The organism is Pantoea sp. T14 (assembly GCF_036663535.1).
GTDB classification, from domain to species: Bacteria; Pseudomonadota; Gammaproteobacteria; order Enterobacterales; family Enterobacteriaceae; genus Pantoea; species Pantoea phytostimulans.
The window spans coordinates 1-57671 of the sequence record NZ_JAWUEB010000024.1 but is presented as its reverse complement, the minus strand read 5'-3'; the positions used below and the strand labels follow the sequence as shown (position 1 = coordinate 57671).

The 57671-nt window shown below is 51.2% G+C and carries 50 protein-coding genes, 1 rRNA gene and 1 riboswitch; of the genes, 22 read left to right on the top strand and 29 right to left on the bottom strand.

The genetic code is table 11. From position 1 onward, the window contains the following. Positions 1-38: 38 nt before the first annotated feature. Positions 39-866, bottom strand: coding sequence for an AraC family transcriptional regulator (locus SC127_RS11490; RefSeq protein ID WP_332626515.1), 828 nt, complete (start codon positions 864-866; stop codon positions 39-41). Positions 867-994: 128 nt separating this feature from the next. Between SC127_RS11490 and SC127_RS11485 the strand changes: the two genes are divergently transcribed. After that, positions 995-1516, top strand: coding sequence for an isochorismatase family protein (locus tag SC127_RS11485; protein WP_332626514.1), 522 nt, complete (start codon positions 995-997; stop codon positions 1514-1516). A gap of 74 nt (positions 1517-1590) precedes the next feature. Here SC127_RS11485 and ssb1 read toward each other — a convergent pair whose 3' ends face one another. After that, positions 1591-2139, bottom strand: coding sequence for a single-stranded DNA-binding protein SSB1 (ssb1, locus tag SC127_RS11480; protein ID WP_243078789.1), 549 nt, complete (start codon positions 2137-2139; stop codon positions 1591-1593). A gap of 224 nt (positions 2140-2363) precedes the next feature. Between ssb1 and uvrA the strand changes: the two genes are divergently transcribed. Both uvrA and SC127_RS11470 read left to right on the top strand, forming a co-directional pair. Continuing rightward, entirely contained in the window at positions 2364-5192 is a 2829-nt protein-coding gene (gene uvrA / locus SC127_RS11475; RefSeq protein WP_332626511.1) for an excinuclease ABC subunit UvrA, read from the top strand. A 232-nt stretch (positions 5193-5424) separates the two neighbouring features. Next, a complete protein-coding gene (locus tag SC127_RS11470) occupies positions 5425-6489 on the top strand; it encodes an NAD(P)-dependent alcohol dehydrogenase (protein ID WP_215847893.1) in 1065 nt (354 codons plus the stop codon). Positions 6490-6552: 63 nt separating this feature from the next. Here SC127_RS11470 and SC127_RS11465 read toward each other — a convergent pair whose 3' ends face one another. The 6 genes from SC127_RS11465 to dnaB form a co-directional block, all read right to left on the bottom strand. Beyond that, entirely contained in the window at positions 6553-6876 is a 324-nt protein-coding gene (locus tag SC127_RS11465; RefSeq protein ID WP_215847894.1) for an MmcQ/YjbR family DNA-binding protein, read from the bottom strand. A 2-nt stretch (positions 6877-6878) separates the two neighbouring features. Further along, positions 6879-7295: a secondary thiamine-phosphate synthase enzyme YjbQ gene (locus SC127_RS11460; RefSeq protein WP_215847895.1), complete on the bottom strand. Its 417-nt coding sequence runs from the start codon at positions 7293-7295 to the stop codon at positions 6879-6881. Positions 7296-7585: 290 nt separating this feature from the next. Continuing rightward, positions 7586-8779, bottom strand: coding sequence for an amino acid aminotransferase (locus tag SC127_RS11455; protein WP_215847896.1), 1194 nt, complete (start codon positions 8777-8779; stop codon positions 7586-7588). Positions 8780-8839: 60 nt separating this feature from the next. Then, a complete protein-coding gene (locus tag SC127_RS11450) occupies positions 8840-9454 on the bottom strand; it encodes a YitT family protein (protein ID WP_215847897.1) in 615 nt (204 codons plus the stop codon). A 239-nt stretch (positions 9455-9693) separates the two neighbouring features. Beyond that, positions 9694-10173, bottom strand: a complete 480-nt coding sequence (locus SC127_RS11445) for an Lrp/AsnC family transcriptional regulator (protein WP_215847898.1) — start codon at positions 10171-10173, stop codon at positions 9694-9696. A 128-nt stretch (positions 10174-10301) separates the two neighbouring features. Next, on the bottom strand, positions 10302-11708 hold the full coding sequence (gene dnaB, locus SC127_RS11440; RefSeq protein ID WP_215847899.1) for a replicative DNA helicase: 1407 nt from the start codon (positions 11706-11708) through the stop codon (positions 10302-10304). A 95-nt stretch (positions 11709-11803) separates the two neighbouring features. On the opposite strand from dnaB, the gene SC127_RS11435 reads away from it, so the two are divergent. Beyond that, a complete protein-coding gene (locus SC127_RS11435) occupies positions 11804-12787 on the top strand; it encodes a quinone oxidoreductase (protein WP_332626506.1) in 984 nt (327 codons plus the stop codon). A 185-nt stretch (positions 12788-12972) separates the two neighbouring features. Here the strand turns inward: SC127_RS11435 and pspG are convergent, their stop codons facing one another. From pspG to SC127_RS11420, 3 genes are all read right to left on the bottom strand, one after another. After that, positions 12973-13239, bottom strand: coding sequence for an envelope stress response protein PspG (gene pspG, locus SC127_RS11430; protein ID WP_332626504.1), 267 nt, complete (start codon positions 13237-13239; stop codon positions 12973-12975). 166 nt (positions 13240-13405) lie between these two features. Next, positions 13406-14401, bottom strand: coding sequence for a tRNA dihydrouridine(20/20a) synthase DusA (gene dusA / locus SC127_RS11425; RefSeq protein ID WP_332626502.1), 996 nt, complete (start codon positions 14399-14401; stop codon positions 13406-13408). 104 nt (positions 14402-14505) lie between these two features. Then, positions 14506-15756 (bottom strand): conjugal transfer protein TraF, encoded by a 1251-nt coding sequence (locus tag SC127_RS11420; RefSeq protein ID WP_332626501.1) that lies wholly within the window; start codon positions 15754-15756, stop codon positions 14506-14508. 440 nt (positions 15757-16196) lie between these two features. Here SC127_RS11420 and zur point away from each other — a divergent pair, with 440 nt between their 5' ends. Next, positions 16197-16718, top strand: a complete 522-nt coding sequence (gene zur / locus SC127_RS11415; protein ID WP_215847904.1) for a zinc uptake transcriptional repressor Zur — start codon at positions 16197-16199, stop codon at positions 16716-16718. A 71-nt stretch (positions 16719-16789) separates the two neighbouring features. On the opposite strand, the gene SC127_RS11410 is transcribed toward zur, so the two are convergent. The 4 genes from SC127_RS11410 to SC127_RS11395 form a co-directional block, all read right to left on the bottom strand. After that, on the bottom strand, positions 16790-17002 hold the full coding sequence (locus SC127_RS11410) for a CsbD family protein (RefSeq protein WP_215847905.1): 213 nt from the start codon (positions 17000-17002) through the stop codon (positions 16790-16792). Between the two features lie 173 nt (positions 17003-17175). Then, on the bottom strand, positions 17176-18498 hold the full coding sequence (gene dinF, locus SC127_RS11405) for an MATE family efflux transporter DinF (RefSeq protein ID WP_332626500.1): 1323 nt from the start codon (positions 18496-18498) through the stop codon (positions 17176-17178). 108 nt (positions 18499-18606) lie between these two features. Next, a complete protein-coding gene (lexA, locus tag SC127_RS11400; RefSeq protein WP_215847907.1) occupies positions 18607-19221 on the bottom strand; it encodes a transcriptional repressor LexA in 615 nt (204 codons plus the stop codon). A 106-nt stretch (positions 19222-19327) separates the two neighbouring features. Continuing rightward, entirely contained in the window at positions 19328-19696 is a 369-nt protein-coding gene (locus SC127_RS11395) for a diacylglycerol kinase (protein ID WP_215847908.1), read from the bottom strand. 128 nt (positions 19697-19824) lie between these two features. Here SC127_RS11395 and plsB point away from each other — a divergent pair, with 128 nt between their 5' ends. Continuing rightward, positions 19825-22248 carry a glycerol-3-phosphate 1-O-acyltransferase PlsB gene (plsB, locus tag SC127_RS11390; RefSeq protein WP_243078826.1) on the top strand — a complete coding sequence of 808 codons (2424 nt, stop codon included), beginning with the start codon at positions 19825-19827 and terminating at the stop codon, positions 22246-22248. Between the two features lie 76 nt (positions 22249-22324). On the opposite strand, the gene ubiA is transcribed toward plsB, so the two are convergent. The 4 genes from ubiA to SC127_RS11370 form a co-directional block, all read right to left on the bottom strand. Next, entirely contained in the window at positions 22325-23209 is an 885-nt protein-coding gene (ubiA, locus tag SC127_RS11385; RefSeq protein WP_332626498.1) for a 4-hydroxybenzoate octaprenyltransferase, read from the bottom strand. Between the two features lie 11 nt (positions 23210-23220). Continuing rightward, the gene (gene ubiC / locus SC127_RS11380; RefSeq protein ID WP_243078796.1) at positions 23221-23733 is read right to left on the bottom strand and encodes a chorismate lyase; all 513 of its coding nucleotides are present in this window, start codon (positions 23731-23733) and stop codon (positions 23221-23223) included. Between the two features lie 87 nt (positions 23734-23820). Then, positions 23821-24231, bottom strand: a complete 411-nt coding sequence (gene psiE, locus SC127_RS11375; protein WP_243078797.1) for a phosphate-starvation-inducible protein PsiE — start codon at positions 24229-24231, stop codon at positions 23821-23823. Between the two features lie 65 nt (positions 24232-24296). Beyond that, complete coding sequence (locus tag SC127_RS11370; RefSeq protein ID WP_332626497.1) at positions 24297-25004, bottom strand: UTRA domain-containing protein; 708 nt, start codon at positions 25002-25004, stop codon at positions 24297-24299. Between the two features lie 216 nt (positions 25005-25220). Between SC127_RS11370 and SC127_RS11365 the strand changes: the two genes are divergently transcribed. From SC127_RS11365 to SC127_RS11335, 7 genes are all read left to right on the top strand, one after another. Then, positions 25221-26282 (top strand): ABC transporter substrate-binding protein, encoded by a 1062-nt coding sequence (locus tag SC127_RS11365; RefSeq protein WP_215847912.1) that lies wholly within the window; start codon positions 25221-25223, stop codon positions 26280-26282. Positions 26283-26302: 20 nt separating this feature from the next. Next, positions 26303-27115 carry an alkaline phosphatase family protein gene (locus SC127_RS11360; RefSeq protein ID WP_332626496.1) on the top strand — a complete coding sequence of 271 codons (813 nt, stop codon included), beginning with the start codon at positions 26303-26305 and terminating at the stop codon, positions 27113-27115. Next, positions 27112-27951, top strand: a complete 840-nt coding sequence (locus tag SC127_RS11355; RefSeq protein WP_215847914.1) for an ABC transporter permease — start codon at positions 27112-27114, stop codon at positions 27949-27951. The genes SC127_RS11360 and SC127_RS11355 overlap by 4 nt, the downstream gene beginning before the upstream one ends. A gap of 9 nt (positions 27952-27960) precedes the next feature. Then, positions 27961-28746, top strand: a complete 786-nt coding sequence (locus tag SC127_RS11350) for an ABC transporter permease (protein WP_332626767.1) — start codon at positions 27961-27963, stop codon at positions 28744-28746. 2 nt (positions 28747-28748) lie between these two features. Beyond that, positions 28749-29741 (top strand): ABC transporter ATP-binding protein, encoded by a 993-nt coding sequence (locus tag SC127_RS11345; protein WP_332626494.1) that lies wholly within the window; start codon positions 28749-28751, stop codon positions 29739-29741. 110 nt (positions 29742-29851) lie between these two features. Further along, a complete protein-coding gene (locus SC127_RS11340) occupies positions 29852-31477 on the top strand; it encodes a Na/Pi cotransporter family protein (protein ID WP_332626493.1) in 1626 nt (541 codons plus the stop codon). A gap of 39 nt (positions 31478-31516) precedes the next feature. Continuing rightward, complete coding sequence (locus SC127_RS11335; RefSeq protein ID WP_215847916.1) at positions 31517-31855, top strand: SMR family transporter; 339 nt, start codon at positions 31517-31519, stop codon at positions 31853-31855. Positions 31856-31912: 57 nt separating this feature from the next. Here the strand turns inward: SC127_RS11335 and panS are convergent, their stop codons facing one another. The 3 genes from panS to lysC all read right to left on the bottom strand — a co-directional run bounded on the left by panS (position 31913) and on the right by lysC (position 35339). Then, the gene (gene panS, locus SC127_RS11330; RefSeq protein WP_215847917.1) at positions 31913-32830 is read right to left on the bottom strand and encodes a ketopantoate/pantoate/pantothenate transporter PanS; all 918 of its coding nucleotides are present in this window, start codon (positions 32828-32830) and stop codon (positions 31913-31915) included. A gap of 184 nt (positions 32831-33014) precedes the next feature. Beyond that, on the bottom strand, positions 33015-33707 hold the full coding sequence (gene aqpZ / locus SC127_RS11325; protein ID WP_243078803.1) for an aquaporin Z: 693 nt from the start codon (positions 33705-33707) through the stop codon (positions 33015-33017). Positions 33708-33986: 279 nt separating this feature from the next. After that, complete coding sequence (gene lysC / locus SC127_RS11320) at positions 33987-35339, bottom strand: lysine-sensitive aspartokinase 3 (protein ID WP_215847919.1); 1353 nt, start codon at positions 35337-35339, stop codon at positions 33987-33989. Positions 35340-35457: 118 nt separating this feature from the next. Then, positions 35458-35651: riboswitch (Lysine riboswitch) on the bottom strand. Between the two features lie 423 nt (positions 35652-36074). Between lysC and pgi the strand changes: the two genes are divergently transcribed. The 5 genes from pgi to SC127_RS11295 all read left to right on the top strand — a co-directional run bounded on the left by pgi (position 36075) and on the right by SC127_RS11295 (position 42093). After that, the gene (gene pgi / locus SC127_RS11315; protein ID WP_215847920.1) at positions 36075-37721 is read left to right on the top strand and encodes a glucose-6-phosphate isomerase; all 1647 of its coding nucleotides are present in this window, start codon (positions 36075-36077) and stop codon (positions 37719-37721) included. Positions 37722-38302: 581 nt separating this feature from the next. After that, positions 38303-38551: an exopolysaccharide production protein YjbE gene (gene yjbE / locus SC127_RS11310; RefSeq protein ID WP_215847921.1), complete on the top strand. Its 249-nt coding sequence runs from the start codon at positions 38303-38305 to the stop codon at positions 38549-38551. A gap of 73 nt (positions 38552-38624) precedes the next feature. Beyond that, positions 38625-39272 (top strand): YjbF family lipoprotein, encoded by a 648-nt coding sequence (locus SC127_RS11305; protein ID WP_243078804.1) that lies wholly within the window; start codon positions 38625-38627, stop codon positions 39270-39272. After that, the gene (locus tag SC127_RS11300) at positions 39269-40003 is read left to right on the top strand and encodes a capsule biosynthesis GfcC family protein (RefSeq protein ID WP_215847923.1); all 735 of its coding nucleotides are present in this window, start codon (positions 39269-39271) and stop codon (positions 40001-40003) included. Before SC127_RS11305 ends, SC127_RS11300 begins: the two co-directional genes overlap by 4 nt. After that, positions 40003-42093, top strand: a complete 2091-nt coding sequence (locus SC127_RS11295) for a YjbH domain-containing protein (protein WP_215847924.1) — start codon at positions 40003-40005, stop codon at positions 42091-42093. Before SC127_RS11300 ends, SC127_RS11295 begins: the two co-directional genes overlap by 1 nt. Before the next feature lie 63 nt (positions 42094-42156). On the opposite strand, the gene metH is transcribed toward SC127_RS11295, so the two are convergent. Then, positions 42157-45840 (bottom strand): methionine synthase, encoded by a 3684-nt coding sequence (gene metH / locus SC127_RS11290; RefSeq protein ID WP_332626490.1) that lies wholly within the window; start codon positions 45838-45840, stop codon positions 42157-42159. A 195-nt stretch (positions 45841-46035) separates the two neighbouring features. Between metH and iclR the strand changes: the two genes are divergently transcribed. Next, on the top strand, positions 46036-46863 hold the full coding sequence (gene iclR / locus SC127_RS11285; RefSeq protein ID WP_215847925.1) for a glyoxylate bypass operon transcriptional repressor IclR: 828 nt from the start codon (positions 46036-46038) through the stop codon (positions 46861-46863). Here iclR and aceK read toward each other — a convergent pair. The 5 genes from aceK to SC127_RS11260 all read right to left on the bottom strand — a co-directional run bounded on the left by aceK (position 46817) and on the right by SC127_RS11260 (position 53710). Next, positions 46817-48580, bottom strand: coding sequence for a bifunctional isocitrate dehydrogenase kinase/phosphatase (gene aceK, locus SC127_RS11280; RefSeq protein ID WP_332626488.1), 1764 nt, complete (start codon positions 48578-48580; stop codon positions 46817-46819). The two genes, iclR and aceK, sit on opposite strands and share 47 nt — an antisense overlap. Positions 48581-48640: 60 nt before the next feature. Beyond that, positions 48641-49942, bottom strand: a complete 1302-nt coding sequence (gene aceA, locus SC127_RS11275) for an isocitrate lyase (protein WP_215847926.1) — start codon at positions 49940-49942, stop codon at positions 48641-48643. A gap of 17 nt (positions 49943-49959) precedes the next feature. After that, the gene (gene aceB / locus SC127_RS11270; RefSeq protein WP_332626485.1) at positions 49960-51558 is read right to left on the bottom strand and encodes a malate synthase A; all 1599 of its coding nucleotides are present in this window, start codon (positions 51556-51558) and stop codon (positions 49960-49962) included. 264 nt (positions 51559-51822) lie between these two features. Next, positions 51823-52752: a homoserine O-acetyltransferase MetA gene (gene metA / locus SC127_RS11265; RefSeq protein ID WP_215847928.1), complete on the bottom strand. Its 930-nt coding sequence runs from the start codon at positions 52750-52752 to the stop codon at positions 51823-51825. 106 nt (positions 52753-52858) lie between these two features. Then, positions 52859-53710, bottom strand: a complete 852-nt coding sequence (locus SC127_RS11260) for a LysR family transcriptional regulator (protein ID WP_332626483.1) — start codon at positions 53708-53710, stop codon at positions 52859-52861. A 225-nt stretch (positions 53711-53935) separates the two neighbouring features. On the opposite strand from SC127_RS11260, the gene SC127_RS11255 reads away from it, so the two are divergent. Genes SC127_RS11255 through SC127_RS11245 form a run of 3 tightly spaced genes read left to right on the top strand, consistent with a single transcriptional unit; the run spans position 53936 to position 57499 of the window. Then, entirely contained in the window at positions 53936-55069 is a 1134-nt protein-coding gene (locus SC127_RS11255; RefSeq protein ID WP_332626481.1) for a M20 family metallopeptidase, read from the top strand. Continuing rightward, positions 55066-55869: a transporter substrate-binding domain-containing protein gene (locus tag SC127_RS11250; protein ID WP_243078812.1), complete on the top strand. Its 804-nt coding sequence runs from the start codon at positions 55066-55068 to the stop codon at positions 55867-55869. The genes SC127_RS11255 and SC127_RS11250 overlap by 4 nt, the downstream gene beginning before the upstream one ends. Continuing rightward, positions 55856-57499, top strand: coding sequence for a M28 family peptidase (locus tag SC127_RS11245; RefSeq protein ID WP_332626479.1), 1644 nt, complete (start codon positions 55856-55858; stop codon positions 57497-57499). The genes SC127_RS11250 and SC127_RS11245 overlap by 14 nt, the downstream gene beginning before the upstream one ends. 97 nt (positions 57500-57596) lie before the next feature. Here the strand turns inward: SC127_RS11245 and rrf are convergent. Beyond that, positions 57597-57671 (bottom strand): 5S ribosomal RNA (rrf, locus tag SC127_RS22590); the annotation flags it as partial.

Genomic DNA, 57671 nt, shown 5'->3' with positions numbered 1-57671 from the left:
AATAGCGGAAAGATTGCTTGTAGCAGATTGCGGTGATGCTAGCGACGCATCACCTGTTTTTGATAACGACCTGGCGTAATGCCATAACGTTGAGCAAAAGCACGCGTCAGATGTGCCTGATCGGTAAGTCCCACCGTTGCCGCCACGCTGGCCGCTGATTCACCGCGCGCAAGCAATTGCTTGGCCTCATATAAACGATACGCCATCAACATTTGCTGTGGCGTGACATGAAAGTGGTCACGAAAAGCACGCAAAAAATGCCACGGCGACAGTGATGCCAGCGCGGCTAACGATTCAAGCCGTACCGGCTCTGCAAGATTTGCGCGTAAATAGTCACGGACATGATCAAAGCGGTGCTGCGCCTCTGGTTTTTGCTGAGCAGACATGCGGGCCAGCGGCCGCATCAGGCGAAATAATTCCGACAACAAGCTTTGCCGCGCCAATGCTGAATCCGCTTGCCATAGCGCAGTCAGGATTTGCGACAGCGGCTGCGCCAGGCGCAGGTCTGTAAGCATGGCCTCATTAAACCACCAGCCGCGATCGCCGGTTAATTCATCCATCAGTTGCGGCTGAATGTAGATCATCTGATAGCGCCAGCCTTCATCACAAGCTGATTCGCCAGTGTGAAGTTCGTCAGGGTTCATCATCACCAACGAGTTTTCCGGCGCCGTGTATTGTGTTCCGCGATAGCGAAAGCGCTGTGCACCCGACTCAATAGTACCGATACCGAAGGCTTCATGGGTATGCGGTTCAAATGCATAGCGAGAGATGTGTGCCTGATAAAGTTCTACGCCCGGCAGCTCAGACAACTGCTGAAACTGCGCGCAATCTTTTTCACAGGGAAAAACGGCTGGAACGCCTTCCACGACACACCTCTTGGTTACATTGAGTTTGTTTTACTAGCATGCATGTGAACGATGCTGAAATGCAAAAGTTTGCCAATGTCATCTCGCCAGGTAACACTGCTTCGCTGATGCATAAACGGAGTTTTAACATGGCACAGCGTGTTGTAATGGTAGTCGATATGCAAAACGGCGTTTTTGAAACGCCCCGCTTTGATCAGGACGGTCGCGTCGCACGCATTAACCGCCTTATTCAACAATCCGACCTAACAATTTTTATCCAACACCGCGAAGGCAGCATGAAAGAAGGCGCGGCTTCTTTTGATTTGCTGCCAGAACTGCATCAGCCTGCTCACGCACATTTCGTGGCCAAAACGGCCTGCGACAGCTTTTGGCAAACGTCTCTAACCCAACGGTTAAATGAACTGTCTGTGAAAGAGTTTGTTATTTGTGGTTGCGCGACCGATTACTGCGTCGATACCACGATTAAAGTCGGTGCCAGCCTTGGCTATCGCATTACCGTGGCGGCTGATGCGCATACCACGGCCGATCGTACTTTTGTCAGCGCAGAACAACTGATTAATCAACACAACGAGGTGTGGGCAGCGCTTTCACTGCCTGGCAATGTGCCGCGTGTGCTGAGCTGTGATGCCATTTTGACAGAATGGTCATAGTTGAAAAAAGTTTATAAAAGAAAAGGCCCAGCGAGCTGGGCCTTTTCTTTTGGTTTAACGCGAGTCCGCAAAAATCAGAACGGGATGTCGTCGTCAAAATCCATTGGAGGTTCATTATTGTTGCTTGCAGGTGCGCTCTGCTGCTGCGGACGAGATTGCGCGCCGCCGCTGAACTGATTACCGCCGCCCTGTGGCTGCTGCGGTTGGCCCCAACCGTTGTTGTTGTTGCTTTGTCCGCCGCCAGCAGGTGCTGCTCCGCCAGCGCTGCCGCCTTGACGTCCACCCAACATTTGCATGGTGCCGCCTACGTTAACCACAACTTCAGTGGTGTAACGTTCCTGGCCGCCCTGATCCTGCCATTTACGCGTACGCAGTTGGCCTTCGATATAGACCTGGGAACCCTTACGCAGGTATTCACCGGCTACTTCGGCCAACTTGCCAAACAGCACGACGCGGTGCCATTCGGTGATCTCTTTATTTTCACCGGTTTGTTTGTCGCGCCAGCTTTCCGACGTGGCCAGCGTAATGTTGGCGACAGCGCCACCATTTGGCATGTAACGCACTTCCGGATCCTGACCCAGATTCCCGACAAGAATCACTTTGTTAACGCCACGACTGGCCATGTTGCTGTCTCCCGATGAGTTAATGCTAAAAGTCTAAACGATCAATTCTAACACGTCCTGAATAGTGTTCCCACTTTAGAGCGGGGTTCCAATTTTGAACACTTAGCCACCAAAAGGCAAAGACTACTGGATATTTATTCAGTCTATTTTTTGTGCCATAATAATGCGTTTATTCTGGTCGTGTCGGCATGGCACGGCGAGTGCTGCTAATCCGGGAAAGGTGAATGGATAAGATCGAAGTTCGTGGTGCTCGCACCCATAATTTGAAAAACATCAACCTGACCATTCCGCGTGACAAGCTCATTGTGGTAACCGGCCTTTCGGGTTCCGGTAAATCCTCTTTGGCTTTTGACACGCTGTATGCGGAAGGTCAACGCCGCTATGTAGAGTCGCTCTCTGCCTATGCGCGCCAGTTTCTTTCTTTAATGGAGAAGCCAGACGTCGATCATATCGAAGGTCTGTCGCCCGCTATCTCCATCGAGCAGAAATCGACTTCACACAACCCGCGCTCGACGGTCGGCACCATCACCGAAATACATGATTACCTGCGCTTGCTGTTTGCACGCGTGGGTGAACCGCGCTGCCCAGATCATGACGTCACGCTCGCGGCGCAAACTGTGAGCCAAATGGTCGATCAAGTCTTAGCGCAACCTGAAGGTCGCCGCTTGATGCTGTTGGCTCCGGTCGTGAAAGATCGTAAAGGTGAACATACCAAGACGCTGGAAAGCCTGGCGACACAGGGTTATATCCGCGCGCGTATTGACGGCGAAGTCTGCGATCTTTCCGATCCGCCTAAGCTTGAGCTTCAGAAAAAACACACCATTGAAGTGGTCATTGATCGCTTCAAAGTGCGTGAGGATCTTTCAACTCGCCTGGCAGAATCGTTTGAAACCGCGTTAGGAATGTCTGGCGGCACGGCGATTGTTGCCGACATGGACGACAGCGCAGCGGAAGAACTGCTGTTCTCAGCGAACTTTGCCTGCCCGATTTGCGGTTACAGCATGAGTGAGCTGGAACCACGCTTGTTCTCTTTTAATAACCCAGCCGGTGCCTGTCCAACATGTGATGGCTTGGGCGTACAGCAATATTTTGATCCCGATCGTGTGGTGCAAAACAATGAGCTGTCGCTGGCTGGCGGTGCAATTCGTGGCTGGGATCGTCGCAACTTTTACTATTTCCAGATGCTGCGCTCACTGGCTGAGCATCTCGATTTCGACATCGAAGCGCCATTTGGCAGCCTGAAAGAGAACGTGCAGCAAGTGATTCTGTACGGCTCAGGTAAAGAGAGTATTGAATTCAAGTACATCAACGATCGCGGTGACACGTCTGTACGTCGCCATCCGTTTGAAGGCGTACTGAACAATATGGAACGTCGCTATAAAGAGACCGAATCTTCAGCGGTACGTGAAGAGTTGGCGAAGTTTATCAGCAACCGCGCCTGCGCCAGTTGCGAAGGCACGCGTCTGCGCCGTGAAGCGCGTCACGTCTATCTTGAAAACACCACATTACCTACGATCTCTGATATGAGCATCGGTCATGCGATGTCGTTTTTTGAGAACCTTAAGCTAAGCGGGCAACGCGCTCAAATTGCTGAAAAAGTGTTGAAAGAGATCGGCGATCGCCTGAGCTTCCTGGTGAATGTCGGGCTCAATTATCTCTCTATGTCGCGTTCCGCAGAGACGTTATCCGGCGGTGAAGCACAGCGTATTCGTCTGGCTAGCCAGATCGGTGCGGGCCTGGTTGGCGTTATGTATGTGTTGGATGAGCCGTCAATTGGTTTGCATCAGCGCGATAACGAACGTCTGCTCGGCACCTTGATTCATCTGCGCGATCTGGGTAATACCGTGATTGTGGTTGAGCATGATGAAGATGCTATTCGCGCCGCTGACCATGTGATCGACATCGGTCCAGGCGCAGGTGTGCATGGCGGTGAGATTGTTGCTGAAGGCACCGTTGATGAAATCATGGCAGAAGAGGCGTCATTAACCGGTCAGTTCCTGAGCGGTAAACGTGAAATTGCTGTGCCGCAAGAACGGGTGAAAGGCGATCCAACCAAAGTATTGAAAGTCACTGGCGCACGCGGTAACAACCTGAAGGATGTGACGCTAACGCTACCGGTTGGCCTGTTTACATGTATCACCGGCGTGTCCGGTTCCGGTAAATCAACGCTGATCAACGATACGCTGTTTCCGATTGCTCAGCGCGCGCTTAACGGTGCGACCATTGCCGAACCCGCAGCGTATCGCGAGGTTCACGGGCTAGAGCATTTCGATAAAGTTATCGATATCGATCAAAGCCCAATTGGTCGTACACCGCGTTCTAACCCGGCGACTTATACCGGCATCTTTACGCCGGTACGTGAATTGTTTGCCGGCGTTCCCGAATCGCGTTCGCGCGGCTATAACCCGGGACGTTTTAGCTTCAACGTGCGGGGCGGCCGCTGTGAAGCCTGTCAGGGCGATGGCGTTATCAAGGTAGAAATGCACTTTCTGCCCGACATTTACGTGCCCTGCGACCAGTGCAAAGGTAAACGCTATAACCGCGAAACGCTGGAAGTTAAGTACAAAGGCAAAAGCATCCATGAAGTGCTGGAGATGACCATTGAAGAAGCGCGTGAGTTCTTTGATGCCGTTCCGGCGCTGGCGCGTAAGCTACAAACGCTGATGGATGTTGGCCTGTCGTACATCCGTCTTGGGCAGTCCGCAACGACGCTTTCAGGCGGTGAAGCACAGCGTGTGAAACTGGCGCGTGAGTTGTCAAAACGCGGCACCGGCCAAACGCTCTATATTCTGGATGAGCCAACCACCGGCCTGCACTTTGCCGATATTCAGCAGTTGCTGGAAGTGCTGCATCAGCTGCGTGACCAGGGCAATACCATTGTGGTGATTGAACACAATCTTGACGTGGTCAAAACCGCTGACTGGATTGTCGATCTGGGGCCAGAAGGCGGCAGCGGCGGCGGTGAAATATTGGTTGCTGGCACACCGGAGACAGTGGCGGAGTGCGAGAAATCGCATACCGCCCGCTTCCTCAAGCCATTATTGAAGAAGTAAATCTTTCAGGCCCGCCTCGTGCGGGCCTTGTTTTTAGTCCTGCACAATTGCCCCGAGAAATGCAGAATCAGGCAAGATTCAAACATGTATAGGCATATACGCTTTCGGCATCCCTGACTATCCTTAAGCGTTCCTCTTTGGCACGCCTTTCGCGTCGCCCTATTTGCAGCTGTTCTGCCCTGCTGCACTTATCTAAAAATCATCACGACACATCGACGAAACTGGAGACACCATGAATATCACGCATGCGTATGCTGCTCAGGATGCTAAATCCAAACTCGCACCGTTCGATTTCAAACCACGCGAACTCCGCGCACATGATGTGCAACTTGACGTTTTGTACTGTGGCGTTTGCCACTCAGATCTTCATCAGGCTCGTAACGAATGGCGAAACACTATTTTCCCTGTGGTGCCAGGTCATGAAATTGTGGGTCGCGTCACCGCTGTGGGTGCAGATACTCAGAAATACAAAGTGGGTGATTTGGTTGGCGTGGGTTGTATGGTTGATTCCTGCCGCAGCTGTCCAAGCTGTCAGGAAGGCCTGGAACAATATTGTGAAAACGGTTTTGTTGGCACCTATAACGGTGAAGACCGCGAAACCGGCGCGATCACTTACGGTGGCTACTCAACCTCAATGGTCGTAGATGAAGGCTTTGTGCTGCGTATTCCAGAAAACCTGGAACTGGCGGGCGTTGCGCCGCTGCTGTGCGCGGGCATCACCACCTATTCGCCGTTGCGCCACTGGAATGTTGGCCCAGGTAAAAAAGTAGGTATCGTGGGTTTGGGTGGTTTAGGCCACATGGGCGTGAAAATTGCGCACGCGATGGGCGCACATGTTGTGCTGTTCACCACTTCGCCGTCAAAAATCGAAGATGGTAAACGTCTGGGCGCTGACGAAGTCGTGGTCTCAAAAGACGCGGATCAAATGGCGCAGCACACCAACAGCTTCGACTTTATTCTCAATACCGTTGCGGCTCAGCACGATCTGAACCCTTTCATCGCTTTACTGAAGCGCGACGGCAACATGACGCTGGTTGGCGCACCGGAACACGATCACCCTGCTCCACAAGTATTTAACCTGATTTTTAAACGCCGCAGCATTGCAGGCTCACTGATTGGTGGTATCGCTGAAACGCAAGAGATGCTGGATTTCTGTGGCAAGCATGGCATTACCTCAGACATTGAACTGATTGCCATTAATCAGATTAATGAAGCCTATGAGCGCATGTTAAAGAGTGATGTGAAGTATCGTTTTGTTATCGATATCAAAACATTACGTGAAGAAACCGCTGCTTAAGCCTTACGCCGCTGAACCATCAGGTCCTCGTCTGTATTACTGGCGAGGACCGCTGTTTTACTTTTACTTTGCTGTTCCCGCCTGCTGATAAGAAGCATCAACCAGATAGTAGATCTGCGAGTCCTTCAACGAGCCATCCAGAAAGAGTGTATTCCAGTGCGACTTATTAAGATGTTCGCTGGGGAAAACATCTTTGTGTTCTTCACGCATTAAGTCTGCCAGGGCAGGTGTCGATTTCAGTGACACCGCAGGACGCCCTTCGACATCGTGAACCATGGCAAATAGCATGCCATCGCATTTAATTTGCGTTGCTTTCCAGTCGCTGTGTACGCTTTGTTCCGCGCCAGGTTTGCTCATGCAATAGGTCAATAACTCCGAAGTATTCATCCTCATTCCCCTTGTAAGGTGGCGACGATTCGCCTCGCACCGCCATGTATGCGGTGTTCTCCCAGCCAAATACCTTGCCAGGTTCCCAGTACTAGCTTTCCTCGCTGAACTGGCAACAGCAACGAAACACCTAACGTCGATGATTTAATATGCGCAGGCATGTCATCGCGACCTTCATAATCATGCTGATAAGGCGCATCTTCTGGGACGTGGCGCATGAAATGTTGTTCCATATCGCTACGCACCGTGGGATCGCAATTTTCATTTAGCGTTAACGATGCCGAGGTATGCTGCAACAGCAAATGCAGTAGTCCGGTTTTGATTTCAGCCAGCGCAGGCAGCTGATCGACAATCTCTTCAGTGACTAAATGAAACCCGCGTTGTCTGGCGTTCAGCGTTAAGGTTTGTTGATACCACATGCTTTTTCCCTAAATCGGTTACACCTTTTAAGTGTGCAGCATGTCGCGAAAAGGTAAACCCTGCAGGGAAATTAAATAAAAGGTCCGGGACGTGAGAGAACAGTCGAAGGTGCGGGCATTGTTTCGAGATGGGTACGCGGATCGCGCAAACAGCGGCCGTTGAAAACGCTAAACCTGATATTAACACGCACTCAGGTCCCCACAAGAGCGGTCTCCTTTATCGTGACGGCTAAAAAAACGGTAAAAAAAACCGCCGAACGACGCCGACGGTTTGTTTCTTTTCGTAAGATTTACATCACCGCAGCAAACGCTTCAGCCACCTGATGTACGTTTTTACTGTTCAGGCCAGCAACACACATACGGCCACTTCCTACCAGATAAATGCCAAACTCTTCACGTAAACGATCAACCTGCTCGGCGCTTAAACCGGTATAGCTAAACATGCCGCGTTGCTTCAGCAAATAATCGAAGTTTTGACCCGGCAAAGCGGTACTTAATACCTGCACCAGTGCTTTACGCATGTCCAGAATACGCAAACGCATCGCTTCCACTTCTGCTAACCAGCTGGCTTTTAAGGCAGCGTCATTCAGCACGCGCGCAACAATCTGTGCGCCGAAGTTCGGTGGGCTTGAGTAGTTACGACGCACAGTCGCTTTCAGCTGACCCAGTACGCGGCTTGATTCTTCAGCACTTTCGCAGACGATAGACAATCCGCCTACACGCTCGCCATACAGTGAGAAGATTTTAGAGAACGAGTTGCTGACTAACGCTGGCAAACCTGCCGCCGCAATTTTGCGGATAGCGTAAGCATCTTCTTCCATGCCTGCGCCGAAGCCCTGATAAGCGATATCAAGGAATGGAATCAGCTCCTGCGCCTTCAACACTTCAGTGGTTTGATCCCACTGTGCGTTGGTCAGATCAGCGCCGGTTGGGTTATGACAGCATGGATGCAGTAACACGATACTTTGCTTAGGCAGCGTTTTCAGTTTTTCAATAAAGGCTTCAAAACGTACGCCGTTAGTTTCAGCGTCGTACCATGGATAAGTATTTACCTCAAAACCTGCACCATTGAAGATAGCAACATGGTTTTCCCAGGTTGGATCGCTCACCCAGACATTGGATTGCGGAAAATAGCGCTTGAGGAAATCAGCACCGACTTTCAGTGCGCCCGATCCGCCCAGCGTTTGGATGGAGGTTACACGGCCTGCTTTTAGCATTGGGTGTTCAGCACCAAACAGCAGCGGTGCAATCGCGTTACGGTAAGGATTCAAGCCTTCCATCGGCAGGTAGAGCGAAGCCTGCTGCGGCTCGGCATGCAGCTGTTCTTCCGCTGCGGCAACGGCCTGCAACTGAGGAATAATGCCGTGCTCGTCGTAATAGAGCCCAATGCTGAGGTTAACTTTATGTTCGCGAGGATCCTGTTTAAAGGCTTCCATCAGCGACAGAATCGGGTCGCCGGCATAGGCATCAACGTTTTGAAACACGGTGCAGATCTCCATGATTGGTCTTGTTAAGCAGGGAATGTAAGCAGATCACTTGTCTCATTAAACCATGTAGCGTCCAGGACGATGGTTCATAGCGATAATCAGATTAAGAATTACCGCGCCTGCTATCGAGGCGAGCAATATTGGCATGCTGACCACGAACAGCGACGCCAGCACCACACAGGTGTCGACTGCCATTTGCAGTTTACCGGCACGGATACCAAAACGATCCTGCAGCCAGAGCGCCAGAATATTGATGCCGCCGAGGCTGGCTTTATGACGAAACAACACTATAAACCCAATCCCCATGATTACGTTACCGAACAATGTCGCATAAAACGGATCGAGGTTGGAAAAGTGAACGAACAGCGGATGAAGGTGAGTGAAGAGTGAAACTAACCCCACAGCGCAAAACGTTTTAAGCGTAAATTCCCAGCCCATGCGGCGCACAGCCAACCAGTAAAATGGCAGGTTGATCAGAAAAAATGCGCTACCAAATGACAGCGGGGAGATATAGCTGATCAGGAAAGCGATGCCGGCGGTGCTGCCGGTTAAGGCGCCCGCTTGCTTCAGCATAATGACGCCAAACGACACCATTAATGTGCCCATCACTATCGCCAGCGCGTCTTCTATACGGGAATGGGGAATACGGGAAGGTTGAACAACGTTATCCATGGGTGTTTTCTCATTGCAAATGATGCGGTTCAAATGCAAAAAACGCACCATACCGACAACGTTTTTCTGCTGTCGGCAGGTGCCAGCGATTATCCCATTGATATCTAAGGCGCTTTATTGCAGGTTTTTGTGCATGAATATCAATTAAACCGTCAAATCATGCACAAATTCTTTTTTGGTGCGCGTTTTTTGCATTAATTACCAACATTCTGCACCAAAACCGCACATCACGCACTGTTTTAGCGCGCGGTATGCTCAGGAATCATCATTAATCCATTCTCTTTTAACCGGCCCAGTACTACCGATGTTTTAACGTGTGAAACGCTTTGATGTCCGGCGACTAACTGGCTGATTAGTGCCCCCAGCGAGGGCAGATCAGAGACGGCTACTTTCAACAGATAATCGGCATCGCCCGTGGTTTTATACGCATCAACAATTGCATCTTCCTGCTCCACCATACGGTGAAAGCTCTCTACATATTCTGCCGTATGGTTAATCAGGCGAACTTCTATCAATCCCACCATACCTAGACCAATCGCGTCGGGCGAAAGCCGCGCATGATAGCCAAGAATCAAATTGGCCTGTTCGAGATTAATACGGCGGCGGGAACATTGAGACGCAGAAAGACCCACCAAGTCACTCAATTCCTGATTAGTCAGTCGGCCATTAGCTTGCAATAAAGTCAGTATTTTAAGGTCGTAATCGTCTACATGCGTCATTCTGATTCCAGAGCGTTATAAGCGTCGCTTTGTTACAGATAACCCGATCACTGGTGAGGTTGTCCAACACTATTTTCTGATGACAGGCCTGACATGCACAGAACGTGCATGTCAGCACAAAGAAAGGCTTATTCGTCGTCGTATTGCGGGCCTGCGTAGTTATCGAAACGCGACCATTGTCCATTAAAGGTCAAACGGACCGTGCCGATTGGGCCGTTACGCTGTTTACCCAAAATGATCTCAGCAATCCCTTTGAGGTCGCTGTTTTCGTGATAAACCTCATCGCGATAGATAAACATAATTAAGTCCGCATCCTGCTCGATCGATCCTGACTCACGCAAATCCGAGTTGACCGGACGTTTATCGGCACGCTGCTCCAGCGAGCGGTTAAGCTGCGAAAGCGCCACCACCGGCACGTTTAACTCTTTGGCCAACGCCTTAAGGGAGCGCGAAATCTCAGCAATTTCCAGCGTACGGTTGTCAGACAGCGACGGCACGCGCATCAGCTGAAGATAGTCGATCATGATCATGCTCAACCCGCCGTTTTCACGAAAGATACGGCGCGCACGTGAACGGACTTCTGTTGGCGTTAGCCCGGAAGAATCATCGATATACATGTTCTTCTTCTCGAGCAGAATGCCCATGGTGCCGGAGATACGCGCCCAATCCTCATCGTCGAGTTGGCCGGTACGAATACGGGTTTGGTCCACGCGTGAAAGCGACGCCAGCATACGCATCATGATCTGCTCGCTGGGCATCTCCAGACTGAAAATCAGCACCGGTTTATCATGCAGCATCGCGGCGTTTTCACACAGGTTCATGGCGAACGTGGTTTTACCCATCGATGGGCGGGCCGCGACAATAATCAGATCCGATCCCTGCAAGCCTGCGGTCTTTTTGTTGAGATCCTGATAACCGGTATCGACACCGGTAACGCCGTCGTGTGGTGTTTGATATAGCGATTCGATACGCGAGACGGTCGATTCAAGAATTTGCTCGATGTTTTTCGGGCCATCATCCTTGTTGGCGCGCGCTTCAGCAATTTTGAAGACGTTGGATTCCGCAAAATCCAGCAGCTCTTCGCTGTTTCTGCCTTGCGGATCGTAACCCGCATCCGCAATTTGATTGGCGACCGAAATCATTTCACGAACAATGGCACGTTCACGCACGATATCGGCGTAAGCACCAATGTTTGCTGCACTTGGCGTGTTTTTCGCTAATTCGGCTAAATACGCAAAGCCGCCTGCCATTTCCAGTTCGCCACGGGTTTCCAGCGATTCTGAAAGGGTGATCAGGTCAATGGGTTGGCTCTCTTCCAGCAAACGCTGCATTTCTGAAAAAATCAGACGATGCGAACGGTTGAAGAAATCGTTGGCGACGACACGCTCTGAAACGTTATCCCAGCGTTCGTTGTCCAGCATTAACCCACCGAGCACCGATTGCTCCGCTTCCAGCGAATGCGGGGGCATTTTCACGCCAGCCAGCTGACGATCATGCGTTTCGTTCGATTTGTTGGTGGGTTTATTTCCTGCCATAGTGAATGCAATACCGATCTTCTGTGGGGACGCGCCAGTATACCTTGTTGTCGCGCGCGCCTCACCCTCATGATGAAACAATCACAGGAGTAAGAATGGCAAAGCGTATTCAATTCAATGCACACGGCGGCCCTGACGTTCTGCAGTGGATCGACTTTGAACCTGCCGATCCCGCTGAGAATGAAATACAGGTTGAGAACAAAGCCATCGGCATTAACTACATTGATACCTACGTGCGCAGTGGACTCTATCCAGTAGGCAGTTTCCCGTCAGGTTTAGGTACCGAAGCGGCCGGCGTAGTAAAGCGCATCGGTAAAAATGTGACTCGCTTTACGCCTGGCGATCGCGTGGTTTATTGTCAGGCGGCATTAGGCGCATACAGCGAACTGCATAACGTTGCGGAAGATCGATTGATGTTGCTTCCCGATGCAATCAGCTTTGAGCAAGGCGCAGCCAGCTTTTTAAAGGGCTTAACCGTGCAATATCTCCTTCGTCAAACCTACAAAGTTAAACCTGACGAAATTTTCCTGTTTCACGCCGCCGCAGGCGGTGTTGGCCTGATTGCCTGCCAGTGGGCAAAAGCGTTAGGTGCCCATTTGATTGGCACTGTGGGTTCAGCAGATAAAGCGCAGTTGGCTAAAAATTCCGGTGCATGGGCCACAATTAATTATCGCGAAGAAAATATTGCACAACGCGTAAGTGAGTTAACCGAGGGTAAAAAAGTTGCCGTGGCTTATGACTCGGTAGGTAAAGATACCTGGGAAGCCTCTTTAGATTCACTGCGTCGACAGGGTTTATTAGTGAGTTTTGGTAATTCGTCTGGTCCAGTGACCGGAATCGACTTGGGTATTTTAAACAAGAAAGGGTCGCTGTTTGTTACCCGACCTTCGCTGTTTGGCTACATCACTAATCGTGAAGAACTGGAAATCGCCAGTGCTGAGCTGTTCTCGCTCTTAGCCAGCGGGGCCATAAAAGTTGATGTGCCGGAGCAGCAGAAATTTGCGCTTAAAGATGCCAGCCAGGCACATAAAACCCTGGAAAGTCGAGCGACTCAAGGTTCAAGCCTTTTGATTCCTTAAATGCAAAAAGGGCTTCTCTTAGGAAGCCCTTTTTGTCTTTTTTATCGTTCGCGCTAGTGTAGGGACAGCGGCGATGAATGCGATTTGACTCAACGAGAGTAATCCTGACAGAAAACATAAGTAAAAAATATGTTTAATTGCCGAATTGTTCTAAGCAATTTCTGAGTCTGTGATCGCACCCGCATTTAGCGCCAACTATTACGATCTAACCGATTGATTTTGCGTTTAAGCCTGGCAAGAGAATGCGACTCTTTGTTAGCAAAAAAGGTACGGTATAGCCATACCGACGCCACCGCTAACACTAGCCACGGCAACAGTTTGATAACAAGAGCAAACAACCCACCAACGAACATCACCATGGTTGCAACCACCAATGCGGCAATAACGCCAAGCAATGAAACACCGGTTAATAGCAGCATCAGGAAGAACCCTAATACAAATAAAATTTCCATGTTAGCGCCTCTTTAATAAGCTAATACTGAGCTATTACAAGAAATGTGCCAACGCGTAATTGTTTGAATTATAGGGAAAGAGCGGCATAACTGGATTTCATTATTAGCGAAAATAATCATTTTTTGGCGTAAAAAAAACCAGCCTTTGCAGGCTGGCTTCGCTAATTTAGGCTTCCTGAGGAATTTTGTCTGCCACCAACGTTAATGCGGCTTCCAGCACGCGTACATCCGCGCCAGGTTTATGCGCATTTTCACTTAAATAGCGACGCCACTGACGCGCGCCCGGGATCCCCTGAAACAGGCCCAGCATATGACGCGTCACATGGCCGAGGTAGGTGCCTTTGCTCAACTCCGCTTCAATATAAGGATACATTGAGCGCACCACCGCCACTGGATCGACAGCAGACGTTTCACGATTAAATAATTCACGATCAACCTGCGTCAGAATACCCGGGTTTTGATAAGCCTCGCGGCCCATCATCACACCATCCAGATGTTGTAGATGCAGTTTCGCTTCTTCCAACGTTTTAACGCCACCATTAACGGCCAACGTTAGATGCGGAAAGTCACGTTTGAGCTGGTAAACACGTGGATAATCCAGCGGTGGAATTTCACGGTTTTCTTTTGGGCTTAACCCGGAAAGCCAGGCTTTACGCGCATGGATAATAAAGGTATCGCATCCACCACGCTCTGCTACTGTGCCAATAAAATGGGTCAGGAATTCATAGCTATCCTGCTCATCAATCCCGATTCGGGTTTTTACCGTTACCGGCATGCTGACGACATCCCGCATGGCTTTGATGGCGTCCGCCACTAAATCGGCTTCTGCCATCAGGCATGCACCGAAGCGACCATTTTGTACGCGGTCAGACGGACAGCCTACGTTCAGGTTAATTTCATCGTAACCGCGCTCTTCCGCCAGCTTAGCGCACTGCGCCAATGCCGTGGGGTCGCTACCGCCAAGCTGTAGCGCAACCGGATGCTCCTCTTCACTATATGTAAGGTAATCACCTTTACCATGAATGATTGCGCCCGTGGTAACCATTTCGGTATAGAGCAGCGTGTCGCCGGTGAGCTGGCGATGAAAATAGCGACAGTGACGATCGGTCCAGTCGAGCATAGGTGCAATGGAAAAACGTTGCGAAGAGAAGGTATCGGTCATGAAGCGCAGAGAATCCGGTGGTTATGAGTGATGATATTCTGTGCAAGAATACCACAAGGGTGGGCGACATTGCATCGCCCACCCTTTTCTATCCGTGCAGATCGTTAGAAATTGAACCCGAGCTGCATCATTGCGCCCCAGGTATTATTGGCACCTGCTGTACCTGCAAGATCTACATGCACCGCGTTATTAAATGGCGATAAGCCGAAACCGGCGGTAATAACGTTTTCATCATTAGAACGCATATCTGCTCGATAGCCGGCACGCAACTGCAACCAGTCTAACACCCGATATTCACCACCGACCGCAGCATATTGATTACTGCCCTCTGATTTGAAGCGCTTGGTTTCAGTTAAATCTACATCGCCGGTTAAGGTAAATGGACCTTTATCCCAGGCAAGACCTGTGGTTACCAGCGGGCGAATTTGGTAAGTATCGCGGTAGCCGTTGACCTCTTTTGTATCAAGATCGCGTGAAATCAGGTTTTGTCCAGTCAAGCCAAAGGTCCAGTTTTCAGCAAAGGTTGTGGCTAAGCCTGCATCAACGTTGAAGCCGGTATCAGAGCTCCGATAACGTGAACTGTTGATATCGCTTTTGTCGTAGTTGTAGAGACTATCGGTGTAGTTATAAAGCCAGGTTTTCTGAATCTTAGGTGTAACCCCGATTGAAACAGGTTGGCCGGCAATCGTGAACTCATGCGCCACGGAAATACCGTAATCGGTAATCAGCGCCGCCAGGCCATTGGCGCTGGAACGCAAATTATCCTCATCGCCAGGCACTGGGATGACGGAACCATTGGCAACACCTTGTAAGTAATCAATATCACTCTGCGCTACGTTAGCCTGCACATGGACAGTTCCGTAGGCTTTGGTTATGAAAGCGAAAGGCAGGGTTTCATTAGGAATGGTCACGGCGACAGCCACACCCGCACGGCCATCCGCTTTGTTGCCCTTTAAATCGCTCAGTTGATTTGCTACATCACCCGTTGCCGCCCGTAATTCAGGGTAGCCACGTAAATAGTCGGCAAAAGTCAGATTATTAATAACGTCCTGATAGCGATCAACGGTATCGGAAATATCATCTACTTTGTCAATTAGCTTGTCGTTATCAGTGATTTGCACACCCGCTGAAGGGAAAATAATACTGACTTTATCTTCAGGTTTGGCGCGAGTCATCAACGCCGGGTTTGCCAACACGGCAGAGCCATAGGTTGATGAAGCGACGCCGGTACCACCCATGGCATCATTGCGTGCGTCATACCATGTCCCTGCCGCCATGGCGGAAGAAGAAATAAACAGTGCACTTAACATCACCGGGTAAGCCAGCGCTGAGCGCTGAACGAATTTTTTCACCATCTGCCTGTCATCACCTGTAAAAAGTGCCGTCGAATCATTCAACGACTGAATAGGTTGTTAGCGCTATTGTGAACGTCAGCTAACACGTTATTGCTGTGAATTCGAAGGAAACAGTGTCTCAATTCAACGGATTGGATGTTTTTGTATCAGATTAGCGTTGTTATTGTTCAAGTTGGTGCAAAAAGAACGGTGCAAGACCAGCCATTCCTTAAATACTTTTGAACATTAATACTTAACTCAGTGAGATGCAAAGCGAAATGGCGGAAAAATCCTCAACCTGTTGAAATAGGTTGGATCTGTTTAAGCGAGGCTTCAGCACTTAACTGAAATTTTAACGCGTAGAAAGTGACGTAAATGCCTGTTTTTCACGCCCGGTGCAACGCCTGCGTGAACAAAATTTGTGTGATAAAATAACATCACTTATTTAGCGGAGAATTTTCATGTCGACGATGACGTCAGAGCAAATTATGTCCCAGGCGGAAAAACTGTGCCTGCAGCGCGGTGTTCGTCTGACTACGCAGCGTGCAGAAGTATTACGTTTGATGGCTGAGCTGCCAGGTTCAATCAGCGCCTACGATTTGCTGGATCAGTTACGCGTAAGTGAGCCGCAGGCTAAACCTCCTACCGTATATCGCGCGTTGGATTTTTTGCTTGAGCAGGGTTTTATTCATCGTGTTGAATCCAACAACAGCTACGTGATGTGCCACCATTTTGATGCACCTGCGCATACGTCTGTGATGCTGGTATGCGATCGCTGTGCAGCGGTTATTGAAAAACATGCACAGGGCGTAGAAAACATCATTGGTTCGCTGGCCACGGATGCACATTTCGCTCTACGTCATAGCGTCATTGAGGCGCACGGTTTATGTGAGAAATGCGTTGCGGTTGAAGCTTGTACACACCATGAAAGCTGTGAACACGATCATCACGTTGACGTGAAAAAGCGTGGGAAGAAGGGATAGTTGGCACATCCTTGTGCCTGTCCGGTATGAGCGTACCGGTGGGTAGGAGCATCGTCCTTAAACTGTCTTAATTACCAGCGATAATCTTTGTTATGGCCTTCCCAGTCTGTGACTTCTTTCTCCGCCTCATCCTTAGCGTAGCCATAACGTTCCTGGATTTTACCAACAAGCTGATCGCGTTTACCTTCAACGACTTGCATATCGTCGTCTGTCAGCTTGCCCCATTTTTCTTTGATTTTGCCTTTGAACTGCTTCCAGTTACCACTCGCTTCGTCGTGATTCATAGCAGACCTCCGGTCATCCTTCAGGTTTCAACTTATATCTCGCCATGCAAGATAATATCGATATAAAGCGCTACTCATGTGCGCTATTGAAAGTTAATTATAGTAGAGGATTTTAGATCTGCTGGAACATTACAGAATATTCTGTAGAGCGCGGTTCTGTACCACGCCCTATTTTAAGCGGTAAACCAGCTGCTGTTTTGCCAGTGACGCCGCCATATCCACCATAACGACAGGCCGCGCAAGGCAAGAAACACCATGACTGCCAGCCATAAAGCGTGGTTACCCAACCACGGTAAAGTCAGTAAGGTAATGAAGTAGCCTAACGCCGCAATCGCCATACTGTTACGCATTTCACGACCACGCGTTGCACCAATGAACATTCCGTCTAGCAGGTAACACCAAACACCGACTATCGGCATAATGATTTGCCAGATTAGATAGCGATCTGCCATTTGCCGTAGCGCGTCGATTGAAGTGAGCATAGAAACGATATGCGTGCCAAACAGGATGTAAATCAAGGAGAAGAAAAGTGCGACCAGGAAAGCTTGCCGACAGGCGGCGCGCCAGACGCGCAGCAATTTAGCGCCATCTTTAGCACCATGCGCTTCGCCTGCAAAGGCTTCTACGGCGTAGGCGAATCCGTCAAGCGCATAAGCGGTGAATGTGATGAACATCAGCAATACCGCATTGACTGCGACTACATTGGGCCCGATACGGGCACCTAACAGGGTCAGCGAGGCAAAACAGAGTTGCAGCATGAGCGAACGCAGCATGATATCGCGGTTAAGTCGTAACAGTCGGCGCATATCCCCGCGCCAACTCTTTTTGAGCAACGCCATATTGATACCCCGCAGTTTCAACACGCGCCATACCATGGCTAATCCCACCGCCAGGGTGACATATTCTGCCAATGCGGTTGCGGTTGCCGCCCCAGCGACACCCCAATGCAAATCAAGCACCAGCCACAGGTCGAGCAAAATATTGACCAGATTGCCCACTACCAGCAGGATCACCGGCGCTCGCGCATATTGCACACCCAGCAACCAGCCCAGGATCACCAGATTCGCCAGCATCGCGGGGGCGCTAAGCCAGCGAATATGGATAAACAGCGTTGCCTGCTCCAGCACTTGCGGATTACCACCAATCATATGTGTGGCAAGCTGGCTGACAGAGTCGCGTAAGAAAATGAAAATTACGCCAGCGACAAGCGCCATCATCAATGGCTGAGTCAGAGCACGTGCCAGCGCAGCTTTATCATTCGCACCGAATGCTTGTGCCGTTAAACCGGTGGTGCTCATACGCAGGAAAAGCAGCAGCATAAACAGGAAGCTAGTGATAGTGGTGCCTACAGCGACGCCGCCGAGGTAAACAGGACTATCAAGGTGGCCAATAACAGCGGTATCGACCAATCCCAGCAGCGGGACGGTGATATTAGAAAGGATCATCGGCAGCGCAAGCCGCCAAAGATTTTTATCAGTTGCAGTCAAAAAACGCATTCGCAAATCCGTGCTCAGCGCCGCTGCATCAGCAGGTAAGAAAGCAGCGGCTAAATTTGGGCAGACAGAATAGCATCAGACTGGCGAACAAAAGCGACTATAGGAAGATTACAGCCACTCGCCGTTGCGAACGACGCCAACAGCCAGACCCTCAATGGTCAGCGACTGGGCACGCGTATCGACCACAATCGGTTCAAAGTCGTTATTTTCTGGCAGAAGATGGACAATTGAACCCTGTTTTTTCCAGCGTTTAACGGTCACTTCATCATCAATACGCGCGACAACCACTTGTCCGTTACGCACATCTTGCGTTTTGTGCACCGCCAACAAATCACCGTCCATGATGCCGATATCTTTCATCGACATACCGCTTACGCGCAGCAGGAAATCAGCTGAAGGCTTAAACAGACCGGGATCAACTTTGTAATGCGTTTCAATGTGTTCTTGCGCCAGCAGCGGTTCACCTGCGGCCACGCGGCCAATCAGCGGTAAACCTTCCGAGGCTTCTTCTTCCATTAACAGACGAATACCACGAGAAGCGCCAGAAACAATCTCAATAACGCCTTTACGCGCTAATGCTTTGAGATGCTCTTCTGCCGCATTGGGTGAACGGAATCCCAGCTGTGCGGCAATTTCTGCACGCGTTGGCGGCATGCCTGTTTGATTGATGTGATCGCGAATCAGGTCATAGACCTGCTGCTGCCTGCTGGTTAACGCTTTCATCCCGCCCCCTGGTTGTTTATACAGTCGCTGTGAGTATATACAGGTATTGGTGAAATGGAAACCAAAAGTCAGGCAATAATCAGCCGTTTGACGGGTTCTGGAAAGCCTATCGCAAATGCGACCAAAGCAAAGCGATCCAGACGAAAACGGCCAGTAAGATACTCAGCAAGACGGCGGCTGAACCCATATCTTTTGCACGCCCGGCAAGGGGATGGTGCTCCTGCCCGATGCGGTCAACGACAGATTCAATCGCACTATTGAGGATTTCAACGATGACCACGAGCACGACGGCCCCAATCATTAATACGCGAGAAACGGTGTCCACATCCAGCCAACACGCTACCGCAATGGCGATTAACGCGGCGATAGCTTCCTGGCGGAACGCCGCTTCGTATTGCCATGCAGCACGAAGACCTTGCCACGAATAACCGGCAGCTTTCACAATTCTAATAAGACCGGTGGCATTATTTGCCATATTATGGGAACCCTTTCAACGGATTGACGTCAATGTCTGGGCTGCCGGCTAATGGCACCACCACAGATCTTCGCTGCGCTTTCTGGTATGCTTGCGGCGCTTTGCTAACAAGAGGCTTCATGTTGTCTATGTCAGGTTGGCGTAAACTTTATTATAAATTACTGAATTTACCACTCTCGTTTTTGGTAAAGAGTAAGGCTATTCCGGCCGATCCCGTTTCTGAACATGGTCTGGATCCTACCCGGCCCATTATGTATGTTCTGCCGTACGATTCGAAGGCCGACTTACTGACATTACGCGCGCAGTGCATTAAGCACGATCTGCCCGATCCCCTCTCTCCACTCGAGATTGATGGATCGCTGCTTCCACGCCACGTTTTTATCCACGATGGCCCGCGCGTATTCCCCTATTTTGTGCCCAGCGTTGAGTCGGTGAAAATCTTCCATGATTACCTCGACTTGCATCGCAACAACCCGGCACTCGACATTCAAATGCTGCCGGTAACGGTGATGTTTGGTCGTGCACCGGGGCGCGAAGTTCAGGGTGAAGATACGCCGCATCTGCGCGTATTAAATGGCGTACAGAAATTTTTTGCGGTGATTTGGCACGGGCGCGACAGCTTTGTGCGTTTCTCACCCACCGTTTCGCTGCGCCGCATGGCGACTGAACACGGTACAGATCAATCCATCGCTCAGAAGTTAGCGCGTGTTGCGCGTATTCACTTTGCACGTCAGCGTCTGGCCGCTATCGGTCCCCGTTTGCCGGCTCGTCAGGATCTATTTAATCGGTTACTGCAATCGAAAGCGATTGAGAAAGCCGTTGAAGATGAGGCACGCAGCAAAAAAATCTCTCATGAAAAAGCGCAGCAAAATGCGGTTGAGATGATGGAAGAAATTGCAGCCAACTTCTCTTATGAGGCGATTCGCGTTACCGACCGCGTAATGGGCTGGTTGTGGAGCCGTCTTTATCAGGGCATTAACGTCAACGGCGGCGAGCGCGTACGTCAGTTAGCACAAGATGGTCACGAAATTGTTTATGTGCCTTGCCATCGCAGCCACATGGATTATTTGCTGCTCTCTTATGTGCTTTACCATCAAGGATTAGTACCGCCTCACATCGCAGCGGGTATTAACCTCAACTTCTGGCCTGCTGGACCGATTTTCCGTCGTCTGGGCGCCTTCTTTATTCGTCGTACTTTCAAAGGCAATAAGCTTTACTCCACCGTATTCCGCGAATATCTGGGTGAGCTGTTTACCCGCGGATATTCCGTTGAGTACTTTGTCGAAGGTGGACGCTCTCGCACCGGTCGCTTACTTGATCCCAAAACCGGTACGCTGGCAATGACGCTTCAGGCGATGCTGCGTGGGGGTAATCGTCCGATTACGTTAGTGCCCATTTACATCGGTTATGAACACGTGATGGAAGTCGGCACCTACGCTAAAGAGTTACGTGGCGCAGCCAAAGAGAAAGAAGGCTTTATGCAGATGGTGCGCGGCTTGCGTAAGCTGCGCAACCTGGGCCAAGGCTACGTCAACTTTGGCGAACCGCTGCCGCTGGTCAATTATCTCAACAAGCGAGTGCCAGAATGGCGTGATGCAATCGATCCTATTGAGCCACAACGCCCAAGCTGGCTAACGCCAACGGTGAATGACATCGCCGCGCGGTTGATGGTGAGGATTAATGAAGCAGGCGCTGCCAATGCCATGAACCTGTGCGTGACAGCCCTGCTCGCTTCGCGTCAGCGCTCACTAACGCGTGAACAATTGATTGAGCAGCTCGAATGCTATACCCAGCTACTGCGTAACGTGCCTTACTCACCCAACTCAACCGTGCCGGATCTTACCGCCGAAGCGCTGCTTGATCATGCAATGGGCATGAACAAGTTTGAAAGTGAGAAAGACAGCATTGGCGATATCATCATTCTGCCGCGTGAGCAGGCGGTTTTGATGACGTACTATCGCAACAATATTCATCACATGCTGGTAATGCCGTCGCTGATTGCCGCTATCGTGCAGCAGCATCCGAATTTGAGCGAAGCTGAGTTGTTGCGTCAGGTTAGCCTGATTTACCCCATGCTGAAGAGTGAGCTTTTCCTGCGCTGGCAAACCGATGAGTTGCCGCAGCTGCTGTCCAATTTCTGTGAAGAACTGGCGCGTCAGGGTCTGATCACTATCGAAAATGGGCAATTACGCTTTACTGCCGCACGCTATCGTACCCTGCAACTGCTGGCGGCCGGTATTCGCGAAACGTTGCAACGTTATGCCATTACTTTCTCGATTCTAAGCGCTAAGCCTGCGATTAACCGCGGCACGCTGGAAAAAGAGAGCCGCACGTTAGCGCAGCGCCTTTCAGTTCTGCACGGCATCAATGCGCCGGAGTTCTTCGACAAAGCGGTCTTTACCTCACTGGTGCTGACGCTACGCCACGAAGGCTATATCAGCGACAGCGGTGATGCAGACGTGTTACAGACGCAGGCAACCTGGCTTATTTTGGCCGACCTGGTTACCAGCGATGTACGCCTGACGATTGAGAGCGCAGTGGCGCACGAGTAAGCGTTTGGTCATATTGATGTCAAAAAAAGGCGACCTCTTTAAACAGGTCGCCTTTTTAGTGAGTGCCAAGAATGCGTTAGAAAATATGGCTGAACGGCGCCGTATTCATCAGCACACCGATAAACAGCACCAACCCAACATAGTTATTGTTGAGGAAGGCCTGAAAACAGAGCTGACGCTCGCGCTGGGCAATCAGTCGCTGTTGATGCACAAACAGCGCAGCAGCCAATAATAAAGACCAGTAAAACGCGCCATTTAATTGCAGTAATAAACCTACCCACGCCATCAGTATTAGCGTTGCCAACTGCAGTAACCCAATGATCAGTTTGTCAAAACGACCAAACAGAATCGCTGTCGACTTCACGCCAATCTTCAGATCATCATCGCGATCAACCATGGCATATTGCGTGTCATAAGCCACCGTCCAGCAAATATTAGCGATGAATACCAGCCAGCAAACAAAAGGTAAGGACTCACTAACTGCGGCCCACGCCATTGGAATAGCCCAGCCGAATGCCGCCCCCAGCACCACTTGCGGCAAATGGGTATAACGCTTCATAAAAGGATAAACCCAAGCCAGCGCCAGCCCCACGACGGAGAGCAGAATAGTCATCAGGTTCATGGTCAGCACCAGTACGAATGCCACTAATGCCAACCCAACAAACAAATATTTTGCCTCTTTTGAACTCACCGCACCGCTGGGTAACGGACGATTTTGCGTGCGCTGGACGTGACCATCCACCTTGCGATCGGCATAGTCGTTAATGACGCATCCTGCCGCACGCATCACAATAACGCCCAAAACAAACACCATCAGCACGGAAATGGGTGGCACCGCCATGTTAGCCAGCCACAATGCCCACAGCGTAGGCCACATTAACAACAAGGTGCCAATCGGTTTATCGATACGCATCAGGCGGCTGTATGCCTGCAACTTACTAATTTGTAATGTCTTTTGCACAATGCAATTCCTTAACCCCGATCGCGATAGAGCGGCGAAGCGGGCAAAAACAGTTCAGTCAGCAGCAGCGGTTTACCTGACAAGCGCAGGCGAGAGCGACGGCCCCATAAATCATCGACCTTTCCCGGCTCGATAAAATCACGGCTCAACGTTGAAGAGGAGAAAAGATAGCGGCCAAGCGGGCGTGTGCCTAACTGCTGCAACATTGCCTCCGGGCCATTCAAGGTACTTTCCGGCACCAGCGTTCGCCCGGCCAGCCAGGGTTCGTCGTCACCGAAAAGAATAATTTCACGCAACCAATAGCGTTCATCGTTTGGTAGCAACGTCAGTTCGTCCGTAAGTTCGCTGGCGTTAATGAAACCTTCGCGCACCGGCTGCACCGTTACTCGCTGACAATGTTGCTCAAAGCGCCGCGTCATGGAATCTTCTTCCATCAACCAATCCAATAGCACAGGCGAAAGCGTCGGTTGCGTGGGCGAAAGCCAGTTGAGCGCACGTAATAGGCTGAGCGCATCTTGCGACATAGCACCACTCCCAAAAATTTGCAGGGCGCTAGTTTAACGCAGAGCGGCCCAGTGAACACCTGTCGTCGTGCAGAACCCTCGGCTGGTTTATTCGCGTTTTAGTCGCTGACTGTTTGCCAGCCATAACGTTACAACCAGCACCAAAATGGCGGCTGAATAGCACAACGTATCGAACGGATTTTTGTGGTCAACGATGATCAGACGAATAATCGCCGTAATACCGATATACACGAAATAGCGTAATGGGAAGTGATAACCCGACTGAAAATATTTAACAATCAAGGCAATAAACTCAAAGTAGAGGAAATAGATCACGATTCCATCAATCAGCAAATAGGACGAAGCCTGTTCGCTGCTGTTGAGTAAAACATTGGCTAAATGGATGGTTTCTTTACCAAGGAATACCACCAATATAATGGCCAGGCTCAGCAGACCTAAATTCAGCACCCATTGCAATACGGTTGCAAAGTGCTGCGCCATAGGATTTTTTTCACTCATGTTGTATCTCTGAAAAGTCGATTATTCGCTGGCGCTATCATGCGTTAGCGTGACGCAAATCACAATCATGCTTCCACCTCAACACAGAGCGCGTCGTAACGCCAGTATTCACAATCGCAGTCAATGACCTGCTTCTGCTGGTTGCGATTGATTCGCGTGATAAGCAAACCTGGGCTGCCGGCTGCGACATTTAGCGCCGGGGCGGCAACGTCGGGTAAGGGGCCAGGGAGAATGGTGAAACGTGCGCCGCCGTAGCGAATGCCGTAACGCTGATCGTAGAGATCGGTCAGAGAGCGCGTAAGATCTTCGGAAAGCAGGCCGGGAAAAAAGTGTGGATTGAGGTAATGCTCAACATACAACACGGCCCGGCCATCAATGCGACGCAGACGACGAATACAGAAAACCGTTTCCCCTTCTTCCAGCATCAGCGCGGCGGCTACAGCGCCCTGCGCAGACACTTCCTGTGCGGCTATGACTTCGGTGCTGGCATGACGTCCTTGCTCGGCTGCCATGGCATGAAAATGACTGTGATACAGAGGATTATAGATAAGTCGCGGAGGTGCAATAAACCAGCCACGGCGCAGTTCACGATAAATTACGCCTTGCGCTTCCAGCTTCCCCAGTGCTTCGCGCAGCGTGATACGCGTAGTGGAAAACGCTTCACTTAACGCCCGTTCTGCAGGCAGTCGGCCACCATTGAACTCACCCGCTTTAATGCGCGCCAGCAAGGCGCTGGCAATCACATCTGCCGTTTTAGGTGCTATCGACTCCACAACAATAGCCTCATTTTGGTGCGCTTTCGCACTGCGTCAGTTCGATGACAACCTTTCCGTACCCGATCATTCCGAATGGATTTTATGGGAAATATTACGCATCCCCTCGCCCTGCACGTCTTTGTCATAAATCATTCATATACACCCGCTACATTGGCTCGGTTCTTGCTGGACTAGACCAGACAGGCCACTCAACTTACACCGGGAGCAACTGAGATGAAAGCGTTTATCGCCTCTGTAGTAGCCAGTGCTGTATTCCTTGCCTTGCCTGCTGCGCAGGCTGCCGATAATGACCTTGCCGCCTTAGAAAAAGCCGCCCGCAGTGAAGGTCAGGTCAATAGCGTCGGTATGCCGGACAGCTGGGCAAACTGGAAAGATACCTGGAATGACATCAACAGCAAATACGGTTTGAAGCACAGCGATACCGATATGTCCTCGGCGCAGGAGCTGGCTAAATTCGATGCAGAAAAAGAGAACGCCAGTGCAGATATCGGTGATGTGGGTGCGGCATTTGGTCCCATCGCTGTGGCTAAAGGGGTTGCACAACCCTACAAACCCACACATTGGGATCAGATTCCAGCCTGGGCGAAAGACAAAGAAGGCAACTGGGCGCTGGCCTACACCGGTACTATCGCGTTTCTGGTGGATAAACAGCAGGTGAAAGATGTCCCGCACAGCTGGGCCGATCTGAAGAAAGGTAAGTATGTAATCACTATCGGCGATGTCGGCGTGGCGGCTCAGGCGGCTAACGGTGTACTGGCAGCAAACTACGCGTTAGGTGGCGATGAAAAGAACCTGAAACCCGCGCTTAATTTCTTTGCTGAGTTGGCGAAGCAAGGTCGTCTCGGCGTAACCGATCCGGTGATTGCTAACATTGAGAAAGGCGAAGTTCAGATGGCGGTGTTGTGGGACTTCAATGGCCTCAACTATCGCGATCAAATCGATAAAAACCGCTATGAAATCGTGATTCCTTCCGATGGTTCAGTGACCTCCGGTTACACCACCATCATCAACAAATATGCCAAACACCCGAACGCGGCCAAACTGGCGCGTGAATATATCTTCTCTGACGCTGGCCAAATCAATCTGGCAAAAGGCTATGCACGCCCGATCCGCGCTGAACATCTGACTTTACCTGCTGATGTACAAGCCAAGCTGCTGCCGCAATCTGAGTACAAAAATGCGCGCCCTATCAAGGATCAGGCTGCGTGGGATAAATCCTCCAAAATGCTGCCGCGCCTGTGGCAAGAAAACGTCATCATCAATATGCAGCAGTAAAGCGTGGCAAGGAGAACGGAATGAAAACGATCCTCGTGGTGCTGGACGGCTTAAGCAATCAGGTCGCGCAACATGCAATGGGCTACTTGTATGCCGAATGTGCGCAAGGTCATGGTCACTATTACACCCTTACCTGCGAATTGCCGTCCCTGTCGCGTCCGCTGTATGAGTGCATCCTGACCGGCATTCCGCCGGTTAAGAGCGGAATAATTCATAACGGCGTGAGTCGATTGAGTCGTGAGCGCAGCATTTTTCACTATGCGCGTGCAGCTGGGCTGACCACGGCGGCAGCGGCCTACCACTGGGTGAGTGAGCTTTATAATCAAACACCGTTCGTTCCGGCGCGCGATCGTCATACCGACGCGCCGGACTTGCCCATTCAGTATGGGCATTTTTACTCTGACGACAGCTACCCCGATTCTCATCTGTTTGAAGATGCAGAAAGTTTGCGCCTGCGCCACAACCCAGACTTTATGTTCATTCATCCGATGAACATTGACGATGCAGGCCATAAACACGGGTTGTCTTCACCGCAATACCGTAATCGAGCGCGCATGGCAGATGGTTATTTGTCGCACTGGATGCCGACCTGGCTGGCAGAAGGATATCAGGTGATTGTTACCGCCGATCACGGCATGAATGACGATCGCTCGCACGGGGGTATTTTGCCGGAAGAAACTCAGGTTCCGCTGTTTGTGTTTGGCCGCGCTTTCTCACTTCAAGCCGAGATTGCGCCACAGCAAACTGAACTGTGCGGCACGGTCTGCGAACTGCTGGGTGTTGCGCATAACAAGCCCATCTGTCGTGGCTTACTGGCGGAGCCGAACGCATGAGGGGAAAGAGGTTAGCGCTGCTGCTTCTGCTCCCCTTCGCGCTGTTTTGGGTTGCTTTTCAGCTCGCCCCGTTGGTATGGATTGCTATCAACAGCTTTTGGAGCGAGATGAATGAAGCCTGGGGCTGGGATAACTATCACGACATCCTGACGTCACCCTTTTATTTACAGGCCTTCCGTTTCTCGTTAGACATCTCGTTTTGGTCGAGTGTGTATGGTCTGCTGATTTCCCTGATTGCCGGTTATTCACTGCATCAGGTCGGCAGCGGGCGTTTACAACGCTTCATGATGTCGTTCACTAACATGACCAGCAACTTTGCTGGCGTGCCGCTAGCGTTTGCTTTCGTGATTCTACTCGGCCTGAATGGCTGCCTGACGTTACTGCTGCGCCATTATGAATTGATTGAAAGCTTCAAGCTGTTCTCGCGTAACGGCATGGTGCTGGTTTACACCTGGTTCCAGATCCCCCTTGGCGTACTGCTGCTTTATCCGGCATTTGATGGATTAAAACGTGACTGGCAGGAATCTGCCGCGCTGCTAGGTGCCAGCCGCTGGCGCTACTGGTGGCATATCGGCCTGCCGATTTTGTTTCCGGCACTGCTTGGCACCTTTGTCATTTTACTGGCGAATGCGTTGGGCGCTTACGCCACCATTTATGCCCTGACCACCGGCAATTTCAACGTCGTTCCGGTACGGATTGCGGCATTGGTTTCGGGTGATATCTCGCTGGATCCCAACACTGGCAGCGCGCTGGCCATGCTGCTGGTGCTGATCATGGCGCTGATTACCGTGGTGCAGCAGTATTTGGTGCGCCGCAGCTATCTCAACGCGAAATAGGGAGCAATGATGTCGCGTGCGGAACAGATTTATCATCGTTTGATCGTGTGGTTGCTGTTTCTCATACTGGCATTGCCGCTGGTAGCGACCTTGCTCTATGCCGTCTCATCGGACTGGAGCAACACGATCCTTCCTGAAGGTTACTCGCTGAAGTGGTTTATTCAGCTGTGGAGCGATGGCCGATTTTTAACAGCACTCGGCCATTCTTTGCTGATTTGCTTTGGCGCGCTGATCTTTTCGCTGGTGCTGGTGCTGCCTGCAATGTTTGTAATCGCTTACTACTATCCACGACTCGATGCCGTAATGAATGTGCTGATTCTAATGCCGTTTGCCGTACCGCCCGTTGTCTCTTCGGTTGGCTTATTACAGCTCTATTCGTCTTCGCCGCTGATGCTGACCGGCACACCGTGGATTCTTATCGGCTGTTATTTCACTATCGCTTTGCCCTTTATTTACCGCGCTATCGCGAACAATATGCAGGCAATTAATTTGAGAGAATTGATCGACGCCGCGCATCTGTTAGGTGCCAGCACTTGGCAAGCGGCTTTGTTCGTGGTGCTGCCGAACCTGCGTAAAGGCGTGTTAATTGCGGTACTGCTTTCATTCTCGTTTTTGATCGGTGAGTTTGTATTCGCTAACCTGCTGGTCGGCAACCGCTATGAAACGTTACAGGTTTATCTCTTCAATATGCGCAACGGCAGCGGCCACTTCACCAGCGCACTGGTTATCTCCTATTTCTTCGTGGTGCTGCTGGTGACCTGGCTGGCCAACATCCTGAATCCTGAGCGAGGCTGATCATGAGCTACCTTGAAGTCAAACAACTGAATAAAAGCTACGGCCCAACGCAGATTTTCCAGCAGATTGATTTCAGTGCCGAAGAGGGTGAGTTCGTGACGTTACTCGGCCCCAGCGGCTGCGGAAAATCTACGCTGTTGCGCTGTCTGGCAGGATTGACCTCGGTGGATAGCGGGCAGATTTTATTGCAGAGCAAAGACATCGTGCCGCTGTCGCCACAAAATCGCCACATCGGCATGGTGTTTCAGAGCTATGCGCTGTTCCCCAATATGACCGTAGAAAAAAACGTCGCCTTTGGTTTGAAAATGCAAAAGCTGCCGGGCCATGAAGTGCAGCAGCGTGTAACCGAAGTACTGGCGTTGGTAGAGTTAACCGAGTTTGCCCGCCGCTATCCACATCAGCTCTCCGGTGGGCAATGTCAGCGTGTGGCGCTGGCGCGATCGCTGGTGACGCGCCCACGTTTACTGCTGCTGGATGAGCCGCTCTCGGCGTTGGATGCGCGCATTCGTCGCCATCTGCGCGATCAGATTCGCCGTATCCAGAAAGAGCTCAAACTCACCACCCTTTTCGTGACGCACGATCAGGAAGAAGCGTTAACGCTCTCTGATCGTATCGTGCTGATGAACAGAGGGAAAATTGTGCAAAACGGTGATGCCGAGTCGCTGTATACTCAGCCGGTTGATCACTTTGCCGCCGGTTTTATTGGTCACTATAACCTGCTAAGCGCAGAGCAAGCCACGCAACTCACCGGGCAAACATTCCATTCACAGGTCGCGATCCGCCCAGAGACAATACGTTTCACCCCGTCAGGTAGCGGCATCCCGGCTGAGATCATGAGCCACACTCTGCTTGGCAACGTAATCCGTTATCGTGTCAGCGCGCACGGTATAGAACTTTCCATCGACGTTTTGAACCGCACGGCGGCGGATTTACACCCTGTTGGCATGCAGATTGGTCTACAGTTAGAGATGTCGACGTTGCGCCAGGTGGCTTAAAACACAGGAAAAAATCGCGCTTCGATCGGCAATATCCTTCATAGATTGCTCTCTCCGTCAGGCTGGCAATCTGTGCTGTTTAAAGCCTGATGGTCGAGGAGCATCTATACGTGTTAACCCTGCTTAATCTCCTTTCCGCGGTCGCACTGTTGGTATGGGGCACGCATATCGTGCGTACTGGCATTATGCGCGTTTATGGTGCTGATTTACGGCGCGTGTTAAGTCGCAGTATTGAACAAAAACCCATGGCATTCCTTGCCGGAATCGGCGTTACCACGCTGGTGCAAAGCAGTAATGCCACCACGCTTTTAGTCACTTCCTTTGTTGCGCAAAACCTGGTCAGCCTGACGCCCGCCTTAGTGGTGGTACTGGGCGCAGATGTCGGCACGGCGATCATGGCGCGTATTCTGACGTTTGATCTCTCCTGGCTTTCACCGCTGTTTATCTTTTTTGGCGTGGTGTTTTTCCTCGGGCGTAAACAGACGCGAGCCGGTCAACTCGGTCGGGCCAGCATTGGGTTGGGATTGATTCTTTTAGCGCTGCAGCTGATCGTCGAGGCCGCACGACCGATTACGCAAGCTTCCGGTGTACAAGTGCTGTTTTCCAGTCTGACCGGCGACATCATGCTGGATGCGCTGATTGGCGCGGTCTTCGCCATTATTAGTTACTCAAGCCTGGCGGCGGTGTTAATCACAGCAACCTTAACCGCCACCGGCGTGATCTCATTCAAAGTCGCGCTTTGCCTGGTGATTGGTGCCAATCTCGGCAGCGGATTGCTGGCAATGATCAACGCCAGCGGTTCCAACGCTGCGGGCAAACGCGTCGCATTGGGCAGCTTGTTATTCAAGCTGATTGGCTGCGTCATCATCTTGCCGTTCGTCAATCCGGTCGCGATATGGCTCGATAAACTGCCGGTCAGCGATGAAGAGTTAGTGATCTTCTTCCACGTCTTTTACAACCTGATTCGCTGTGTGGTGCTGGTGCCTTTTGCTGATCCTATGGCGCGTTTGTGCCGTCGCCTGATCAGTGATGACACCGAAAGCACACTTATTCTTAAACCCAAACATTTGGATCGAAGCGCATTGGATACACCAGCGCTGGCGCTGGTCAATGCTGCTCGCGAGTCATTGCGCATGGGTGACGTGCTGGAACAGATGCTTGATGCCTTCAGCAAGGTCGTGCATGGCGAACCGCGTGAAGAGCGAACGGTTCGCAGGTTAGATGACGATGTGGATGTGCTTTATACCGCCATCAAACTTTATCTGGCGCGTATGCCAAAAGAGGATTTAGGCGAAGAAGATTCGCGGCGCTGGAGCGAAATTATCGAGATGTCGCTGAATCTCGAGCAGGCCGGCGACATTATTGAGCGCATGAGCAGCGATGTTGCCGACAAGTCCCTTGCCGCACGGCGTGCTTTTTCCGCTGAAGGATTAAAAGAGTTGGAAGCATTACACGAACAGTTGATTGCTAACCTACGGCTTAGCTTGTCCGTATTTCTTTCACATGATGTCACCAGCGCCAAACGACTACGCCGCGCCAAGCATCGCTTTCGTCTGATGATTCGCCGCTATTCGCATGCGCATGTGGATCGCTTGCATCAGAAGAATGTGCAAAGTATTGAAACCAGCTCGCTACATTTGGGTTTATTAGGGGATATGAAACGTCTGAATTCTCTGTTCTGTGCCACCGCTTACACGGTGTTAGAACAGCCCGATGATGAGCGAGATTATGAATGACTTGTTTGCGTCATGTCATTGCGCATTTAAGGAGAAAGGATGTTTAACGTTTATATCATATTAGCGATCGCCATCTGCGCCGAAACCTTAGCAACGACCATGATGAAATCATCGGAGGGTTTTACTCGCCTGCTGCCCAGCGTTGTGGTGGTGGTTGGGTACGCCATCTCGTTTTATGGCCTGTCTCAGGTAGTCAAAACCATGAATATCGGCGTCGCCTATGCGATTTGGGCAGGAATGGGCATTACGCTGGTGTCCATTTTGTCGTGGGCTATTTATAAACAGAAACTGGATCTACCGGCGCTGCTGGGAATGGGATTAATTATTGCCGGCGTGGTGGTGATTCAGCTGTTTTCAAAATCGGTCACTCACGGATAACACCGCGCAGCGTAAAAACCCGCTACAGTTCCAGGAAATGTAGCGGGCAGTATCAACTTACTTCTTCTTGATCGGTTTGCCTGACCAGTAGCCTGCCAGCAGCGAACCCGAAAGATTGTGCCATACCGAGAACAGTGCGCCAGGCAACGCGGCCAGCGGTGAGAAGTAGAGCTTGCCCAGCGTCGCCGCCAGACCTGAGTTCTGCATGCCGACCTCCAGCGCCAGCGTGCGGCAGGTAGATTCGTCGAATCCAAAAAGTTTGCCACCCCAATAGCCGCCAAGCAGGCCAATGGCGTTATGCAGAATCACCGCGACGATCACCACCAAGCCCACCGAACCAATAAAGCTCTGGCTGCCCGCGACCACTGCACTGATGATTAACAGAATGCAGATCATCGAAAACGCAGGTAAATAAGGTTCTACGCGACGTACCACGCTGTTCATGCTGTGGTGAATGATCAAACCCAAGCTGATTGGAATGACGACGATTTTTACAATGCTCAACAGCATGCCGACCACATCGACTTGAATATGCGTATCAACATAGAAACGTGTTAGCAGTGGCGTGGCAAACACGCCCACCAGCGCGGAAACCGATGAGATAGTGACAGACAGCGCGACATCCCCTTTCGCCAGATAGATCATCACGTTAGATGCGGTACCACTGGCAACGCTTCCCACCAGAATCATGCCCGCTGCGAGATCCGGCGGCATATGAAACAGTTTGGCCAATCCCCAGGCTGCCAATGGCATGACCAGATAATGCAAAAACGTACCGGCGATGACCGGTGCCGGGCGCACCAGCACCCGTTTGAAATCATCAATATTGAGCGTTACACCCATACCAAACATAATCAGCATCAGCAGGTAAGTAACCCAGGGACCAATACCAAGAAATGTCGTAGGGGAATAGTAAGCGGCGACAGATAACAGCACGGCCCACAGTGGGAACAGGCGGGTTAAAGTGGCGAGCATGGCCAGACTTCCTTATAAGAATGTTGTGTTTTTACGCAGGTTTGCCATAGAAATACGCGACGCAGGAACGGCTGCGAAAGCGGAAGCAGGATCATAACATTTCGTTATCACGACGTAAGGCGGAGATGAGGTCTGAAGGGAAAATGCGGATCGACTGCTGCCAATCCGCCTGAAAATGTCAAAATTACTCTGCTTTTTCCAGTATAAAGCGGTAGATCACACCACCAATTGCCGCACCAATGACGGGCATCAGCCAGAAGACCCACAGTTGTGAAATCGCCCAATCGCCCTGAAACAAGGCAACGCCGGTGCTGCGCGCTGGGTTAACGGAGGTGTTGGTGACAGGAATACTGATCAAGTGAATTAAGGTTAAGGCCAGGCCAATTGCGATAGGGGCGAAGCCTGCCGGTGCACGCTTATCTGTCGCACCCATGATGACAATCAGGAAAATGGCCGTCAGCACCACTTCAATGATCATCGCTGACATCAAGTTGTAGCCGCCCGGTGATTGTTCGCCGTAACCATTTGATGCAAAACCGCTGGCAGCAACATCGAAATCCGCTTTACCGCTGGCAATCAAATACAACACGGCACCTGCACCTACCGCACCAATAAGCTGCGCAATAATATAGGGTAAAACGTGTGATGACGGGATGCGGCCACCGACCAGCAAGCCAATAGTGACCGCTGGATTAAAGTGACCACCCGAAATATGACCCACCGCGTAGGCCATCACTAATACGGTCAAGCCAAACGCCAGCGCGACGCCAGTAAAGCCAATACCTAACTCTGGAAACGCTGCAGCCAACACTGCGCTGCCACAACCGCCTAACACCAGCACGAATGTGCCGAGGATCTCTGCCACGAACTTTTGCATAACTTTCCCTTAGAATACTGAAATAATTCAGCGGCGCTGATTATCGATTAGCACGCATTAAGCGCAACCGGAGAGAGGGATTTCAGTCCAATTATTGAGCAAAAGGAGGTGATTCAAGACGCATCTTGCTGGTGTAGCGCGGTTTGTCAGAAATAGCCGGGACGACTTTCAAGACGGGTGTGAGATATTTACTTACTTAAACAAAGATAATAAATAAAAAAGCCGGACCCTGTCCGGCTTGGCTTATTAACGAAATATTTAGTCGTAAAATATCCGCGTTTATTCAAAAAGGTTGTGATGCAGAGTACGTACTACGCTCTCCGCATCGGTGCCTGGCACCAGAAAACAGAGGTTATAGCTGCTGGCGCCATAGCAAATCATACGCAAGTTGAAAGGTTCGAGTACCCCGAAGACCTCTTTGCCCACACCGCAAGCTTTCGACAGGTTGTTGCCGATAATGGCCACCAACGCCAGATTCTCTTCCACTTCTACCCGGCACAGCGACGAAAGTTCAGTCAGCAAAGCCTGTGTCAGCAGGCTGTCACCGGTGGAGGTTGAACCGGTGGTGTCGAGCGTCAACGCCACGCTCACTTCGGAAGTGGTAATCAAATCAACCGACATACTGTGGCGCGCCAGGATGTTAAAGACTTCGGCAAGGAAGCCACGTGCATGCAGCATGTTCAGGCTGTGTAAGGTCAGCAAGGTTTGCTTGCGACGCAGCGCCAGCGCACGGAACAGCGGTGGGTTCTGGCTTTCATTACAAACGCGTGTGCCACCCGCAGACGGGTTTTTGCTTGAACCTACAAATACCGGAATATCGCTGCGAACCGCAGGCAACAGCGTAGCGGGATGCAGTACCTTGGCACCAAAGGTTGCCATTTCGGCCGCTTCTTCGAAGGTAATTTCATCAATGCGCTTCGCTGTTGGCACGACGCGAGGATCGGTAGTGTAAATACCGGGCACATCGGTCCAGATATCAATGCGTGCAGCATGCAGCGCTTCGCCTAACAGCGCTGCGGTGTAATCACTGCCGCCACGGCCTAACGTGGTGGTGCGACCTTTGCTTTCACTGCCGATAAAGCCCTGCGTTACCACCAGCGCTTGCTCGATACGCGGCTTAAGTTGCGCGATCGTCTGTTCTGCCAACACGTTGACTTCCGGTTCAGCGCGGCCAAAACGGTCGTTGGTCCGCATCACTTTACGCACATCAAACCATTCAGCGTTTACCTGACGTTCGCGGAGAATCTCCACAAACAGCAGCGTCGACATCAACTCACCGTGGCTCACCAGTTCGTCGGTTAACGCGGTAGAGGTTGCTAGCGCGGCAGCTTCAGACAACATGGCAATGTTTTCGATCATGCGGTCGATTTCGTCACGAATGACGTCGGGACGTTGCAGATGATCAATGATGTTGTATTGAATACGGCGGATCTCTTCCAGCAGCAGGACGCGTTGCGACGGTTCCTGACCTTCAGCGAGAGAAACAAGGAGATTGGTAATGCCCGCAGAGGCGGAAAGCACCACCAGACGCGTATTGGCATTGGCCAGCACCACATCGGCGCTGCGGTTCATGGCTTCAAAATCGGCAACGCTGGTGCCACCAAATTTCGCCACAATCAGAGTTTGAGACATGTTACGACCTCGTGTCAGGTTATCTTGCTCCCGCACGTTTAACTGCGGACGAGAGACATTCTATCAGCCTTGGCACAAGGAAAGAGCAGAAATGGGCAGACCAGATCGGGTAGACGAGTCACCCAGAAGCGCCCCACCTTGCAAAACGTCCGACTGGGAACGTTTCTGGTGACAACCCAAGGGATTCAGCCCCTGTAGCCGACAATCAATTCACCGCGAATTGACCACCTCGGCGTCGCTCCCCCTGATGTGTTTTCACTGGATTACGGTTCCTCCAACACACTGCCTGGGCGACGCGCCTCTTCTGGCTTGCGCTTAGTGGCGCAAGTAGGCGCATAGAAATATCGGTTTCTGGCCCCGCTGTCAACGCTGTTGCCTGAAGGATTTTTCATTTTCAGAGCACCCCGTGGCAAATTTGCCCGCGCCGCAGCAATTAGAGTGCTAAATGGGTTCAGCCAGCAGGCTATTTCCTGATGCGGCACAAGGAAGGTAAAGCAGATTTTTGCCACACTACGCCCTGTTTTTGCATCGAACTAACCCGAAAATTGAGGCCAGAAAAATCTGGCGAAATGCCGCGCCAGGCCGCACCTGCCCGCGAATGGTTCGATACCAACACAATCACTGCGGTGACAAATTTTTTCCTTTCAGTTGCATCTGTGGTCATACTGAAACGCTAACCGGGTACGCTGTGACCCCGATGGAATGACGGTTCTTAATATCAACAAGAGTGTTGCCATGAAAAATATCAATCCGACACAAACCGCAGCCTGGAAAGCGCTGCAACAGCATTTTGAACAGATGAAAACGGTAGAAATCGCCGACTTGTTTGCCCAGGATGCCGATCGTTTTGCCAAATTCTCTGCCACCTTTGATGATCAGATGCTGGTGGATTTCTCGAAAAACCGCATCACTCAGGAAACCCTCGATAAATTACAGGCGCTGGCGAAAGAGACCGATCTGAGCGGTGCCATCAAATCCATGTTCTCTGGCGAGAAGATTAACCGCACCGAAGATCGCGCGGTTCTGCACGTTGCGCTGCGCAACCGCAGCAACACGCCAATCGTGGTTGATGGCAAAGATGTGATGCCGGAAGTGAACGCAGTGCTGGATAAGATGAAAGGCTTCTCTGAGCGCATCATCAGCGGCGAATGGAAAGGCTATACCGGCAAACCGATCACCGATGTCGTCAATATCGGTATTGGCGGCTCGGACCTCGGCCCTTTCATGGTGACCGAAGCGCTGCGCCCCTATAAAAATCATCTGAACATGCATTTTGTCTCCAACGTTGATGGCACCCATATCGCCGAAACGTTGAAAGATCTCAGCCCGGAAACCACGCTGTTCCTGGTGGCTTCTAAAACCTTCACCACGCAAGAAACCATGACAAACGCCCACAGCGCGCGTGACTGGTTCCTGAAGACGGCGGGCGATCAGCAGCATGTGGCGAAGCACTTTGCCGCGCTGTCGACCAACGCGAAAGCGGTGGGTGAGTTCGGTATCGATACCAATAACATGTTCGAATTTTGGGACTGGGTTGGCGGACGCTATTCACTCTGGTCAGCGATTGGCTTGTCGATCATTCTTTCCATCGGTTTCGATAACTTCGAGCAGCTGCTAAGCGGCGCGCATGCAATGGACAAGCATTATTCCAACACGCCGGCTGAACAAAACTTGCCGGTGCTGCTGGCGCTGATTGGTATTTGGTACAACAACTTTTTTGGTGCTGAAACCGAAGCTATTCTACCGTATGACCAATATATGCACCGTTTTGCGGCCTATTTCCAGCAAGGCAATATGGAATCCAACGGTAAATATGTCGATCGCGAAGGCAATCCGGTGGATTACCAAACCGGCCCAATCATTTGGGGCGAGCCTGGCACCAATGGTCAGCACGCGTTCTATCAGCTGATTCACCAAGGCACCAAATTGGTTCCGTGTGACTTCATCGCCCCTGCGATTACGCACAATGCCTTAACCGATCATCATCCAAAACTGCTGTCGAACTTCTTTGCTCAAACCGAAGCGCTGGCATTTGGTAAGTCGCGTGAAGTGGTTGAAAAAGAGTTTACTGACGCCGGTAAAACAGCGGAATCCGTTGCGCACATCGTGCCATTCAAAGTGTTTGAAGGTAACCGCCCAACCAACTCGATTCTGCTGCGTGAAATTACGCCGTTCAGCCTGGGCGCACTGATTGCACTGTATGAGCACAAAATTTTCACTCAAGGTGCCATTCTGAATATCTTCACGTTCGATCAGTGGGGCGTGGAATTAGGTAAGCAACTGGCAAACCGTATTCTGCCTGAACTCGAAAATGACGACAAAATTGAGAGCCATGACAGTTCCACCAATGCCTTAATTAACCGCTATAAATCCTGGCGTTAATTTATTGCTGATTTCACTGGGCGGCATTATTGCCGCCCTTTTTTTGCCATAAAAGCTGAAATTGAGCGCTAATTAACCCCTTTCCCCCTGCTCTACCGTTAGATAATTCTTAAAATAACCTCAGTAAATTCTGAACTTACTGTTTTTTTACTGGGTTTTACCCTATTAAAACTGGCCCTAAAACGCAGCCGAAAAATAATTAGCCATTGATTATTAACGTAATTATTATTTGCCTGTGATCAGGAAAATCTGATTATTCCTATTCCGTACCAATATTTAATAAAATAGTACAAAACACTTTGAAATATTCATAGCGCCAGCCAAATATCTGGCTAGATGGCGTAAACCTCCGATTTAAAAAGTGATTAACGCCAAATTGTCTTAATTATGACCGCCTTGCACCCTCTTTTTCGCTGGCTTTTACATACGCTGAACTCTGGTAATTTGTTGCCCTATACTGAACGCGCCCGCAATGGGCAACCCCGTAGTCTTTACGTTGTTGGTGCGCAAATATCGCCTGCCTGCAGCGTTAATGACGAAGGGGAAAGATCCTTCATTCACTCAATGCAGGAAATGTTGTTATGAAAAAATACATGGTTGCCGGTGCAGCCCTACTTTACGTTGCTGTCTCTTCCAGTGCTTTTGCAGCGCCAGAAGAAGCAGGTGCCGCAGCAGGCGCGCAGGCGGGAGCAATCTCTGCCGGTGCGTCTACCGCTGTCGGTATCGGCGCACTCGGCGCGTTAGTGGGACTCGGCGTTGCCGCTTCTGGCGGTGGTGACGGGGCAAATACCGGTACAACAACCACGACCACAACGAGCACCACTCGTTGATGTAGCACCTTTAAACATAACCACACTTTCGTGTGGTTATTTTTACTTTGGCATGACTTATCAGGGACACACAGTGCGCCAACTTCCTCTGCTGCTCGCTTGCCTGTTGCTGCAGGCTTGTACACAAACGCAAAAAGGGCTGGAACAAACCGTGATGCTAGCCATCAGCGGCCCCGATGATGTAACCGTTACTGACCAACAGGTAGACGCTCTGCCTTACGCCAGCATTTACGCCCGAATCAATGAAGGCCCGCGTATTTTTGTTGTGCTGGGTTACAACGAAAACAATCAACAAAAATGGGTAACGCAAGACAAAGCCATGCTGGTGACCGCAAAGGGTCGTTTGATTAAAACGCTGGGCCTGCCAGACGATTTACAACAGGTTAGCAATCTGCAGCAGGATCCACTCGCAGACAGCCTGCACATTCAAGAGGGTGCAAGCTGGACACGCATTGTGCAGTGGACCGAACAAGGTAAAGTGCGCGCTGGCACGGTCAGTTCCACTTTCCAGCGCGGCGACGATGAAGTGATAGAGATTGCGGGTAATCGCATCGCCTGTCGGGTTTGGCATGAGCAGGCGCGTATCGACAGCTTGGGTCGCGAATGGGAAAACACGTTCTGGATCGATAACCGCAGCGGCGAAGTGGTGCAAGCCCATCAGATGCTGGCGGCGGATGCCTTCCCTGTTGAAATCACCATCCTGAAGCCGGCAAAATCATGAAAAAAATAACGCTAATGCTGACCGGTCTCAGCCTGTTCAGCGCAACAGTTTTGGCTGAAGGCCAGATAACAGTCCATGCGCCGCACAATCAGAACAGCGTGCAAATTGATGCCGTACAAAACCTGGCACAGCTGATGACACAACCTGCACTGCTGCCCTTTAGCCAGGGCGCGGTTATCGCTGAACGCGGTGCCACCGCCGTGGCACAGCAACAATACCAACAAACCCTGGCCCAGTTGCGGGCATGGCGTGCCGACAGCAGCGGCGATCGTGCTGTTGCTATCGATGAAGTACTTCGTCAGTTAGGTGAAATCAACGTTACCGGACGCCAGTTTACCCCGCTGGATCCCGACTGGATTCGTCTGCACCCCGCTGATAATCGCCGCCTCGAAGGGCAATACGATCTTTATCTGGCTGCGCCGTCAAATACCGTACTCGTGCTGGGCGCACTCTCCGGTGCCGGGAAAGTCACCTGGCAGCCAGGCCAATCGGTCCGTCAGTATCTGGCAAATCATGAGCTTCTCTCCGGTGCTGAGCATAATTTTGCCACGGTGATCTCCCCTTCCGGTACGACCCAGCAAGTGCCTGTCGCTTACTGGAACCACCGTCATGCTGAAGTTGAACCCGGCAGCATTATTTGGCTCGGTTTCTCTTCATGGAGCTTGCCTGGCGCTTATGACGACCTGAACAGTCGCATGCTTACCGTTCTGACTCACCGGATACCAGACTGATGAAAAAACGTTATCTCTTCAGCCTGTTGGCTGTTTCTGTGGCGACCGCGTGTCAGGTACAAGCTGACACCTGGCAGGAACCGGTTGGCCCTTCTCAATCGGACTTTGGTGGTGTTGGCCTGCTGCAAGTGCCTACGGCGCGCATGGCAAAAGAGGGTGAATTTAGCCTGAACTTCCGCGATAACGATCAATATCGCTATTACTCTGCGTCATTGCAGCTATTTCCCTGGCTGGAAACCACCGTGCGCTATACCGATGTGCGCACCCGTGAGTACAGCGCCGTTTCATCATTCAGCGGCAATCAAAGTTACAAAGATAAAGCGTTCGACCTGAAGTTACGCTTGTGGCAGGAAGGTTACTATTTGCCGGAAGTCTCATTGGGTACACGCGATCTCGGCGGCACCGGTTTGTTCGACAGCGAATATCTGGTCGCCAGCAAAGCCTGGGGTCCGTTTGATTTCACGCTCGGCCTTGGCTGGGGCTACCTTGGTAACAGCGGTACGGTCAAAAACCCCTTCTGCTCTTATAGCGACAGCTATTGCCAGCGCCCGGGCGTAGGCCAGGCGGGTTCGATCAACGGCTCACAAATGTTCCATGGCCCAAGCGCCCTGTTTGGCGGTGTGGAGTATCAAACGCCGTGGCAGCCGCTGCGCCTGAAGATGGAATATGAAGGCAACGATTATCAAGATGATTTTGCCGGTCGTTTAGAGCAGCGCAGCAAGCTGAACGTCGGCGCTATTTATCGAGTTACCGATTGGGCTGATATCAACGCCAGCTACGAACGCGGCAATACGTTTATGTTTGGTGTGACCATTCGCACTAACTTCAATGACCTGCGTCAGGAACATCTCGACAGCGCTAAACCTGCCTACGATCCGCATCCGCAGCCGACGCTGTTAGAACCGACAGTGGTTGCCAACCAGTTAACTGACCTGAAGTACAACGCCGGGCTGAATGGCCCGCGTATCCAGACTAAAGGCCATACGCTGTTTGTCTCTGGCGAGCAGACTAAATATCGTGATACGCGTGAAGGTGTTGATCGCGCAAACCGTATAATGATGAATAACCTGCCGGCTGGCATCGACACCATTAACGTCACAGAATCGCGCTTTAACATGCCGCAGGTCACCACCGAAACCAAGGTTTCCAGCCTGCACAATGAACTGGCTGGTTATCCGTTGGGCCATGAACAACCTTTGCAGCAAACGCGTAAAAATCCGGTTGATGCCGGACAAACTGAACAAGGGATGTTTATCCGTAAGGATCGCCTGAATTACAGTTTGTCGCCGGTGCTAAACCAATCGGTGGGCGGCCCAGAAAGTTTTTATATGTATCAGGTTGGCGTAATGGGTAACGTTGATTTCTGGCTTACCGATCACCTGTTGGTTGGCGGCAGCCTGTTTGGCAACCTTGCTAATAACTACGACAAGTTTAACTACAACGGCGCGCCTGCCGATTCAACCTTGCCCCGCGTACGTACTCACATTCGTGATTACGTCGAGAACAATGTGTACGTCAATGACCTGCAAGCCAATTACATGGGACATCTCGGTAATGGCTTCTACGGTCAGATATACGGTGGCTACCTTGAAACGATGTACGGTGGCGTCGGTGGCGAACTGCTTTATCGCCCGGTCGACAGCAACTGGGCAGTGGGCGTGGATGCAAACTATGTCCGCCAGCGTGACTGGGACAACATGATGCAGTTCACCAACTACAAGGCGCCAACGGGTAATGTCACCGCTTACTGGCGTCCGTGGTTTATGCAGGATGTGTTGGTGAAAGCCAGCGTCGGGCAGTATCTGGCGAAAGACAAAGGCGTCACGGTAGATCTCTCCAAACGCTTCGACAGCGGCGTGATGGTTGGTGTCTACGCCACCAAAACCAACGTCTCGTCAGAAGAGTATGGCGAAGGTGACTTCACCAAAGGCTTCTATATCTCTATTCCGATGGATCTCTTCACTGTGACGCCAACGCGTGGCCGTGCGCAGGTTAACTGGGTGCCGCTGACGCGTGATGGCGGTCAGATGCTGGGACGTAAATACCAGCTGTATGATTTGACCTCCGATCGTGACGCACGATTCAACTGATACCTGAGAGAATAAAACAAGGGCGACCACCGGGTCGCCCTTGTTGTTTACGCTGTTCTGCTGCTAATCCGCATCGTAACCCAGGTTCGGTGCCAGCCAGCGTTCGACTTCCGTTACCGACATCCCTTTACGTGCCGCATAATCCTCAACCTGATCGCGCTGAATCTGCGCCACTGCAAAGTAGCGGCTGTCAGGATGGCTGAAGTACCAACCTGAAACTGATGCGCCAGGCCACATGGCAAAAGATTCCGTCAGCTTCATACCGGTCATGGTTTCAACGTCCAGCAGTTGCCAAATCGCGGCTTTCTCGGTGTGCTCCGGACAGGCCGGATAACCTGGCGCAGGGCGAATTCCCTGATAATTTTCGCGAATCAACTCTTCATTGCTGAGGTTTTCATTCGGCGAAAAGCCCCAAATCACTTTACGCACCCGCTCATGCAGATACTCGGCAAATGCTTCTGCCAGACGATCGGCGAGCGCCTTAACCATGATTTTGTTGTAGTCGTCATGCTGACGATCGTAAGCCTCTGCCAGCTCATCTTCTTCGAGTCCGCCTGTAACGGCAAACGCGCCAAAGTAGTCCGCTTTTCCGCTGCTTTTAGGGGCGACGAAATCGGCCAGGCAGTAGTTGGCGAAGTCGGTTTTCTCTGTCTGCTGACGTAAGTGATGACTCACACTTATTACGTCGTCACGCTGCTCATCTTTGTAGATATGAATGTCATCACCAACGCTATTGGCCGGGAAAATACCGACGACACCGCGTGGCGTCAGTGCGCCTTTTTCACTCAGCTTATCCAGCATATCGTTGGCGTCGGCAAACAGGCGTTTCGCCTCTTCACCTACCACCTCATCTTCAAGGATGCGCGGATATTTGCCCGCCAGCGACCAGGTCATAAAAAACGGCGTCCAGTCGATGTAGTTACGCAACGTATCAATGCTCGCCTCTACCGCGCTAACACCAAGACGATGCGCCACCGGCGGCGTGTAACTTTCCCAGTCAAGGCTGGTGGCGTTATCACGCGCAACCTGCAATGAAACCGGCGGCGTACGCGGTTTCTTGCGGGCGTGCTGAATACGCACAGTTTCGTACTCTTTGCGGGTGCGCGCCACGAAGTCATCTTTCAGCGTAGCGGATAACAGTGAGGAAACCACGCCAACCGTGCGCGAGGCATTTTGCACATACACTGTCGGGCCGCTGTAGTTCTGCTCAATTTTCACCGCGGTATGCGCTTTTGATGTGGTCGCGCCGCCAATCAGCAGCGGCAGCGTGAAGCCTTGACGCTCCATCTCTTTGGCCATATTGACCATTTCATCCAGCGACGGCGTGATCAAGCCCGATAAGCCAATGATGTCAGCGTTCACTTCGCGGGCGGTTTTCAGAATTTTTTCGCCCGGTACCATCACGCCAAGATCGATGATTTCGTAGTTATTACACTGCAACACCACGCCAACGATATTTTTACCGATGTCGTGCACATCGCCTTTTACCGTCGCCAGCACGATTTTGCCGTTGCTGCGCCCCGCTTCTTTGCTCGCCTCAATAAAGGGTTGCAGGTAAGCCACCGCTTGCTTCATCACCCGCGCTGATTTTACTACCTGCGGCAGGAACATTTTGCCCTCGCCAAACAGATCGCCCACCACGTTCATACCTGACATCAGCGGACCTTCGATCACTTCAATTGGACGCGGAGCCTGCTGACGCGCCTCTTCAGTATCCTGTTCAATAAATTCGGTAATGCCTTTAACCAGCGAATATTCCAGGCGCTTTACCACGTCCCAACTGCGCCATTCAGCCAGCTGTTTTTCTTGTGAGCCATCGCTTTTGCCGCCGCGATATTTCTCGGCTAAATCCAACAGCCGTTCGGTGCCATCATCGCGGCGGTTGAGAATAACGTCTTCGACCGCGTTTCGCAGTTCGTCAGCCAAATCGTCATAAATCGCCAGCTGACCGGCGTTGACGATCCCCATATCCATGCCTTTTTGGATGGCGTAATAGAGGAACACGGCGTGAATCGCCTCACGCACCGGGTCGTTGCCGCGGAATGAGAACGAGACGTTGGACACGCCGCCAGAAATCATCGCATGTGGTAATTCGCGTTTGATGTCTTCACAGGCGCCGATGAAATCCATTGCGTAGTTGTTGTGTTCTTCAATGCCGGTCGCCACCGCAAAGATATTGGGGTCAAAAATGATGTCTTCCGGCGGGAAGCCCACTTGCTCAGTCAGGATTTTGTAGGCGCGGCGACAGATTTCAATTTTTCGCGCGCGCGTATCTGCCTGACCGACTTCGTCAAACGCCATTACTACCATCGCGGCGCCGTAACGACGTACCTGACGCGCATGATGAATAAAGGCCTCTTCGCCCTCTTTCATTGAGATGGAGTTCACGATGCCTTTGCCCTGAATACATTGCAGGCCTTTTTCGATCACTTCCCATTTCGAGGAGTCGATCATGATCGGCACGCGTGAAATGTCAGGTTCACCGGCGATCAGATTCAGGAAACGCACCATCGCCGCTTCGGCGTCAAGCATGCCTTCATCCATGTTGATGTCGATGATTTGCGCGCCGCTTTCAACCTGCTGCAACGCCACTTCCAGCGCTTCGTTGTACTTATCTTCTTTAATCAGGCGTTTGAACTTGGCTGAACCGGTGACGTTGGTACGTTCACCCACGTTCACGAACAGCGACTCAGCGGTAATATTTAGCGGTTCAAGACCCGAAAGCCGGCAAGCGACGGGGATTTCTGGCAGCTTACGTGGCGCAACACCTTCAACCGCACGCACCATTGCGGCAATGTGCTCCGGCGTAGTCCCACAGCAGCCGCCGATAATATTGAGAAAGCCTGACGTCGCCCATTCACCAATCTGCTGCGCCATAATGTCGGCGTCGAGGTCATATTCACCAAAGGCGTTGGGTAAACCCGCGTTTGGATGGGCGGTAACGTAACCTTCCGCAATGCGCGACAGCTCCGCCACATACTGACGCAGCTCATCGGGACCCAGCGCACAGTTAAGGCCAAACGACAGCGGTTCAGCGTGACGCAGCGAGTTATAAAAGGCTTCAGTGGTTTGCCCAGAAAGCGTTCGCCCAGAAGCGTCGGTGATAGTGCCCGAGATCATCAGCGGCAGATCCACGCCCAGCGCTTCCATCTCAGTTTTAACCGCGTAAACCGCCGCTTTGGCGTTCAGGGTATCAAACACCGTTTCAATCATGATGATGTCAGAACCCCCTTCCACCAGCGCCCGTGTGGATTCACGATAAGCATCCACCAACTGATTGAAGGTCACGTTACGATAAGCGGGATCGTTAACATCCGGCGAGATCGAGCACGTGCGGTTAGTTGGGCCTAATACGCCCGCGACATAGCGTGGACGATCCGGCGTTTTCGCCGTCCATTCATCTGCGCTGGCGCGCGCAAGCCTGGCGGCTTCGAAGTTGATCTCTGCCGACAGCGATTCCATCTGGTAATCCGCCATCGCGATGGTGGTAGAGTTAAAGGTATTGGTTTCGAGAATATCGGCACCCGCGGCAAGGTAGGCGTTGTGGATCTCGCGGATCACTTCCGGCTTGCTCAATACCAGCAGATCGTTGTTACCTTTGAGATCGCAGGGCCAGTCAGCGAAACGGCTGCCGCGAAAATCCTGCTCATCCAGCTTGTAGCTCTGGATCATGGTGCCCATGCCGCCGTCCAACACCATAATGCGTTGCGCGAGCTGCTGATGCAGCGCTTCGATTTTGTTGCTCACTGTTGCCTCATTAACGTCAATCTGCTGGCAGAAATACCCGCCCGACATACTGTCATAACTTCGTGAAGGGTCAAAGCAACCTTGGATGAGACATTTTCAGGCAAAACGACTAACAGATCCGACCAGAAAAGCGTTGATTGCAAATCAGCCAATTAAAACGAAAATGATTTCCATATTGCAGAAGGAGAAACAGCAATGGTTACACCTGTGGCCGCCAAACGCGGTAAGAAACCTCGCGGCACGATCGCTGCTACACCTGCAGTCGGGCAGGTTCAATCCTTAACCCGTGGCCTGACGTTACTGGAACTGATCGCGGATTCTCACGGCAGCGTCGCGCTCACCGAACTCGCTCAGCAAGCGGGTTTACCTAATTCCACCACGCATCGTTTACTGACTACCATGCAGCAGCAAGGCTTTGTGCGTCAGGTCGGCGATCTCGGCTTTTGGACTATTGGCGCCCACGCTTTTGTGGTCGGCAGCAGCTTTTTGCAGAGCCGCAATCTGCTGGCCTTGGTGCATCCGGTGTTGCGCTCGTTAATGGAGACGTCGGGTGAAACCGTTAATCTGGCGGTGCTGGATCTCAGCGATCATCAAGCGGTGATTATCGATCAAGTGCAGTGTACGCAGTTGATGCGTATGTCTGCGCCCATTGGGGGAAAATTACCGATGCACGCCTCTGGCGCGGGCAAAGTATTTCTGGCGCATCTGACCGACGAACAGGTCACCGCGCTGCTGCATCAAAAAGGATTACATCACTACACACCCAAGACGCTGATGTCGCCGCAAAGCCTCAAAGCAAACCTGGCGCAGGTGCGTAAAGCGGGATTCTCATTTGATGATGAAGAACATGCGCTGGGCCTGCGCTGTGTGGCAGCACCGATTTATGACGAACACGGTGAAGCCTTCGCCGCGATCTCTATTTCAGGGCCGATTGCACGCATGACTGACGATCGCATCACCGAGTTAGGCGCGCTGGTCATTCGTGAAGCACGTCAGGTAACGCTGGCGTACAGCGGACGTTAGCGTAACGCTCGCTGAAGCGCTGCGCCTGCTGCCAGGCGATGACCTCCTCGACGTGACCTTGCGTGATGCGCTGCTGCTGGGCACGCCACCAGCTCGCGTCGAAAAGCTCAGGGTGCAGCTGCTGTAACAGCGCGCCTGTTGCCGCTTCACTGCACAATGCGTAGCGAAAGGTTTCAGGAAAAACATCATCCACTCCCACGCTGTACCAAGGCTCAGCGCTTAACTCATCCTCTTCATAACGCGCTGCCGGCACGTCACGAAAATGGAGTTCACTCATTGGGCGGATTTCATCGTAGTCATAAAACACCACGCGACCATGGCGCGTCATACCAAAATTTTTAAACAACATATCACCAGGAAAGATATTGGCCGCCGCCAACTGTTTGATGGCATTACCGTATTCCGTGATGGCATGCTTTCGCTGTGCGGCATTCGCCTGAGTAAGATAAAGGTTGAGCGGCTGCATACGCCGCTCCAGCCAAAGATGGCGGATGATGAGGCGATCGCCTTCAATATGCATTTTTTCAGCAATCGTCGCGTTAAGTTCCGCCATTAGCGCAGGAGAAATTTGCTTCAACGGCAGCGCGAACTGCTCAAATTCCTGAGTATCCGCCATGCGTCCTACGCGATCGTGTTCTTTAACCAATTGATAACAGGCGCGCACCTGCGCTTCTGTGACCTCTTTTTGTGGGGCAAAGCGGTCTTTGATCACTTTGAATACCCGATCAAATCCTGGCAGCGTGAACACCATCATCACCATGCCACGCACGCCAGGCGCGACTTCACAAGGGTGCTGCGTGTTAGCCAACGCCTGGAGGTACTCGCGATAGCTTTCAGTTTTACCGTGTTTCTGGCAGCCGATTGCCATATAGCGTTCAGCGAGCGTTTTGCCCGGTAGAATCGGCTGTAGCCACGCCACCAGCGCGGCGGGGATCGGCGCATAAACCATGAAATAAGCGCGCGCGAAACCAAACACAATGCTGGCATCGTCCCTCGCCGTTAGGCAAGTATCGATCCACAATTCGCCCTTTTCGCTGCGCTGAATCGGGAGCAGAAAAGGATAAATTCCCTGCGGCAAATGCAACCGCGCCACAATCCAGGCGGTTTTATTACGGAAAAAAAGTTCACAGCTTACGTCCAGCCAACCCTGTTCTAATTCCACGGCCGTAAAGTGTTCATTGAGATGCTGCACAATCCACTTTTCATCCCGCGCACTATCCTGCCACTGAAGTGTTAAAGGCAGATCGCGCAGCAGCTGATGAATCAGCGCCAGCCAGCCTTGCTGCGGTTGATAGCAGCGAGAGAGCGGACGCGAAGGCGCAATATTTGTCGCACCAGGTTGCGAGCTCACGATAAACAAACGCTGGGGTTGTAAATGTTCGTGTCCATGCAGTCGGCAATAAACCGAGTTGAAAAAGCTTTCAGCAATTTCATAGCGTGGGTAGCCCGGCAGCAAGGTTTCGTAATGACTTTTTACCCGCAACCAAAACGCATCATCCCAGCTGGCGGCGCCGTTCAGAATGCGCAGCTGATCGGCGACTAACCCAACATGATGATCATAAAGATGAATACGTGCTTTCATCGCCTGCTGCACCGCATGCCATTCGGCCTGCTCGAAGCGCTGCTGCGCGCCAGCGGTGATATCCAGAAAGCGACCATACTGGGCGTCGAAACCTTGCAGAATGGTATGGGCAATCAACGATTCGCGTGGCGGCATGGCGCGTCCCCCATAAAAAGCCCGCCTGTGAAGTGGCAGGCGGGAAACAGAGACAGAGAATTAAAACTGATGTTCTTCCGTCGAGCCGGTTAGCGCCGTCACCGACGATTTTCCGCCCTGAATAAGGGTGGTGACCTGATCGAAATAGCCGGTGCCGACTTCCTGTTGATGCGAAGCGAAGCTGTAACCGCGTTCACGGGCTGCGAATTCTGGCTGCTGCACTTTTTCCACGTAGTGTCGCATCCCTTCGCCTTGCGCATAGGCCTGGGCAAGGTCGAACATGTTGAACCACATACTGTGAATGCCCGCCAGCGTGATGAACTGAAAGCGATACCCCATCTCGCTTAGCGCCTGCTGAAAGCTGGCGATGGTGCTGTCGTCGAGATTTTTTTTCCAGTTGAATGAGGGCGAACAGTTGTAGGCCAGCAGCTTGCCAGGAAACTGAGCGTGGATTGCCTCGGCAAAACGGGCTGCCATCGCCAGATCGGGCGTGGATGTTTCACACCACAGTACGTCGGCATAGGGTGCGTAAGCCAGGCCACGACTGATCGCCTGTTCAATACCAGCGTTGGTACGGAAGAATCCTTCGGCGGTACGATCGCCACGAATAAACGGACGGTCATATTCATCGCAATCGGACGTGATCAAATCTGCAGCGTCAGCGTCAGTGCGCGCCAGCAAGATCGTTGACACGCCCATCACATCTGCAGCTAAACGCGCCGCAACCAGTTTTTGCACGGCTTCCTGCGTGGGCACCAACACCTTGCCCCCCATGTGACCACACTTTTTCACCGCAGCCAGCTGATCTTCAAAATGCACCGCCGATGCCCCCGCGCTGATCATCGATTTCATTAACTCAAAGGCATTCAGTACCCCGCCAAAACCCGCTTCTGCATCAGCGACAATCGGCAAGAAATAGTCGATGTAGCGGCTGTCGCCAGGCTCAATGCCGCTGGACCATTGAATCTGATCGGCGCGCTGAAAGGTTCGGTTGATACGTTCGATCACCTCGGGCACGGAGTTCACTGGATACAACGATTGATCCGGGTACATCTGCCCAGCGACGTTGGCGTCTGCCGCGACTTGCCAACCGGAAAGGTAAATGGCTTCAATGCCAGCTTTGGCCTGCTGCAAAGCCTGGCCGCCCGTTAACGCGCCAAGACTGTTGATATAGCCTTTCTTCGCCTCGCCATTAAGCAATGACCATAATTTCTCCGCGCCACGTTCCGCCAGCGTGCAGGCTGGATTAACGGAACCGCGCAGGTTAACGACATCTGCCGCGCTGTAAGGGCGAGTGATGCCTTTCCAGCGACTATTTTGCCAACCCTGTTCGAGTTGTTGAATTTGTTGGGTACGTATCATAGCAACGGCTCCTTCATTCATGGGATCAGGCGGTAGCCCGGCAGAGTGAGAAACGAAACCAATTTATCTTCTGTGGTGATTTGCACCATTAGCTGCGCAGCTTCACCATAGCGACCGGCATTGAAACGCGCATCGCCCAGCGAGGTTTGTAGGTTAATGAGCTCTTCGGTAAGCCATTTCTGGAACAGCTCGGTGGTTACGCGTTGTCCATCGTTGAGCTTTTGCTGATGGCGTATCCATTGCCAGATTGAGGTACGTGAGATTTCAGCGGTGGCGGCATCTTCCATCAATCCTTCAATCGGGACGCAGCCGTTACCGCCAATCCAAGCTTCGAGATAGTGCAGCGCAACGCGAATATTCGCACGCATTCCCGCTTCGGTACGCTCGCCTTCACAAGGTGCCAGTAATTGCTCGGCAACGATTGCGGCGTCATCATTTCGCATCACATCAAGCTGGTTCAGTCTGTTGCCCAACACGTCATCGAATACCGCTTTTGCCGTGTCTGCCAGTCCCGGATGCGCAATCCATGTGCCGTCATGCCCATTGTTTGCTTCGCGCTGCTTATCTTCTTTTACCCGCTGTAACACCCATTCGTTACGCGCAGCCTCTTTACTCGGAATCAGCGCCGACATGCCGCCCATCGCGAACGCGCCACGACGATGGCAGGTTTTGATCAGCAAGCGGGAATAACAGTCCAGAAACGGCTGCGCCATGCTAATGGATTGACGATCGGGAAGAATACGATCGGGATGCTGACGCAACGTTTTGATGTAGCTGAAGATGTAATCCCAGCGACCGCAGTTCAGTCCCACAATGTGATCGCGCAGATTCCAGAGGATCTCATCCATCTGAAACACCGCCGGTAACGTTTCGATTAAAACGGTGGCTTTAATTGTGCCGCGCGGTAGATCAAAACGATCCTCGGTAAAAGTGAAGATCTCACGCCACCAGCCGATCTCTTGTCCGCTCTCAGTTTTTGGCAAATAAAAATAGGGGCCGCTGCCCTTTGCCAGTAGCGCTTCGACGTTATGAAAAAAGTAGAGCGCGAAATCAAACAAGCCGCCGGATATTGGCTTTCCTTGCCACTGAACGTGCTTTTCTGACAGATGTAAGCCGCGCACCCGACACATCAACACTGCAGGATTGGCGCACAGCTGATAGATTTTGCCGTTATCGCCAGTAAAGCGCAGCGTTCCCTTTACGGCTTCACGTAGGGTTTGTTGTCCTTCGATCAGTTTCTGCCATTCAGGCGTGAGTGAATCCTCAAAATCTGCCATAAAAACATTAACGTTGGCATTCAGGGCGTTAATCACCATTTTGCGATCGGGCGGCCCGGTAATTTCCACCCGACGATCCCTCAAATCTTGTGGAATAGCTCGGATCCGCCACTCGCCTTCTATTATGGAATCCGTTTCCATATCGAATCCTGGAAGTTCTCCCTCGTCGTAACGTTGCTGCCGCTGCTGACGTATCGCTAATAAAGCCTCACGTTGCGCAGTAAAACGTTCGACCAATGCATGCAAAAACGCAATCGCTTCTGGGGTAAGAAGCTGCTGTTCGGCATGATTAAAGGGCTGAGTGAAATCTAAAGCATTACTGATAACCGAGTCTGTCATGGTGGCTTACTCCTGTTATTAGCGAGATCGACGTGGGTGGATCCGAATGTAGGGTAATTTTTAAGCTACAGGATCAAAGCATATGCATTTTAATTTTAAAATCAAAAACTATTTCCATTTTAATCTTATTAACTATTTATCTTATTGATAAATAATTAATTAAAACATGTTTAATAGAAGGAATGGTTTTCACTACTGAAATACAGACACAAAAAAACCGTGACAGCGAGTGGCTATCACGGTCTGATTTGATGAAGTCGGGAATTACTCTAAGGTTGGATTCATATGGCGCAGATCGTATGGTGTGATCTGGTAGACGTAATAGTTAAGCCAGTTAGAAAACAACAGATTACCGTGGCTGCGCCATGTCGCACGCGGCGGCAACTCAGGATTATCCTGAGGAAAATAATTGTGCGGAATAGCAGGGTTTAAGCCAGCCTCATAATCACGATGGTATTCACCCGATAATGTCAGCGCATCATATTCCGGGTGCCCGGTGACAAACGCCAGACGTTTATCTTTACTGGCCATCAGATACGCGCCGGTTTGTTCCGATTCAGCAAACAGCTCAAGATCGGTGTAATCAGTGATGAGTTGAGTGGGAAAATCGGCATAACGTGAATGCGGAGCCAGGAAATTATCGTCAAATCCTCGGGTCAGCAAGGCGTGTGGATGCAGGGTTTGATGCTCAAAGACGCCAGATAATTTGTGCTGACGCGTTTGCTTGGGAATACCGTACAGGATATTTAGCGCGGCCTGAACTGCCCAACAGACAAACAGCGTTGAGGTGACGTGTTCCTTAGCCCAATGCAATATGCGCTGAATCTGCGGCCAGTAAGCAACATCATTGAAATCAACCAGCCCCAGCGGCGCACCTGTAACGATTAAGCCATCATAGTTGTCATGCTTAATATCTTCGAAATTACAGTAGAAGTTATTGAGATGCTCTGTAGGCGTATTGCGAGATTCGCGGCTATCGATGCGTAACAGCTGAATATCGATCTGCAAGGGCGAGTAAGAAAGCAGGCGCAGAAACTGGTTTTCAGTCTCAATCTTTTTAGGCATGAGATTCAGTACCAGTACTTTAAGCGGGCGGATCTCCTGAATACTGGCGCGCGATGACGTCATCACAAAAACATTTTCATTGCGCAAAAAATTCGCAGCCGGTAATTCGTCGGGAACCCTGATTGGCATAGCCTGCTTACCTCTTATAACCGTATAAACGTTTAGACATCCAGATGCCCAACCTTAGCCTGGTGACTCTGTAATGTCGAGACTTCATGCGAATGATGAAAATGTTTCAACTTAGATCGGCGAACATCTCGACAAAGGGCAAAATCACTGACGCATCGCTGCTGGCATGACGATAGAGTAACCAGGTTCGGCTTTTAAGTGCTGTACCAGCCACTTGCAAAGGTTGGCACCAAAGCCGATCTGAAAGCGGCTGATAGCTTGAAACAATGGCATATCCTAACCCACGCTCAACCATCGCCAGGCACACTTCCAATTTATCGACTTGCATCGCTATGCGCGGTGCTAGCGTGAAATTGGCATTCCACCATCGCTCAATCAGATGCGTAATATGCCCGCCATGGTTGATACGAATTTGTGGTAACTGCGGTAGCAGCTTTAAATCGAGTGGCTGCTGACTAACCAGCCAATAATCATCAATGTCGACCAGTCGTTTGCCATCGCGCCAGTGGTAATCATCTTTAACCAGCGCAACATGGATCTCCTCACGTTGCAGCTTTTGGTACATCTCCTCACTTAATCCGCTAACCAAATTTACCCGGATGCCACTGTGCTGCTGGCTAAAGCGCGCCAATATTTCTGGCAGACAATAGGCGGCATAATTGCTGGTTACGCCAATACGTAATTCACCCTGTCGCGGCAGATTCAAACTCTGTAGGGTTTGTCGCAATTGCTGTGACTCGTTAAGCATTTTCTCAGCATGTTGTGCCAGATAGCGCCCTTGAGCACTGAAAACTATTTGACGTCCACTCTCTTCGAATAATAAAACGCCTAGCTTGCGTTCAATCTGTTTCAGCCGATAACTCAGTGCGGGTTGCGACGTAAACAGTTGTTCTGCTGCGCGGGTAATGTTGTGGTATTGCCACACCGTATAAATAATCTGCCAATCTTTTTCGTTCACCGTCACGCTCCTGATAATGCCCCTTCCATAAAATAATTTTTGCTTTAAAGCCGCAAGCAATAAAAAAGCTCAATTGGGAATTAATGTTCAACGGGTTTATATCTGAGTAATACATTTTAATTCAATGCATTACTCGCACCTTTATGGTGAGAGAAAAGCCTTAGGTGCACCATGAAAGAGCAGAAGAATAAAATTATTTATGCTGTTGAGCAGTTACGAGACGCTATGACAGCACTGTCCCGCGATATACATAGCCATCCTGAGTTGAGCTTCAACGAGTATCGTTCCTCTGCTGCGTTGCAGCAGCCGCTTCGTGACGCTGGATTTATTCTTACCCAGCCGCTAGCAGAACTGGAAACCGCCTTTATTGCCCGTTATGACAGCGGCAAACCCGGGCCACGTATAGCGTTACTGGCAGAATATGATGCGCTGCCTGAATTAGGGCATGCCTGTGGACATAACTTGATTGGTACCGCCTCGGTAACAGCGGCTTTAGCGTTAGTGCAGAGTGGCGTGCTGAATTCAGGTTGTCTGGAAGTCATTGGCACGCCTGCAGAAGAGGAAGGCGGCGGAAAAATCATTATGGCCGAGCAAGGGATCTTTACCGATGTCGATGCTGTGATGATGTTTCATCCCAGAGAGAAAAACATGGTGACGCGCGGCGCGTTAGCTTGTGTTGATGCGGTATTCAAATTTTACGGCAAAGCAGCCCATGCTGCTTCCGCTCCCCATCTTGGTATCAGCGCGCTTGACGCCGTGATCCAGACATTTGTGGGTATCAATGGATTACGGCAGTTTTTTACAGATGATGTGCGCGTACACGGCATTATTACGCACGGTGGTGATGCCACAAATATTGTACCGGCCTATGCGGAAGCCAAATTCCTGATGCGTGCGGCAACAGTAACTGGCTTGCAAACGGTGCGACATAAAGTGTTCGCTGCCGTTGAAGCCGCAGCCGCAATGAGTGGCGCGCGCGTTGAGATTGAAGAAGGGCTAACTTATGCAGAGCGCAATAATAATCTGGCGCTAGCCGATTTGTTCCAGCACAACCTTTTGCAACTGGGTCTAACAACAGAAGCGCCACCGGAACGCGGTGGCGTTGGCTCCTCTGATATCGGTAATGTCAGCCAACTTACCGCAGCTATTCACCCTTATTTACGTATCGGCGACGTGGTGCCACATACCCCAGAATTCGCCATAGCGGCGGCTTCTGATGCAGGTATCGACGCCATGCTTAATGCAGCAAAAGCGTTAGCAATGACTGCGTTTGATCTGCAAGACCCTGAACACTTTCAATCTGTACGTCAGGAATTTTGTGCCTGGCAAGCGGCTCATTCTGTTGGAGATTCAAAATGAAATCAGCATTAACGTTACTGGCTACATTGGCCTTGGGGATGGCAGGCACAAGTTATGCCGCCGGAGAGACATTGCGTGTAGGCGCAGATTTGAGTTACCCACCTTTTCAGTATCGTGATCAAAACGGTACGCCAACCGGCTTTGAAATCGATATCACTAACGCGGTTTGCAAAGCAGTACAGGTCAAATGTGATTATGTCGTCAGCAGTTTCGACGCTGAGATTCCCTCATTGATGGCCAAAAAAGTCGATTTCATCTCCCCGTTAGGCGCAACAGCAAAACGGCGTAAATCCATTGATTTCAGCGATTTTATCTACCATATCCCTACAAAGTTAGTTGTGCATAAAGGGAGCAACTTACAACCTGACGTCGCGTCTTTGCTCGGCAAACGTATTGCAGTGCAGCAGGGTTCTATACAGGAAATGTATGCCAATAAATATTGGGCTCCTAAGGGTGTTGATATCGTGATGTATCCTGACCAGGACGTTATTTATCAAGATCTGGCTTCTGGCCGATTGGATGGCGCACTGAGCCCTGGCGTGGCGGTGACTTACGGCTTCCTGAATAAACCGGAAGGAAAAGATTTTGCTTTAACCGGCCCAGAAGTACGTGACGATCTGCTGTTCAGCATTGGTTCTGCCTATGGCGTGCGTAAAGACGATACAAAAACGCAGAAGTTGCTGAACGAAGGTCTGGCTAAAATCATGGCTGACGGTACTTGGGAAAAAGTGAAACAACACTATTTTGGCGATTTAGAAATGAAAGTTACTCGTGCAGAAAGTACCCATGCTGCCAAATGATTTGCAGCAGGCAATGCAAGCGCTGTTGCAATCGTTTCAGCATTTGCATCGCCTTTCGGGAAGCGCGGATGCTGAACGCAGCGTTGACTGGCTTTGCGCGCAACTGAGGACACATCAAATTCCTTTTAAGCGCGAGCGTTGTCGGCTCTGGCTTAGTGATCCTTTGGAAGGTTCGTTAATAGTGCAAGGCAGCGTGCCTTTAACAATCCCAGCAAAAACGCGCTCATTTTCAGCGCATTGCCCCGAAGGTATTGAGGCTGAGTTGTATTATGATCAACGCTCGCTGGTTTTTGTGCCTGAATTTGAATATGAAAGTTGGGCCAACGCAGTTCGCGGAAAACTCGTAGTGGCTGATCAAGGTTATGAAGATTATGTTCAGCGTCTTATGCAGGCGGGTGCGGCTGGATTAATTCATATTTGGGGTTCGGTGGAGCCGGCCTTGCATGAGGAAACGGTGGGCCCGATTTGGGGTACACCTGTACCCGATGACGTGCTGCGCTATCCAGCTTTGCCCGTAATAAGTATCAATCATCAGGAGGGTAAAACCCTTTTGCAGCATATGTTGCATTCACCGTTACAAGCATGCATTTTTACCCGGTTACATGAGCATGTCGCGGAGTGTTCGTTACCGATAGTGGAATTGACTGGGGAAAGCGAAGAGTTTGTCCTGCTCTCTTCTCACTACGATTCCTGGCATGAAGGCGTGACCGATAATGCAACGGGGAATGCACTTTGTCTGGCGATGGCGCTACATTTTGCTCATAACAGCGGACCGTTAAAACGAGGATTACGCATCGCGTTTTGGCCTGGACACTCAAATGCGCGTTATGGTGGCTCAACATGGTATGCCGATAACTATCGTGCCGAACTTATGCAGCATTGCGTGGCACATATCAACGTTGACTCCCCAGGCTGCGTGGGAGGTAGTGAAGTTGTCGTCAATGCCAGCGGTGCAGAATCCACATTCTGGTTGAATCAAGCGATAACATCGGTAACGGGAACCACTGCATCACGCATCACACCTATGGGCAAAGGCGGCGATCAGTCCTTTTGGGGATTAGGAATTCCATTGCATTTTGCATTGCGAGAAGAGCCAGCCTTACGCACTTCTCTTTCTCCGGGAAGCGGTGGCGGTTGGTGGTGGCATACTGAGGAAGATACGCTTGATAAAGTCGATGAGGCGCATTTATGGCGCGATGTACAAATTCATCAACGCTGGCTAGAGACATTACTGTTATCTGACACACTTCCTGTTGATCCAACAAGTTATGTCTGTGCATTACGCGGTGCCTTGGTTCAGCTGCAGAGCGAACTCGATCCGATGTTTTCTGTTAAGCCTATCGATCAAATGCTGCAAGCATTGGAAAAAGCATTATTGCTCGAGCATCAACCTTCTGATTTAAAAAGAGTAATTGGGATCTTGCATCGTGTGAGATATCGCGCGAGTGATGATTATCACCCTGATTTGAGTTATCACGGAGATGCTTTTCCCGGCTTGCAAATACTCCGTGGCCATAGATCAGAGCAGTGTAGTGAGCGCTTCTGGCTGATGCTTGAAACTCAATTTATACGGCAGCGTGATCGTGCATGTGAGTTATTTGCAGCGAGTTTAGACATTCTAAAAAGATAATGTGGGATTACTGGCGGGCTTTATTAGCTTGGTTTTAATAAAATTTAGACGTAAAAAAGCCCTTTGCGGATGCAAAGGGCTTTTTTACTTATTTGATGCCTGGCAGTTCCCTACTCTCGCATGGGGAGACCCCACACTACCATCGGCGCTACGGCGTTTCACTTCTGAGTTC

What these genes read in the sequence shown, in the direction of transcription:
- SC127_RS11485 (WP_332626514.1), top strand. Translation starts at nt 995, where the DNA reads ATGGCACAGCGTGTTGTAATGGTAGTCGATATGCAAAACGGCGTTTTT.
- ssb1 (WP_243078789.1), bottom strand. Translation starts at nt 2,139, where the DNA reads ATGGCCAGTCGTGGCGTTAACAAAGTGATTCTTGTCGGGAATCTGGGT.
- uvrA (WP_332626511.1), top strand. Translation starts at nt 2,364, where the DNA reads ATGGATAAGATCGAAGTTCGTGGTGCTCGCACCCATAATTTGAAAAAC.
- SC127_RS11470 (WP_215847893.1), top strand. Translation starts at nt 5,425, where the DNA reads ATGAATATCACGCATGCGTATGCTGCTCAGGATGCTAAATCCAAACTC.
- SC127_RS11465 (WP_215847894.1), bottom strand. Translation starts at nt 6,876, where the DNA reads ATGAATACTTCGGAGTTATTGACCTATTGCATGAGCAAACCTGGCGCG.
- SC127_RS11460 (WP_215847895.1), bottom strand. Translation starts at nt 7,295, where the DNA reads ATGTGGTATCAACAAACCTTAACGCTGAACGCCAGACAACGCGGGTTT.
- SC127_RS11450 (WP_215847897.1), bottom strand. Translation starts at nt 9,454, where the DNA reads ATGGATAACGTTGTTCAACCTTCCCGTATTCCCCATTCCCGTATAGAA.
- SC127_RS11445 (WP_215847898.1), bottom strand. Translation starts at nt 10,173, where the DNA reads ATGACGCATGTAGACGATTACGACCTTAAAATACTGACTTTATTGCAA.
- dnaB (WP_215847899.1), bottom strand. Translation starts at nt 11,708, where the DNA reads ATGGCAGGAAATAAACCCACCAACAAATCGAACGAAACGCATGATCGT.
- SC127_RS11435 (WP_332626506.1), top strand. Translation starts at nt 11,804, where the DNA reads ATGGCAAAGCGTATTCAATTCAATGCACACGGCGGCCCTGACGTTCTG.
- pspG (WP_332626504.1), bottom strand. Translation starts at nt 13,239, where the DNA reads ATGGAAATTTTATTTGTATTAGGGTTCTTCCTGATGCTGCTATTAACC.
- dusA (WP_332626502.1), bottom strand. Translation starts at nt 14,401, where the DNA reads ATGACCGATACCTTCTCTTCGCAACGTTTTTCCATTGCACCTATGCTC.
- SC127_RS11420 (WP_332626501.1), bottom strand. Translation starts at nt 15,756, where the DNA reads ATGGTGAAAAAATTCGTTCAGCGCTCAGCGCTGGCTTACCCGGTGATG.
- zur (WP_215847904.1), top strand. Translation starts at nt 16,197, where the DNA reads ATGTCGACGATGACGTCAGAGCAAATTATGTCCCAGGCGGAAAAACTG.
- SC127_RS11410 (WP_215847905.1), bottom strand. Translation starts at nt 17,002, where the DNA reads ATGAATCACGACGAAGCGAGTGGTAACTGGAAGCAGTTCAAAGGCAAA.
- dinF (WP_332626500.1), bottom strand. Translation starts at nt 18,498, where the DNA reads ATGCGTTTTTTGACTGCAACTGATAAAAATCTTTGGCGGCTTGCGCTG.
- lexA (WP_215847907.1), bottom strand. Translation starts at nt 19,221, where the DNA reads ATGAAAGCGTTAACCAGCAGGCAGCAGCAGGTCTATGACCTGATTCGC.
- SC127_RS11395 (WP_215847908.1), bottom strand. Translation starts at nt 19,696, where the DNA reads ATGGCAAATAATGCCACCGGTCTTATTAGAATTGTGAAAGCTGCCGGT.
- plsB (WP_243078826.1), top strand. Translation starts at nt 19,825, where the DNA reads ATGTCAGGTTGGCGTAAACTTTATTATAAATTACTGAATTTACCACTC.
- ubiC (WP_243078796.1), bottom strand. Translation starts at nt 23,733, where the DNA reads ATGTCGCAAGATGCGCTCAGCCTATTACGTGCGCTCAACTGGCTTTCG.
- psiE (WP_243078797.1), bottom strand. Translation starts at nt 24,231, where the DNA reads ATGAGTGAAAAAAATCCTATGGCGCAGCACTTTGCAACCGTATTGCAA.
- SC127_RS11365 (WP_215847912.1), top strand. Translation starts at nt 25,221, where the DNA reads ATGAAAGCGTTTATCGCCTCTGTAGTAGCCAGTGCTGTATTCCTTGCC.
- SC127_RS11360 (WP_332626496.1), top strand. Translation starts at nt 26,303, where the DNA reads ATGAAAACGATCCTCGTGGTGCTGGACGGCTTAAGCAATCAGGTCGCG.
- SC127_RS11355 (WP_215847914.1), top strand. Translation starts at nt 27,112, where the DNA reads ATGAGGGGAAAGAGGTTAGCGCTGCTGCTTCTGCTCCCCTTCGCGCTG.
- SC127_RS11350 (WP_332626767.1), top strand. Translation starts at nt 27,961, where the DNA reads ATGTCGCGTGCGGAACAGATTTATCATCGTTTGATCGTGTGGTTGCTG.
- SC127_RS11345 (WP_332626494.1), top strand. Translation starts at nt 28,749, where the DNA reads ATGAGCTACCTTGAAGTCAAACAACTGAATAAAAGCTACGGCCCAACG.
- SC127_RS11335 (WP_215847916.1), top strand. Translation starts at nt 31,517, where the DNA reads ATGTTTAACGTTTATATCATATTAGCGATCGCCATCTGCGCCGAAACC.
- panS (WP_215847917.1), bottom strand. Translation starts at nt 32,830, where the DNA reads ATGCTCGCCACTTTAACCCGCCTGTTCCCACTGTGGGCCGTGCTGTTA.
- aqpZ (WP_243078803.1), bottom strand. Translation starts at nt 33,707, where the DNA reads ATGCAAAAGTTCGTGGCAGAGATCCTCGGCACATTCGTGCTGGTGTTA.
- lysC (WP_215847919.1), bottom strand. Translation starts at nt 35,339, where the DNA reads ATGTCTCAAACTCTGATTGTGGCGAAATTTGGTGGCACCAGCGTTGCC.
- pgi (WP_215847920.1), top strand. Translation starts at nt 36,075, where the DNA reads ATGAAAAATATCAATCCGACACAAACCGCAGCCTGGAAAGCGCTGCAA.
- yjbE (WP_215847921.1), top strand. Translation starts at nt 38,303, where the DNA reads ATGAAAAAATACATGGTTGCCGGTGCAGCCCTACTTTACGTTGCTGTC.
- SC127_RS11300 (WP_215847923.1), top strand. Translation starts at nt 39,269, where the DNA reads ATGAAAAAAATAACGCTAATGCTGACCGGTCTCAGCCTGTTCAGCGCA.
- SC127_RS11295 (WP_215847924.1), top strand. Translation starts at nt 40,003, where the DNA reads ATGAAAAAACGTTATCTCTTCAGCCTGTTGGCTGTTTCTGTGGCGACC.
- iclR (WP_215847925.1), top strand. Translation starts at nt 46,036, where the DNA reads ATGGTTACACCTGTGGCCGCCAAACGCGGTAAGAAACCTCGCGGCACG.
- aceK (WP_332626488.1), bottom strand. Translation starts at nt 48,580, where the DNA reads ATGCCGCCACGCGAATCGTTGATTGCCCATACCATTCTGCAAGGTTTC.
- aceA (WP_215847926.1), bottom strand. Translation starts at nt 49,942, where the DNA reads ATGATACGTACCCAACAAATTCAACAACTCGAACAGGGTTGGCAAAAT.
- aceB (WP_332626485.1), bottom strand. Translation starts at nt 51,558, where the DNA reads ATGACAGACTCGGTTATCAGTAATGCTTTAGATTTCACTCAGCCCTTT.
- metA (WP_215847928.1), bottom strand. Translation starts at nt 52,752, where the DNA reads ATGCCAATCAGGGTTCCCGACGAATTACCGGCTGCGAATTTTTTGCGC.
- SC127_RS11255 (WP_332626481.1), top strand. Translation starts at nt 53,936, where the DNA reads ATGACAGCACTGTCCCGCGATATACATAGCCATCCTGAGTTGAGCTTC.
- SC127_RS11250 (WP_243078812.1), top strand. Translation starts at nt 55,066, where the DNA reads ATGAAATCAGCATTAACGTTACTGGCTACATTGGCCTTGGGGATGGCA.
- SC127_RS11245 (WP_332626479.1), top strand. Translation starts at nt 55,856, where the DNA reads ATGCTGCCAAATGATTTGCAGCAGGCAATGCAAGCGCTGTTGCAATCG.